Source organism: uncultured Thiohalocapsa sp. (assembly GCF_913063425.1).
GTDB lineage: Bacteria > Pseudomonadota > Gammaproteobacteria > Chromatiales > Chromatiaceae > Thiohalocapsa.
This window is the reverse complement of sequence record NZ_CAJXYK010000043.1, coordinates 1-54,457: the sequence shown is the minus strand read 5'-3', so window position 1 is coordinate 54,457 and position 54,457 is coordinate 1. Positions and strand designations below refer to the sequence as shown.

Genomic DNA, 54,457 nt, shown 5'->3' with positions numbered 1-54,457 from the left:
GCCAGACGGCGCAGGGAGACTGGGCGGAGTGCGAAGCGAGCGGCCGACCGTCTGGCAGCCCGCTCCGTTACCCGCGCCTCCAGGATCCCGCAGCCCTCGGAGGAGTCTCGCCGCCATGATCGAATAGAAATTCAGCGAATGGGTTGAAGCGACAACTACCTTGACAACCACCGCACGCGGCACCAGCCACCCACAGTTTCGCGGGTCCACCAGCTTGGCTGCTCGCCATCAGGATAGTCCGAAGATGCCCACGACCACGCGGAATCAGAGGTCTAACGTGCTTGATCGTCATGGCGCCACATCTTGATGGCGGCGATAACACAAACCATTCGAGCTGTCATGTCGTGATGGTACACACTTGTTATTCAAAGCAAATGGGCCGTCGTGCTGAGCGCCAATCTGCGATCGGATTGGTTCGGAAAGCGTAGAGCGCTTATGCAGGCGTGGCAAACTTTCCGGCTCAGTAACAATCCAACAAAAAGTTCGACGGTGCAACTACGCCACGCACAATTTCTTTTTACAGTACCGCATCTAATTGTCCTTGTGGCCCTTGGGCGAGGCGAACGCTCGCGGGATTGGGGGTTGGCCGCATCCGGAATCGGAGGCCGCGGAGCGGAGGGCTCCGTGCGTGGGACTGCATCAGCGAGACCCGCTTTCTTGTCCGCGAGAACAGGCTGCGCGCACCGGAGAGGATGGTTGCCAGGTTCACAGTGCCGCAAGAAGGCTTGGCGGCGAGCGCCGTGAGCTGAACTTCGCGGGTTGAACCGATTCGCCCTAGACACGAAGGTAAACGTGTTCTATATACTACACATGACATTCGGCAGCTACGTTCGAACCACGCGCGAAGACCTGCGCGCCCGCGACAAGCGCTTCTCGCTCCGACAGGTGGCCGAGCGCATTGGGGTCGAGCCCGCCTACCTAAGCAAGATCGAGCGCGGCGATGTGGCGCCTCCGTCCGAGGCCACCATCCGCCGGCTCGCCGCGGACCTAGGCCAGGACTCAGACATACTGCTGGCGATGGCGGGTAAGGTCTCGTCGGACCTTCAAACCATCATCCGGGCGCGGCCCCAGCTCTTCGCCGAGCTGCTGCGCCAACTGAGAGAGATGCCGGACGACGCCCTCTTGCGCGTCGTCCGCGAGGTACGCGACGGTGACTGGTAACCCCCGGCTTGGAGGACGACGATGATCGAGCTGAGACACGACGCCCTGGACTTCTGCTTTCCCGAGGTTCACGCCGATGCGCGCTGCCGCATCGACTTCCAACGCACGTTGCGGATTCCGGACGACAAACGCGACTACCCCCTACCGCCGGGACTGGGCCGGTTCCCGCTACAACACGTGGACGACTTCGCGGAGCGTTTGCCGGTCGAGTGGTTGCAGCATGGCGGCGTCTTCCTGCCCATGTACCAGGCGGAGGCCCTCTGGATCAACTTTCACGGCGACTACCCCTGCGCGATCAAGATCGCGGCCGGGAAGATCAACGCGGTAACGGGCGATCCCTGGACGAACACACTGTCACAGGACCCGCAAGACTACGTTGTCGTTCCGGAACAACCTTGGCTCGACGGGTTCGCGGTCGACAAGGGGCTGATACGCCAGTTCGTCGCCATGCCTCTAGGCGAGGGCTTCTCGGCAGAGGAGCAGCTCACGGGGGCGGGCGTGCATGGCGGCATCCAAATCCATATCTACCCCATGAAGCGGCAGGTCTACGAAGACCTCTATGTCCGCCGGAGCATGCTGGAAGCTGGACCTGCCTTCTGTGCCGGTGACGCTGCCCCGTCCATGGGGCTCGCGCCTGGCGGCTTGATGCACCAAGAGATTTACGAAGACGAGTATGGCATCGATGCCTGGGACCAGAACGCGGGGGCACGATGCTTCGTGCATTTGATGAACAGCGTGGCCTACCTACAGGCGACGAAGCACCTGCCGCCCCAGGAGCCGCCCTCGGCTGCCGACTACACGAAGGCTGGATTGCCCTGGTTCGACTACTTCGACGCCGAGCGCAACGCCCTCGCCGGCGCCGCGAAGCTCGCGGGTCTCGACAGCGTCGCGGCAACCTCGATCAAGAAAGGCCAAGGGCGAGTGTCAGGCAACGCTCCGATTCCATCACCCGCAGTCACCGCGGTTGGACCCCACAGCAGAGTCCGAGAGGGAGACTTCTGAGCATTGCGCTCCGCAGGCAAGCCTCCACCGTAAAGATGTCGGCCGGTGGCAACTCTAAGCTCGTGTCGCATCTTTCCGGCCCAGCAACCGTGATGCCTTACAACGTCTTGACCGCCTAAGTTGCGGCTGACCCACCTAGACAAATAGCTTCGAACTCATGTAATGAGCCAAGCAGCTGCCTTAGATCGACTCAAACGCGAACTCGCCCTGCTGCGGCAGGAATACGAACGGATATCTGCGAAATGGGATCTCGCACGCGTGGGCGGCAACTATCCAGTTGGCTCGGAGCGAGAAGAATTCCTAGGTTCGACGCAGCTTTTCTTGGGCCGTGTCAATGCATGCAAAAACTTAATGAATCACTGTCTGAGATCGGGGGAGTTCGTAGTGGAGCTTCCCCCAAAACTAAGTGAGTTCTACAGGCTTCAGGTCGAGCCGATATCCCTGCAGTTACGGCAAGCCTTCAAGGCGATTGACCCCGACAGATACCAACGCTTTGCACTCTTGGACGATTTGGATGACCATGATCGCATCAAGCTGGCTTTCGAGGTCTGCCTAGATTTCACATGGAATGTAGTTGAGGATATCGAGAAGAAATGCAATATGCGCGGGGCAGCTGAAATACTTGATTCTGAATTGATAGTTTTCTCGCCTGAAGAATGGCATCGAAATCTGAGCCTGCTAGCACCGCTTTTATCAGCGCGGCAGTTCAAGAACTTTCCCGCGCAGGTGCGCTTTAGAGTCGAAGAAGTGTACCGATCATTTGTGTTTGGCAATTGGCTTTCGGTTCTGGCGTTGGCGAGGTCTTTGCTTGAGTATTCCATTCACGACAATTTGCGCAAGCTAGGGATCAAGGCGCACTGGGAAACCACCCCGAAGCCGCGAGAGAAGAAGCTGGGCGAATTAATAGATGAAGCAAGCACGCATTACCCGGAAATGGTGGGGGAGGCGATGAAAAGAATTCGTCAGAGCGGTAACGAGTATTTGCATCCTAAGCGAAAAACAAAAGAACAGCTTTTCAGCCGCAGGGAAGAAGCTATGAACAGGATTAAGGATTTGGTGCTTGTGATCGAGATTCTGTACAACTGTTCCCCAACTAAAGAGACCCGGACCGGCAAACAAGGGTAACGTAGTGTTGGGGGAGTTCGCCGATGCCACTGGGTCTTGTGATTGGGTACCGAGATGGAGTCCGAAGGAGATGTCGCAATTTCGCGACGTCGTCTAACACGTCGGGGCCTTATGGGGTCACACACGAGCTTTGACACGCCGAGGCGCCCAAGTTGGATCGTGCGACTTCATCCGATTCCATTTATGCAGACGGACCAAATTTCGCCGTCGTAGATACGTAGGTGTACTGGAAGCATTGCGGGGACTACGGAGCCGACGATCGCAATAGAAAGGATCAAGACCGCGACGACCATTGGAGATTTCATAAACTGGGGCAATATACTTTGAGGGACAGGTGCTTAGGGAAGCGCTGATTTATTGGCGCTTCCCGTCCGGGGCAGGACCCCCGCCATTTTCGGCGACGTAAGTCGCTGAAAATGAAGGAGCCGGGAAACCGCGTTTTCCGGCTCCGTCTGATTTTTGGGCAGGATGCCCAATAAATCAGCATCTCCTTAGGCGAAAAGTCCTTCGTTCAATAGAACGGCAGCAAAATTAGGGGTGTAGTGGGCGTGTGTGGTGTTTGTGCCGGCCGCCCGCGCCTTAACGAGTGTGAGCCAATGGTACACTCGGACCACCGCGTGGCTGCACGTCCGCATTGGGTCGGTAACGGCCTCTCGGGCCATCCCTGTTTTCCGGCAGCAATGCGTCCCATAACGGACGCGCGCAGCGTGCCCACTGACCGGCGGTTGTCGGCAAGCGCCAGATAACCGCTCTACGCTCCGAACATGTGGTGGCCGCAGGGACGAGGGCGCGCTATGAACGCCGATGCCGTGGCTGAACCGTTCACCGCTCGGTCACGGTGGGAATGCCGTCTGCCCCCTGCCGATGGGGAAGGCCTAAGGGCCCGCCGCATGATCGCCGCCGCTCCGGGTGTAGTGATCGGACTTAATGACATGACCATGTTCTTCGAGGCGCTCGCGCGGGGTTTGGGCTATGTCCCCGGCATTGCCCGCGGCCCCATACGGCGCGCAGCTCGGGCGGGTGTCATTCTGCTGGCAAACCACGAGGCTCTGAGGGCCGTCGCGACCTGGCCGGCCGGCTGTATCCTGACGAACGCAGCGGTTTTCTCCCACGCGAGCATCGCGCTGCTCAGTCGGGGCATCCCCACCGTGATCCTCGATGCGGATCAGAGTAAGCGCCTGGCCGAGGGGACGGCGGTGGTGCTGGATGGTGCGGCAGGGCGCGTGCTGCCGGCCTCGATCCAGCCCGATGCCTTGACCCCAAAGCCGCCCCCCGTGCCCCAACCCCTGCACACACGCGATGGGGAGCCCGTGGAGCTGCGGGTGAGCGTCCGCGCTGCCGATGCCGCCCGCGTCGCACGGGAGCAGGGTGCGGCCGCCGTGGGGTTGGTGCGCAGCGAGCTCCTGTTGCCGGCGCAGGATGGCGCCCCGGATAAACACTTCTATTTGCAGGCCTTCGGAGCCATCCTCGCGGCGGCCGCACCCCTTACAGTGACCATCCGGTTGCTGGATCTGGCGCCGGACAAGCACCCAGCGTGGGCGGCGGCCCTGCCCGACACCGGCGCTCTCGGACGGCACGGTTCCCGGCTCTACGATGATCCGTTGGTGCGTTCTGTGCTCGAAGCACAGTTCGCCGCCCTCGCGGAGCTGTGCCCACGCTGTCCGGTGCGGGTATTGATTCCGAACGTCGGCACCCTGGGGACGCTGCGGCACTGGCAACGGGTTGCCAAAGATGCGACCCGGCCCTGCAATCCAGTCGTCGGCCCGATGCTGGAGACGGTGGGGGCTGCTCTTCTGGTGGATCACTTCCTCGCGGAGTCGTCACTGGTCGCAATCGGCCTGAACGATCTCATGCAGTCCCTTTACGGGGCCGACCGGGATATGCCGCAGCTGCGCGATGCGTTGGACCCCTACGCCCCGGGCGTGTACCGCCTCCTGGCCCAGGTTGCCCGGCTCGCCGGCGCCGATGTGGACCGAATCCAGCTCTGCGGCATCCTGCCGCAGCTGCCGGGGGTGCTGCCGGTGCTGCTGGGTCTGGGCTACCGGACCTTTTCGGTGGACGTGGCCCATGCTCCGTACCTGGCCCAGACCGTGGCGGCGCGCAGCTGCGCCCAAGACCGGGCGCTGGCGGACGCCGTGACCGCCGCAGCCTCGGCGCGCGAAGTCAGAATCCTGCTTGGGCTGGCCGGGGGTCACTGATCGAGCCAGAGCTCGATACCCCGAACCGTCCGGCGCAGCCTGATGCGGCCCGCATAGGGCGTATGCATCCGGTAGAAAGTCGCAAGGGGTATCTCCAGGGCCAACGCGATCGCGGCCCGGATGACGCCCAGATGGCAGACGAGGAGCACATGACCCTCAGGATGTTCGTCGAAGATCGCCAGGATGCCCTCCCGCACCCGTGCGTAGAACACGTCAAGCGGCTCCGCTTGCGGTGGGCGGTGATTGACGGCGTCCCGGAAGAAGGCCAGATAGGCTTCCGGGTCGGCATCACGGATCTCGTCGTGGCGGCGCCCTTCCCAGGCCCCGAAGCCGACTTCCCGCAGGCGTGGGTCGACGACCAGCGGGAGGTCCAAACGCCTCGCGAGCAACTCAGCGAAGTCCCGGCAACGGCGTAGCGGCGAGCTGACCACGTGGGTCCAATCCGAGGTCTGTGCGACGGCGGCCCACATCTGCTCCCAGCCGCGCTCGCTCAGCGGATCATCGACACCGTCCCCGCGGTAGCGCACACCGCCGCGGGGCTCGCCGTGTCTCAGCAGGTCGATGGTGCTCATGGGGTGTCTTCAGCAGCCACAGCGAGCCTCATTCTGAATCAGAACGGCTGGCACCGGCGACTGCGACACCGGCTCTGCGCCGGAACATGCCGCCGCTCCCCATCATGGATGGTGGTGATGCAGCGTGGTGGGACCGAAGGCGTCGGCGAGACACGCGGCCTGCGCGATAACGGTGACAGGTCTTCGCGGCGCAGACGCCGTGCGGAGTCGCCGGCGCGCCAGGATCCTGAATGACGTTTTCGTGACTTGCTCCCGTGGGGCTGGGTGCCGTCCTGGGCTCACCGGAGCCTGCTCACAGCACTCGGGTCCAGAACCGCGCCGCCAACACCGGATACTGGAGCATCAGACCGGCCAAGTCCAGATTCGAGAGGCGGGTCGCGAAAGCGCGGGAGTCGGGCGCAGCCAGCCAGCGCTGCGGCCACTCGGTGATGAGCTTCTGTGCAAAAACGCCAAACAGCGCAGCGTCGATCGCCCCTTCACCGTCGCCGATGTCCAACACCAGGTTGTTCAGGGTGTGCAAGGCCTTCCGAAACAGCAGCAGGTCTGCCCGGGCCGTGAGGCCGGCACGCTCGACCGCAGTGTCCAGCAATTCGACCAGCCAGCTGAAACCGGGAAGGCGAGCGTAACCCAAACGACCCAGTGCCTCGCGCACAACCGCCCGTAGCGCCCCTTTCTCTATCGGCGCATTGTCGCAAAGCATGGTCAGCATCTCGACCACCAGCCGCTCGTCACGCAGCATCGCGCCGAGCACGGCATGGACCATTGCTTCGCGATCGCGCTGCCGCAAGGTTCCAGCCAGGCTCCAGTCAATTAGAATGAGTCGTCCATCGGGCGCCAGCAGCAGATTGCCGGCGTGGGGGTCGCCATGGAACAGGGCCTGCGCGTCAGTGGAAAAGAGCGGCTGCGACAGCAGCGTCGACGCCAAGAGCCGCGCGGCATCGTGCCGATTGCGCAGATCGCTCTGCCCATGCTCGGATATCTTGCGGCCGGTGACGCGCTCCATGGCGGTGACGCGGGCAGTGCAGTACGCGTGCAGCCTAGGCACCTGAACCCGCCGGAAGCCCGCATATTGATCCGCTGCCAACGTCAGATGGTGCTGTTCAATATCGAGTCGAACCTCGTCCTGCAGCTTTTCCCTGACCTGCCGGAAGACCCCTTCGTAGCCGATCTTCGGTATCCGCAGCGCGTCGCAACGTTCATCGAGGAGCGTGCCGACCCGCTGCAGCAGCGCGAGCTCCAACGCGAGGCGTGCTTCGATTCCGGGCTTCAGAACTTTGAAGACGCCGCTGCCCTGGCCGTCCTGATACCCGATCACCACAGCGACGCTGGCCTCGGCGATCGCCCGAGTGTCCAGTCGGATACCGAGGCGGTCCAGTGAGCCGAGCTCGCGATCGAGGGCGGCTCGAATCGTCTCCAACGGGACAGTGGGCGGGAGCGTCTCCAGCGTACGCAGTTCGCGTCGCAGCGCTGGGTCCAGGCGTCGATCTCGTGCCAGCGCCTGCCCCAGCTTGTGCAGAACGGGGCACTGCAGCGCCAGCCGCCTGACCCGCGCGGCGGTACTGGTCGTGCCCGGCAGCGCTGCCTGGACGGCCATGATCTCCTGCTGCGCGGTCAGGGGCAGCCCCGACAGGAACGCGACCAGGGCTTCACTGATTGGACGGGCGAATCGCGCATACCCTGCCGAAAGCAAGGGTTGGAGCGTCGCTTCGTTAATGAGGGTTTGCCAGATCATCGACAGCGTAGCGCAGGGGAGTAGACGTTGACTACTTCATTTCCCGGACGACGGCGGTGGCATCGCCCGGCGCTCGACCTCGGCGAACGAGGCGGCAAGGTCGTCGATGCGCGCGAGCTGGGCGGTCTTCTGAGTGTCGGCGGCCTCGGCAGGCGCTCGCGCTGCCGCCGGTCGGCCACCGCCCCGGCTGCACCCAGCTCGCGCCGGTAGGTCCGCTCGACGGCGTCCAGCTTCCATGACCGACTGAACGCCTCAAGGGCCTCATCAGCGTCATACACGCCCGCCTCCAACAAGCGGTGGAAGAGGTCGAGACACTGCCGGCGAAGGTCGGGGTCTTGTTCGGCTTGGCGGTAGGCGCCGAGGATGAGGTTGCTGAAGCAGATGCGCCATTGGTCGTTGAGGCGAATGCTCCACTGGCCCTCAGGATCTCCGCGCAGCTGCTCCAGCCGGTTTGATGGCGGTACGCGCAGGAAGTCGAGGGTGTTTCGATCCGCCGGATTGCGGTGCGCGGCGCTGACGAGCCGCCGGCGCGGCTCGACAGCCCGCGGGTGCAGGCGTGATCCTGGGGGATCAGACCAACACCACGGGAGGTCCCCATGTCCATCGCCCACACCAACCCCGCCACGGGCGACCTGGTGCGCCGCTTCGACCCCATGGACGAGGCCGCGGTCGCTGGCCGGCTTGACGCCGCCGCACAGGCCGCCGGCCCCTGGGGTGAGCGTCCGCTCGCCGAGCGCTGCGCGCTGCTGACGCGCGTGGCCGCCCTGCTGCGCGAGCGCCGGGCGTCCCTCGCCGCGCTCATCACCGCCGAGATGGGCAAGCTCATCGGCGAGGCCGAGGGGGAGGTCGACAAATGCGCCTGGGTCTGCGAGCACTACGCCGAGCACGCGGCGGCCTACCTCGCCGACGAGCCCATCGCGTCCGACGCCACCACGAGCCTCATCGCCTGCCGGCCGCTGGGGCCGGTGCTCGCGGTTATGCCCTGGAACTTCCCCTTCTGGCAGCTCTTTCGCTGTGCCGCGCCGGCGCTCGCCGCCGGCAACCCGCTGCTGTTGAAGCACGCCTCCAATGTGCCGGGTTGTGCACTGGCCATCGAGGGGCTGTTCCGGGACGCCGGCGCCCCCGAGGGCACCTTCGCGACCCTGCTCATCGACGCGGGCCGTGTGGCGTCCGTCATCGCCCATCCCGCCGTGCGGGCCGTGAGCCTCACCGGCAGCGATGCCGCCGGGCGCAAGGTGGCGGCGGCTGCCGGCGCCCACCTCAAGAAGACCGTGCTGGAGCTCGGCGGCTCGGACGCCTTCGTGGTGCTGGACGATGCGGACCTTGACCTGGCCGCGGAGATGGCCGTCAAGTCCCGCTTCATGAACGCCGGGCAGAGCTGCATCGCCGCCAAGCGCTTCATCGTGCAGGACGCGGTGGAGGCCGATTTCATGGAGCGGTTGCGCGCCGGCATCGTGGCGTTGCGCCCAGGGGACCCGATGGCGCGGGAGACGACCCTCGCGCCCATGGCGCGGGCCGATCTGCGGGAGGACCTGCATGCGCAGGTGCTTTCCAGCGTCGATGCCGGCGCCGTGCTCGTCATGGGCGGCCATGCCCTGGACCGTCCCGGCTGCTTCTATGCGCCGACCCTGCTGGACCATGTGGGCCCGGGCATGCCCGCCTACACCGAGGAGCTGTTCGGCCCCGTGGCCGCCGTCATCCACGCGCCGGACGAGGCCGAGGCCCTGCGCATCGCCAACGACACGGCCTTCGGGCTCGGCGGCAGCGTCTGGACCGGCAGCTCGCGGCGCGGCGAGGCCTTCGCCCGGCGTATGCAATGCGGCTGCGCCTTCGTCAACGGCATGGTCAGGAGCGACCCCAGGCTGCCCTTCGGCGGCATCGGCGACTCCGGCTACGGGCGGGAGCTCTCAAGGCTGGGCATCCGGGAATTCGTCAATCAGCAGACCCTCTGGGTGGCCTGAGCGATGCGCTGGGCGTCCGTGGCTCGCGTTGAACCATGAGCCCCTGGCTCGCGCTCATCCTCGCCGGCGTGCTGCTGGCCGGCCTGCTCCCGCTCGGGGTGCATCTGGGCTTTCGGGCGCCGCGCGTGCGCGCGCATCGCTCGCCCGCCGATCTGGGACTCGCCTTCGAGGCGGTGCGCATCCCAACCGTGCGCGGTCGGTGCCTCGCCGCTTGGCTGCTGCCGGCGGCAGACTCGGCGGCGACGGTCGTCATGGTGCACGGCTGGGGCAGCAACGCCGCGCAGATGCTCCCGCTGGCGCTGCCGCTCACCCGCGCCGGCTTCAACGTGCTGCTGTTCGACGTCCGCAACCATGGCGCGAGCGATGCGGACACCTTCTCTTCGCTGCCGCGCTTCGCTGAGGACCTGGCGGCGGCGATCACCTGGCTGGAGCAGCACCGGGCGGCGCGGGCGGGCCGCCTCGCAGTGCTCGGCCACTCGGTGGGCGCCGGCGCCGCGCTGCTGGAGGCCACCCGCAACCCGTCCATCGGCGCCGTGGTCAGCATCGGCGCCTTCGCCCACCCGGCCGAGGTGAACCGGCGCTATCTCGCGCAGGTGTACCTGCCCAAGCCCATGGTCTGGCTGGTGCGGCGCTATGTGGAGTGGCTGATCGGCTGCGACTTCGCCAGCATTGCGCCCGTGAATACCATCCGCCGTGTGCGCTGCCCGGTGCTCCTGGTCCACGGCACTCAGGACCGCCGGGTGCCGGTGACCGATGCACGCCGCATCGCCGCAGCCGGGGACCCGGCACGGGCGACCCTGTTCGAGGTCGCAGACGCCGACCATGACTCTGTGGACCTGATCGAGGTCCACAGCGACCGGCTGGTGCGCTTTCTGCGCAAGGCTTCAGCCGCCGGCTGATGGCGCGTAGGTGAGAGGACGGATAGGACATCGGAGCCATCCTGAGCGCACAGCCGCGGCATCCGGCGGGAAGCCGATGTTCCCTTAAGGACTGCATCTCGCGCACGTCGTCCGGCGCGATCAGCCCCCTATGTCAGGCTGGGGCAGGTCGTCCTGAATCACTTCTTGGGCCGCACCGCCAACACAGAACACTGCGCGTGATGGGAGATATTGCCGATGACCGAGCCCAGCAGGAAGCGGTCGATGGCACCCTTGCCCTTGTGGCCGGTGACGATCAGGTCGCTGTGGTCCCGGCTGGCGGTGTCCAGGATCGCCTGGCTTACATCCTCGGCCTCCAGCAGCTCCGTTTCCACCTGGAGGTGGCCCCAGCGCTCCTCCTTGGCGATGCGTTTCAGGGCCGCCTTCGCCGCCCGTTTCTTCTCCTGCCACACCCAACTCAGGCGCTGCTTGATGTCTTGGCGGAACATGTGGATCACCGGCAGCACGCTCAGTGCCCGGATATGGGTGTCATTGCCCAGGGGCAGGGCGGCCATGAACTCCACCGCCCGCTTGGCGGGTTGCGAGTCGTCGTAGGCGAGCAGTATTTTCAGCACCTTGTCCGAGTAGATTGAGGTCTGCTCGTCCGGTTGCTTGACGATCAGCACCGAGCAGGGGGCATATTGCAGCACCTTGTCGGAAACGCTGCCCAGCATGAAGCGTTTGGCGGCGGTCCAGCCGTGGGAGCCGACAATGACCAGGTCGGCGTCCACGTCGGCGGCGGCCTGCACGATCTCGTCCGCCGGGTGGCCGGTGCGCACAAGGGTGTGGACCTCACGGCCCCTGTCGCGCAGCACCCTGGCCTGTTGTTCGAGAAAGTCCGCGCCCTCCTCGCGGATTTCCTTCTTGGCCTGTTTCAGCCAATCCTTGTCCTCGTCGCTCAGGTCGGACTTTTTGCGCGCCTTGAAGGCCCGCTTGTCCAGCACCGTGACCAGATGGCAGCGGCCGGCCTGCGGAAAAGGAAAGTCACGCAGGTATTCCAACGCCTGGGTGGCGAAACGGGAACCGTCAGTTGCCAGCAATATGTTCATTCAGTGCGCCCCCTCTATGTTGAGCGCGTATTGCAGGAATATGTAAATCACGTACACCGACAACAGCCAGACACCCTGCCAGCGTTTGAACATCCCGTCGGTGTTCATCGATATGAAAGCCCGGAACGAGAACAGGAGGATCAGCATGGCCGGGAAGTGGAAATGGTAGAAATTATCCGGGATCGCCAGCGGCGCGGCAGCGGCGGCAGCGCCGATGACGAACAGGACATTGAGTACGTCGGCGCCGACGATGTTGCCCACGGTGATTTCCGGATGACCCTTGCGTACCGCGGCGACAGCAGTCATCAGCTCCGGCAGGGAGGTGCCGAAGGCGACCATCGTGGCGGCGATCACGTCCTCCGGCACGCCGAAGCGAAGCGCGATCTCGGAGGCGGCCGGCACCAGTACCCGGGCGCCGAGGATGATCAGGATCAGGCCGCCGGTCACCATCAGCCAGCATAGGGCCAAGCCCCGCAGCTCCTCGGTCTCGCCGTTGTCTTCCAACATCACGCTGCCGCCCTGCCTGGCCCAGACATAGGTGATGTACAGATAGCCCGCCAACAGCGCCAGGAAGAAGAAACCGACCGGGCGGACGAGCATCGGCTGTTCGCCCTCGGCGGCGGTGAGCAGCATCCAGACAGCGATCACCACAAGCAGCGTGGCCGAGCCGACCTGCACCCAGCCGGTGCGGTTGAGGATGTAGCGGTTGACCGGCACCGCCGCCAGCACGCAGGTAAGGCCGAAAATGAGCCCGGTGTCGGCGATGATGGAGCCGACACCGTTGCCCAGCGCCAGCCCCGGGTTGCCCATGTAGGCGGCCATCACCGAGACGAAAGCCTCCGGCAGCGTGGTGCCCAGGGACACCACGGTGGCACCGATGACGATCTTGGGCATGCCGGTGCGGGTGGCCAAGTCCACCACACCGTCGACCATCCAGTCGGCGCCCTTGGACAGCATGACGATGCAGACGACGATGAGGAGGAGCAGAATCCACGTGGGTTGATCGGCGAGCAGATTCTGTAGAAGCGACTCGTCGACGAACCACTGTAGAAGCGATTGTTCCATGAAGGCTTGTTCTTGATTCTCGGTAATCAAAAAAATTGGGTGCTCGCTGGAAGATTAACGTTGAATGTGTTTGTTGCGCGATCGTCAATCAGGACGCAAAAGCCTTCCATTGCCGTATCTCAACGATCTCCTTCAGGGAGTAGGAATGCACCTGCAAGGCAACGAGTGAGCTGCTGTGAGCCGCTGACCGGGCGGCGGCTGGTCGTTTTTGCTCCCGATTGCTTCTTGGACGACTTGTTGGCTCGGGTCGTCCAGACACAGAGCGCCCGCCCCACAAGCGCACGGCCCAAGGCACGCCTTGCCCCCTGAGCTTCGCCATCTCCAACGCCTGCAACGGTTTCGGCGGCATGCTGGGCGCGCTGTATTCGGCGCCCGCGCCTTAACGCCGGAGCGGTTTCGTCCATTGGTCGTATGCCGCCGTCGGCGGCGGCAGTTAATGTCTGGGCAAGGATAGCGCAAGATCCTCGACCCTGCTCAAAGGGGCAGAGTCCTTTAACCTAGAAGGAGCGGTTGGACGGTCGTCAGGGTGCGTCCCGCGGGGTGCCTGGCAAGGCACAACGACGAGGAATAGTTGTTCTATTCCGAGGAGTTGTAACGCAGCCAGGCGCCGCGCGGGGCGTGCCATGGCGGCCGTAGCGGCGTTCACCCGGATGGTGGCGCGAAAAGTACTCCCGAAGTCCGCGAGGCTCAGGCATTTGCATGTGCTTTGAAGCGGTCAACTGCTCTTTCTAGGTTTAAATACGCGCTCAGCGTCGTCAAGCTGCTGACCGGCTCACTGTGAATCCCGGTGCGCCACATCAACTCAGCCCAGACAGGCCGTCCATACCTGGTCCTTGGCACTGCCTGGGCGGCGCTCCGGCGCGTCCCCGCCAGGACGCTGTTTCTGCTCCAGGTACAGCACAGCATCCAGCACCTCTGCTGCGACGGAGTCCGGCAGTTGCTGGAGGCGTTGGCAGCCGAGGTCCGCATGTGTCATGGCAGTTCCCGGCGCACGGATCGGAATGATGGGACGGGTCGTGACGAGGACGTTACCCCGATCCACTTCGAGCAGCTGCGCCGATAGGGTCCCGTCCGAGCCCAGGCGCAGGGCGCTGTGCACTTGTCACCCGGCCTCGCTGCGCTGCGCCGCCAGCTCCTGCGCCAGCGCCGCCCGTGGGCGGGTGCGCCGCGCCAGCAGCAGATACAGCACGGGCACCAGGAACAGGGTCAGCAGGGTGGCGGCGACGACGCCGCCGAGGATGGTCAGGCCAATGATGCGGCGGGTCTCGGCGCCGGGGCCGAAGGCCAGCGCGAGGGGGAGGGCGCCGAAGAGGGTGGCGATGGAGGTCATCAGGATGGGACGAAAGCGCACCCGGGCGCCTTTTTCCACGGCGGCGCGGAAGTCCTCGCCGCGGTCGCGCAGCTGGTTGATGAACTCCACCAGGATGATGGCGTTCTTGGCCATGATGCCGATGGCGAGGATGAAGCCGATCTGGCTGTAGATGTTGATGCTGCCGCCGCCGAGGGCGAGGGCCGCCAGCGCCCCGAACAGGGCGAGCGGGACGCCCGCCAGCAGCACCAGGGGCTGGACGAAGCTCTCGAACTGCGCCGCCAGCACCAGGAAGACGATGATCATGGCCAGGCCGAAGGCGAGCTGGAAGGCCCGGCCCTGGCGCTGGTAGTCCTGGCTCGCGGCGAGCCATCGGACCTGCATATCCGCGGGCAGCAGCGGGCGGGTGGCGGCGCCCAGGCGCTCGACTACATCGCCCAGCGCATAGCCGCTCGCGAGTGAGGCCTTCAGCGTTACCGCCGGCAGCCGGTCCACGCGGCGGCGCTCAGCGGCGCGGCCCACCAGCTCCGTCTCGATCAGCCCGGACAGGGCCACGAGGTCACCGTCCTCGGTGCGCAGCTGCACCCGGTCCAGGTCTTCCGGCGCGGCGCGGTCCTGCGGGCGGGCACGGACCATGACCTCATAAGTCTCGGCGTCCAGGGAGAAGTCCGTGATGTCCTCGCCGCCCATCAGGATCTGCAGCGTACGGCCGATGTCCGCCACGGAGATGCCGAGCGCCGCGGCACGGTCCCGGCGCACACGGATGCGCAGCTGCGGATTGGTGGGCTGGTAGTCGAGCCGCGCCTGGGCGATGCCCGGCAGCTCGCGGGCCTTGGCCAGCGCCTGTTGCGCGACGGCATGGGCCTCGTCGAGGCGGGCACCGGTGATGGCCATCTGGATGGGCTGCTCGAAGCCGCCGCCGATGCTGGGCGGGTTGATGGCGAAGGCCTGGGCTCCGGTGACGCCGGCGAGCAGGGGCAGGATCTGCCGGGTGACGGCGAACTGGCTCTGCTCGCGCTCGCCCCAGGGCTTGAGCTTCAGGATCACGATGCCGGAGTTGACGGGTCCCTGGCCCGCGCTGCGCGGCGCCACCAGGGCGATGACATGGCGTGCCGGTCCGTCCGGACCCGTGAGCGGCAGGAGCTTGGACTCGATGTCCTCCAGCACCTCGGTCATGTACTTGAGCGTCGACCCCTCCGGTGCCGCCACCGGGATGAACACCGCGCCCCGGTCCTCCCGCGGCGCAAACTCCCGCGGCAGCTCCCGGTACAGCCAGACGGTGCCCGCCACCAGCGCCACCGCCAGCAGCAGCACCAGCCAGCGCCAGCGCAGAACGCCCCGCAGCAGCCCCTGATAGCCACCGGCGACGCCGTCGAAGAAGCCGCTGACCCGGGCGTGGAAGGGATTGGCGCGGATGCGCTCGGCGTCCACCAGCTTGGAGGCGACGGTGACGCCGGCGGTGAGTGCCACCAGGCTGGACAGCGCCAGGGCCCCGCCGAGGCCCGCCGCAAACTCGCCGAACAGCCGCCCGGCATCGCCGGTGAGGAAGCCGAGCGGGGTGATGACGGCGAGCAGCACCGTGGTGGTGGCGACAACGGCGAAGGCCACCTCGCCGGCGCCCAGGTCCGCGGCCAGCAGCCGCGGCTTGCCCTGCTCCGAGTAGCGGAAGACGTTCTCGCCGACGACGATGGCGTCGTCCACCAGCATGCCGATGGCCAGGATCAGCGCCAGCAGGGTCAGCACATTGATGGAGAAGCCGAGCGCGTAGAGCAGGATGAAGGCGCCGATCACCGAGGCCGGTATGGTGGCCGCCGGCACCAGGGTCGCCCGCCAGGAGCCGAGGGCCAGAAACACCACGGCGATCACCAGGCCGATGGTCATGAGCAGCGTCAGCACGATCTGGCGGATGGACGCCTCGACGAAGGTGGCGGCATCGTAGGGGATGGTGATGCTGACGGCGTCCGGGATACGCGGGTCGAGCTCGGCGAGCTTCGCGCGCACGGCATGCGAGATGGCCACGAGGTTGGAGCCCGATTGGCGCACGATGCCGAGGCCCACGGCGTCCTCGCCGTCCAGGCGCACCGCGGTGCGATAGGACTCGGGGCCGTACTCGATCTCCGCGACATCGGCGAGTCGGACCTCGGTACCGTCGCGGTCGGCGATGATGAGGTCCCGGTACTCGGCGGGGTCCTTCAGCTGCGTCATGGTGCGCAGCGTCAGCTCACGGTCCGCGCCCACCAGCCGCCCCGCCGGCAGCTCCAGGTTGCGGGCGCGCAGGGCCTGCTCGATGTCCAGCACCGTGAGCCCGCGGGCGGCGAGGCGGTCCAGGTCCAGGTGGATGCGCATGGCATAGCGGCGCTCGCCGCCGAACAGCACCTGCGCCACGCCGGGCACGGTGGAGAGCGGGTCCACCAGCACCCGGTCGCCCAGGTCCGAGAGCTCAAGGCGGCTCAGGGTCTCGCTGGTGAGCACGATCCACATCACCACCTGCCCGCGCAGGGAGCGTTGGGCAATCTCCGGGTCTTCGGCCTGATCCGGCAGCTGGTTGCGCACCCGGGAGATGCGGTCGCGCACGTCCGCCGCGGCCAGGTCCAGGTCGCGGCTCAGCAGGAATTCCACCTCGATGCGCGCGCGCCCGTCGCGGGAGCTTGCGCGGATCTGGCGCACGCCGTCGATGCCGCTGACCGCCTCCTCGATGGGCTCGGTCACCTCCCGCTCCACGACGGCCGCCGAGGCGCCCGGATAGATCACCGTCGCCGTGATGGTCGGGTCGTCGATGTCCGGATACTCGCGCACGGGCAGGCTCAGCACCGCCGCGGTGCCGATGACCACGATCAGCAGCGACAGCACCGTCGCAGTGACGGGGCGGGTGACGGCGAGGCGGGTGAGGCTCACCGCCCGGCCCGCCCGCCGGTGCGCACGGCAGCGCCATCGCGCAGGCCCTGCAGCCCGGCAGTGACCACCTGCTCGCCGGCACTGACACCGTCAGTGATGGCCACCCAGCCGGACCGGCGCAGCCCCGTCTGCACGCTGCGGCGGCGGACCTTCGTCGGCTGCCGGTCGGCGCCGTGCGCCGCAGGCTCGCCGGCGGTCTCGGGGCGTGCGCCGGGAGCTTCTGCCTGCGCGTCTTCGGCCGCGTGATCACCGCCGGCGGCTGCATCGAGCACATAGAGGTGCTGCGTCGGCCCGCGGGCGATGACCGCGGCCTCCGGGACCGTCAGCAGGATCTGGGTGCCGGTGACCAGCGCCGCCTGCAGGAACATGCCGGGCTTGAGCGCGCCGTCCGGGTTTGGAAAGGTCGCCTCCAGCGGCAGGGTGCGGGTGTCCCGGGATACCCGGGTGCCGACGAAGGTCACCTCGCCACGAAAGGCTCGATCGGGGTAGGCCGGCGTCGTGCCCGTGACGCGCTGGCCGAGGGTGACGCGGCCCAGGGCGGTCTCCGGCACGTCCAGCAGCAGGTCCAGCGGGTCGTTACGGCGCAGGTCCGCCACCGGCGTGCCAGGCTCCAGCAGCGCCCCCGGGCTCACCAGGCGGCGGCCGATGATGCCGGCGAAGGGTGCCTTCAGTACCCGGTCATCCAGGTCTTCCTCGGCCACTGCCAGCGCCGCCGCGGCGGATTCAGCGGCCGCCTCCGCCTGCTCCAGCTCCGTGGCGGAGACGAAGTCCTGCGCGCGCAGCTCCCGCAGCCGGGCGAGGTCCCGGCGCTGCTCGTCGAGCTGTGCTTTGGCCTCGTCCACCCGGGCCGCAGCGCGCTCGCGCGCAAGCCGCAGCAGGGGCGCGCCGGCGGCCACGCGGTCGCCCTCCTCGAACAGCACCCGGGCGACGCGGCCTCGGGTGCGGGCGGTGACCGTCACCGCCTCCGGGGCGATGAGGGTACCGGTGGCGCTGATCCGCTGCTCCACCCGGCGCTCGCGCACCGGCGCCGTCTCCACCAAAGGCGGCGGGCGACCGCCGCCCTGATCCGCCCCGCCGCCGGCGATGAGCGCCGCAAGCTCTGCCCGGTAGACCCAGCCGGCGACGAGCAGTGCGGCGAGCGCCAGCAGCAGGGCGACCACGAGCAGGCGGGCGCTGCCCTGATGCGACTGGCGGTTGGCGGCGGGGTTGGCGGGCATGGGAGAGACGTCTTCACAGCAGGATCGCCCGCATAACGCCGCAATAGCCGTGCCGGGTCGTCATGCGCCGCCGCGTCGCCGTACGGCTGAGCGTCCGGCGCTCGGCTGCGGCCGGTGCTGGTGCAAATGCACCGGCGCGACCCCTGATGGGCGGGGCAAATCCACCGATGCCGACGAGCGGCTCTCAGCTGCGGGGTGTGGCTGTGTGCGGCGCCGGCTGCTGCCCTGCGTCGGGAGCCGCGTCTGCGTCTGCGTTCGCGTCCGAGCCCGCAGCCTGCCCGTCGGTGAGCGCGCCGCCGGTCAGCACGGCGCGCAGGGCCTGCTCCGTGCCCACGTGCAGGGGTGTCACCCGCGCCGGGTCGAGGTAGAGGGTGTAGCCGCCCACCTGATAGCTCATGGGCAGGTAGACAGCCATGGGCCGGCCCCCGTCGTCGTCGTGACCGTCGCCGGGCAGGCGGGCGCGCTCCTGCATGACGAAGCCCACCAGCCGCACTTCCGCATCGCCCAGGGGCAGGGCGACGCTCACCGGCCGGCCCAGCTGGCGATCGCCGCTTTGCGCGAAGAAGCGCGAGACGTCCTTCAGGCCCTGGAACAGGCTTTTGACCAGCGGGATGCGATCCAGCACCCGCTCCATCAGGTTCACCAGCCAGCGCACCAGGAACAGGTTCGCGAGCAGCCCCAGCGCCAGCGTCAGTACCACCCCCACCGCGAGACCCAGGCCCGGCACATACCAGTCCGGCGGCAGCACCTGCTTCAGCACGGCGCCCACCACCAGCTCCACCGACCGGGCCAGCCAGACGATGAGCGCGATGGTCAGGACCAGGGGCGCCAGCAGCGCAATGCCCTGAAGAAACAGGTTGCGAAGCCGGGTCAGCAGGTCAGTGGGATTCAGGCGTGGCGACATCCGGGGCTCCTCGGGTCGGGGACGCAGGCAGGTATGCAAGCGCCATGCAATGCGCCGTTGTCGAGCCCGCGCCTGCGTCCGCCTGCGGGCGCGGTGCCTCTGCGTGTCGCTTTGGTGACGGTCGTCGCGTCGGGTAAACGCGCAAGTGCTCGGCGTTTCCCGTGCGGGGCAGGACGCCTTGGCGTTTTCAGCGGCGTAAGCCGCGATAACTGAAGGAACCCGGAAAGCGCGCTTCCGGGCTCCGATCCGATTCCCGGGCAGGAGGTCCCAAGAACCGGTTTCTCCTTAGGCGGCTTTGCCGTGATGATGCGCGGCTTCCACCTCGGCATCGCGATAGTGCGGGTCCGTCCAGCAGCGCGGCAGCGGCTCGCCGGAGGCGAACCTGAGCTTGGCCTTCTCGAAGTAGGCGGGGTCCTGCGCCTCCTCGCCGTAGTGCAGGCGCCCGGCGACGCGCTCGTGCCGGGGGCTGTAGAGATCGCCCAGGGAGAGCACCTCGACCAGCTTGCCCGTGTCGTGATCTTTCAGCAGCATGATGACCTCCGTTCGTACGTTGGCCGCGCCGTTGCCGCCCTGGCGCAGGCAGCTGGACGACGCGGCGGCGTCAGCGTCCTACCTTTGAGCGTAGTCCGTTGCGGGGCGTACACGGCTGCGGGCGTCGGCAGTGCGGCATCGCCCGTCGCAGCACTGGCCCCATTGGCGGATGCCCGCACCTGCGGGCAGAGTGCGGCCGACCCGAGCCGGCTTGCCCCTGTCGCGGGATTCATCTGCGTCGGCGCGCATCAGCGGTCGGCCTCCTCCGCCGTCGGCGGCGCGTCCCCGTACAGCACGCTCACCTCGGAGCGGTCCAGGACACCGTCACCGTTGACATCGAGGGAGCGCCAGCGATCGCCGATGTGCATGCTCGCATGGGCCTCGCTGGTGCTGAGCACGCCGTCGTGATCCAGGTCAAGATCGCTGAAGGGCAGGGGCTCGGGGGTGCGGTCGGCCATCTCCTCCAGGCTTCCGCCCTCGGCGAGCGCACTCAGGCGGATGTCCCCCGGCACGGGCGAGGTCTCCACGGCGGTACGCTCACGGGCGGCGGCGACGGACTGCGCCGTGTGGCCTGTGGTGGCCCGGAGGTGGCCGTCCCGTTCGGTGAAGTTGACCAGCGGCACCAAGGCGCCGGCGCTTGGATCTGCCGCCACCTGCCCGGGTCGAATGACGGCGAGCAGACCGCCGTCGCTGCCCCGGACGACATCACCGATGCGGCCGATGACGGCGCCGGAGCGGTTCTCCACCAGGGTGCCGCGCAGGCCCGTTGCTGTACTGCCGCCCACCGCCGGCGCCAGTGCGGCCGGGCCGACGCGGTCGCCGGCGCCCGCCGCACCAGCGACGGCCAGCGTGGCGAGGACGATGGCACTGCGGAGCGCTCTCGATGCTTGCATGTTGACCTCCGTTGGGTGTGAATGGTTGACCGGCAGCGGTTGCGGCTCGGCGGTACTCCTGCCGCTGCTGCGCGCAACCGGATGACTGCTCGTTGCCGTTACCGGCAGCAACATGCATGCCGGGGCTCAGCGGGGCTGTGGTCTTGAGTGCTGGTGCATAGCCACCACCGGTCGGGGCCTTTCCCCAGGACTGCGCGCAGCGCCGCGCGCGGACTTGGCCGGCGCGAGCTTGCGGGCAGCGGCCGACTGCTCGCCCGGCGCCGGCGCGGTTATTGCATCAGGTTATTGCATCACTGGGGTGATTGCAGCGGTCGAGTGCCGGAGCCCTGCGACAGGCGCTGCCATTGGCACCGCAGTCGCGGCGGCACCTATCGGCTCGCAGGCTGAACCCTATCGGCAGCACCCAAATCTCAGGAGGCCACGTGACTCTGATCCAGACCATACAGCGGCGCCCACCGGTCACCACACCGGATACGACCCTGCGCAGCGCCGCGAAAGAGATGGCCAGCCACCGCAGCACCCTGCTGCCGGTGGTGGCGCGGGGCAAGCTCGTGGGGACGCTCTCCGCGCTCGACATCACGGCGCGCAGTGTCGGCGGCGGGCTGGACCCGGACCGGCGCACGGTGCGGGCGGTGATGCGCCCGGACCCGCCCACGTGCCGGCCCGAGGACGCGGTGTCCGCCGTGCGGGAGCAGATGCGCGCCCTGCGTCAGTCGGTGTTGCCGGTGATCGAGGCCAACGGCGAGCTCATCGGCCTCGTGGACCTGTTCGACATCGAGGCCGCCGGGGATGCCGGCCGCGTCGCCGGACCCGAGCCCGAGATGGTCAAGCGCGTGCGCGGCGAAGCGCACTGAGCTGAGGTTCCCGCATGTCCGACTCACTGCTGATCATCGAGGACGAGCCGGCGCTGGCCACCGAGCTTGCGCGCCACTTCACCTCCAAGGGCTGGGACGTGGAGCGTGCCGGCAGCATCCGCGACGCCCGCGACGTACTGCTGGGCCACCGTGTGGACCCGCTGGTGATCCTCGCCGACATGAGCCTGCCGGACGGCAATGTCCTGGATCTGCTGGAGGAGGCGCGCAAGCAGAAGCTGCCCGGGGAGTGGATCCTGCTCACCGGCTACGGCGGCGTGCCGGATTCGGTGCGGGCGCTGCGGCTCGGTGCCTATGACTTCCTGGAGAAGCCCTGTCCGCTCGCGCGGCTGGAGATCATCGTTGCCGGCGCGCGGCGCAGTGCGCTGGCGCAGCGCCGCATCGCCACCGAGAGCCGCGCGAGCCGCAAGCGCTACTCGCCGGACTCCTACATCGGCGCCAGCGCCGCCACGGATGAGACCCGGCGCATGATCGAGCGGCTCGCGGAAGTGCCCTTCAGCGCGCTCATCATCGGCGGGGAGACCGGCACCGGCAAGGGCCTGGTGGCGCGCATCCTCCACCACGGCGGGCCGCGCGCCGACGGACCCATGATCGAGGTGAACTGCGCCGCGCTGCCGCGGGACCTGCTGGAGTCCGAGCTCTTCGGCCACGAGGCCGGCGCCTTCACCGGCGCCAAGGGTCGCCATCGCGGCTATCTGGAGCAGGCCCACGAGGGGACGCTGTTCCTGGACGAGATCGCGGAGATGGACCTGGACCTCCAGACCAAGCTGCTCACGGTGCTGGAGGACCGCAGCCTGAGGCGGCTCGGCGGCGAGAAGTCCATCGACGTGGACGTGCAGATCATCGCCGCCAGCAACCGCAACCTGGAGGCCCAGGTGCGCGCGGGCAGCTTCCGCAGCGATCTCTACCACCGTCTCAGCGTATTCCGGCTGGACCTGCCGCCGCTGCGCGAGCGGCTCGACGACCTGGAGCAGCTGGTGCCGGCCCTGGTGGAGGAGTACAACGCCCGCTCCGGCCGGCGCGTGCGCGACATCCCGGACGCCGTCTACCGCCGCATGCGCGCCTACACCTGGCCCGGCAACGTGCGCGAGCTGCGCAACGTCATCGAGCGGGCGGTGCTGCTGGCCCGGGACGAGATCTTTCCCATGGAGTGGCTCCAGCTCGGCCAGGGTGTCGCCGCCCCCACGGATGCCCAGCCGGATGGCGGCCCGTTCGTGGACGGCGATCGCATCAGCATCCCGCTGGACGGCAGCATGGCCCTGGATGACATGGACCGTTACATCATCAAAACCGCTCTGGAGCGCAGCCGGTACAACGTCACCGCCGCCGCCCGCGCCCTGGGCACCACCCGCGAGACCCTGCGCTACCGCATCCAGAAGTACAGCCTCAAGGCCGGGCGCGAGCCCGAGCACGCCGATGCAGTCCCGCACAGCCTCGACCCATCAGCCTGACCAGGGACAACAACACGGCGACCGCAATACGGCGACTAATACGGTGACAATACGGTGACGGTATATAGATCTCTCCCCACGACATCTCGCCCAACGGCTGACGCAGTTGACGAGGATTAAGTTGACTGTCACCGAATTTTCACCGCATTGTTGAAAATCGGAAAACGGCGACGAAAAACGGTGACGGTATATCGATCTCAGGCAATCGGTGGCGTCCTTGAAATGAATTGAAGTCACCGTCCCCTTATTGCGTCACCGTCTTGTGGCCCTCCAAGCGTCAATCGGAGGCACCGAGTGCCGACGCGACGGCATGCGGATCGGCTGCGGCCTTGTCCATATCCACCCATGGATCAGTCTTTTGTGCCAGCCGTCGCGGGATGCTGCGGATGTCGTAGGCCTGGGCGTCGTGCAGCCCGGAGAGCTCGTCCCAGTCCAGCGGTGTCGCCACGGGTGCACCCGGCTTGGCGCGGGGTGAGTAGGGCAGTACGGCGCTCTGGCCGTAGGCATTGCGCATGATGTCCAGATACAGCCGTCCACCCCGCTTGGCCTTGCGCTGCGCGGTGGTGAGGCTGTCCGGACAGCGCTCGGCGAGGCGCTCGGCCATGCTGCGGGCCAGCCCGCGTACGCCGTCGAAGTCCATTGACGGCTCAAGCGGCGCCAGCACGTGCAGACCCCGGGAGCCCGTGGTCATCAGGTGCGCACTGAGCCCAGCCGCCTCCATCAGCTCCGCCACCCGGCGGGCGGCGTCCCGCACGGCACCGAAGTCGCCGTCCGGTGGGTCAAGGTCGAAGATGACCCGGTCCGGCCGCTCAAGCGCCGGTGCCCGGGCGAGCCAGCCGTGCAGCTCCAGCGCCGCCATGTCCGCGAGCGCCGCGAGCCCGTCCGCTGACGCCACCGTGATGTGCACGATCTCGTCCTTGCCGTCAGCGGTGGGCGCGGGCAGCGGTGGCAGGCCTTCCGGCAGATCGCCGCGGTGGTGCTGCTGAAAGAAGCCGTCCGCGCCGATGCCGTCCGGAAAGCGGCGCAGCGTGAGCGGCCGCCCCCTCGCCTGGGCCAGCAGCGGCTTGGCGACCGCGGCGTAGTAATCGGCGAGGTCCTGCTTGGTCCAGCCGGCGTCCGGAAACAGGACCTTATCCGGATGGCTCAGTTGCACCGATGCGGCGTCTGGCATGGCGGCACGGCCTGTGGCTTCGGTGGTGTCGGGGCGCGCTCTCAGAGGCTGGTGTCGGTGTCCGCGCCGGCGGTGGACTGCGGCACCAGGGTGTCGCGGTAGGCATGCCAGGTGGCATAGCCGAGCAGCGGCACCACCACCACCAGGCCCACGAACCAGAGCCCGATGCCGATGCTGGTCAGCATGAACAGCAGCACGGCCCAGACGAGCATGCTGGGCCAGTTCTCGCCCACGGCCCGCCAGCTCGCGAAGATGGCGTTGAAGACATCCACCTTCTGGTCCACGAGCATCGGCAGCGACAGCGCCACCATGCGGAACAGGAGTAGCGCCAGCACCAGGGCGATGCCGCCGTAGACCAGCGCGAAGGGCCAGCTCTCACCGAACATCACCGGCAGCGGCCGGACGCTGCCATAGGTGGGAATCACCTCGTGGAAAAAGCCGCCGAACATCAGATTCGACAACATGATCCAGTTCAGGAACACGAACAACAGCACCAGGCCCAGCAGCGACAGGCTGGGTGCGTTGACGGACAGGACCTTCAAGACGGTCTGGTCATGGCGCTCCTCCTCGCGGCGCTTCGCCATCGCCATCAGACCGACGGAGACGATGGGCGCGATGCTCAGGAAGCCGCCGAACAGGAAGGGCACCAGGAAGAACTGACTGCCGCCGACGGTCAGGAACACCAGGAGAAAGGCCACCGCCGCCACCGCGGCACCGTAGGCGAGACTCACGCCCGGCATGGCGAGCATGTCGTCGAAGCCGCGCTTCAGCCAGACCAATGGGCGGAGCATGTTCTGGTGGGGTATTTGGTACTCCCGGCGGGGGATATGAGCCGTGGACAGGGTATAGGTACTCATGACTTGCCTCCTCGTGTGGCTGCGGGCTCGTTGCTGCGGGGCAGGCCGGCCGCGGGTGTGGATATGACCCGGCAGGCCGGCGCTGCCCGCCAGATACCCCCAGGGCAAGCAAACAGCGCACCAGTCGCTGTATGGGCGTCTTCCGGGCGCGGTCACGCGCCGCGCGCGCCGGCGTCGTCCGGGGTGTCCGCGGACTGCCTGCGCAGCGAGCTGCGGCTCGGGACGCCGTGCGTCCTGGCATCCACCCGCAGTGCCTTTGCGAGCCCCCAGCAGGCAACGAGCAGGAAGACCGTCATGGGCAGCCCCGAGGTCAGTGACGCCGTGCGCAACGCCTGCAGGCCGCCGGCGAGGAGCAGGGTGGCGGCCACGGTGCCTTCCGCCACGGCCCAGAACACCCGCTGTGCCTTCGGCGGGTGGGGATGTCCGCCGGAGGTGACCATGTCGTCCACCAGCGAGCCCGAGTCGGACGACGTCACGAAGAACACCACCACCATCAACAAGGCCAGCACCGATGTGATGGATGCGAACGGGAGCTGATCCAGCATGGCGTAGAGCCCGGCGCTGGCGTCCTCGCTGACCACCGATGTGATGCCGCCGGCGCCGAAGAGCTCCGCGTGCAGCGCCGTGCCGCCGAAGACCGACAGCCACAGGAAGGTGATGAGCACGGGGACGAAGAGCACCGCCAGGATGAACTCACCGACAGTGCGCCCGCGCGAGATGCGCGCCACGAACACCCCCACGAAGGGCGACCAGCTGATCCACCAGCTCCAGTAGAAGAGCGTCCAGTCGGCCTGCCAGTCGGAGCCCGCGCGCAGGTCGAGCCACAGGCTGGTGCCCACCAGCTGCTGCAGGTAGGCACCGGTTCCGGACAGGAAGACCTCGATCAGATACACCGTGGGCCCCGCCACCAGCACGAACAGCATCAGCACGCCCGCCAGGCCCACATTGAAGCGCGACAGCAGCCGGATGCCGCGCTGCACGCCGCTCACCACGGAGATGGTCGCCACCACCGTGATCACGGCGATGATGGCCACCTGCACCACGTCCGCCCGCGGCACGCCCAGGAGCCGTGCCAGCCCGGCGTTGATCTGGATGGCGCCGAGCCCGAGCGAGGTGGCGACACCGAAGAGCGTCCCGACAGTGGCCAGGATGTCCACGGCATGCCCGATGGGTCCGTGGATATGCCTGCCGATCAGGGGGTAGAGCAGGGAGCGCGGGGCCAGCGGCAGCTCGTGGCGGAAATGGAAGTAGGCGATGGACAGGCCGAAGACGATGTACCCCGCCCAGGGATGGAAGCCCCAGTGGAAGAAGCTGAGCCGCAGTGCCTCCCGTGCCGTATCGCCGTCCGGTCCGGGCGCGAAGGGTGGGCTCTGCCAATGCATCACCGGCTCGGCGACACCCCAGAACACCAGCCCCGTGCCCATGCCGGCGCTGAACATCATCGCGAACCAGGAGAGGTAGGACAGCTCGGGCGCTGCGTCTTCCCCACCCAAACGGATATGCCGGTAGGGGCTCACCAGGAGCCACAGCACGAACACCAGCATGGTCGTCGCGCCGAGGACGTAGAGCCAGCCGAAGTTGTTCAGGATGCCGGACTGGATGCCGCCGAAGATGGTCTCCGCCGCTTCGGGCCAGCCGATGCCGACTGCGACGAAGGCCAGGATCAGGCCGGCGGAGCCGAGAAACACCGTCGGCTGCATCGCCGAGAAGACCTTTTTGAGCCCGGCGCCGGGGAGCAGAGACATCGGCATGCTCCTGATGACGAGGCAGGATCGCCTCGCCAGGGCAGAAGCAAGGCGCAAGCCCAGACGGATCACCCCTTGTCCCTTGCCTCCTGCCCGAGGTCTGGTGGTAATCCACCGGCGTCCCCTGCCAAATCCACCAATTTTACGGGGACGGTATACTTATCTCTTTTGCAGGTACATTTTACGGTGACGGTATACTTCTCTTGGTCGCCAGATTCGTTGCCTTCAGGCGCGAGCGGCTGTTGTGGCCACCAAATCAAGGTTACCGTCCCCGTGTCTGGTGCTCGTCGCTGTGATGCTGCCCACCGTCATTGAGTGATACGCAGCGGCCTGGTGTGGCGCTCGCACTCTGCAAGGGATTCGTCCAGCTCCAACGCCAGCGCGCGGCGCAGGGCAACACCCTGTTCTGCGGCGGCGACGGCATCGGCGGAGAGCTCCAGCAGGAAGTCGCGCACGCATTCATCCACAGGACAGCGCAGCCTCAGGCACCACCCGTCGGCGCAGGGTGTCACGACCACATCGCGCGCCAGAATCCCGAGCTCGTGCAGGAGTCCGACGATCGCGGTGCCGGCAGGCGCCGTGGCCCGGCTGCCGGCAGATGCCGGCTGCGGGGGGCCCGTTCCCGGCGCGGTCGAATCCGGGGGCAAGTCCCGCATGCACATGGCGTTCATGGAAGCTCCTGGGTGCTCGCGGCGGCCGCGGCCTGCCGCCAGTAGATACCGATACGCCGCCGCAGGGCCTTGGGGCGCTCGGCGAAGACGCGCTGACCGACGCCCTGTGCACGCTGGCGCAGAGACTCGCTCTGGCGGCGCATCTCGGCGCGCAGTAGCGCCTCGGCCCGGCGCTCGGCGGCGGTCGCCGTCTCCGGGCGCAGCTCGCCCAGCAGCTCGGCGAGCACCGCGAGGTCGTGGTCATCGCCCAGCAGATCGCTGAGGTCCTTGACGGCCACGCGCTGCGCCTTCAACAGATCTGGCCAGCCCGGGCGCAGCAGCCGCAGGTGATAGCCGAGGTACTTGCTGCGCTTGCGCCAGTCATGAAAGGCGGCAACGCCGGGGTCGCCATAAGCCAGCGCCATGGCCTTGCGTCCGCGCTTGTAGGTCTTTTTGAGCCCCGGGCCGAGCTGGTCGAAGCTGCTGTCGTCGTCAGCGGCGCCCGGCAGACACCAGTCGGCGGCCCGCGCCCGGGCGGCGAGGAGCTGCTCGCGAAAGTCCGCGAGCCGCGCCTGGGGTGCACCCTGGCGTTGATGGGCCTCGTCGCGCCAGTCGGAGAGGCGCTCGCGCAGCGACGCCAGCGCGGCCGGATCTGCCTCACTGAGCATCGGCTGCTGCGGCCGCGTGCGGCTGACCTGGGCTCTGTCTCCTGCTGCGGTCGATGCTGTCGGGTCGGCGTGCTCGCGGGCAGTGTCCAGTACCCGGTCGAAGGTCTCCAGCGCGGCGTCTGCGTCTCTCAGCGCGGCGAGACCCGCGGCGGCATCGCGCAGCGCCCGATTCTCCGCCCGGTACAGATCCGGTGCGGCCGGGCGCACCAGCCGCAGCAGACCGCGCAGCTTTTTCATGGCCTTACGGGCCTCGTGCACGGTTTCGGCCGGTGGCAGGTCGGGGTCGTCGAGCCGGCGCAGCGTCTCGTCCATGAGGCCCGTAGCCAGCCGGCGCAGCTGCGCACCGGCGCGCTCGCGTGGGTCGAGCTCGAAGCGCATGTCGGCAGCCCTCAGCTGGACGCCGCCATCGGCGCGGGCTCAGCGTCTTCGACGTGCTCGCTCCCGTGCTCGCCGCCCTGGTCGTGCTCGGCCTCGCGCTGCTCGTCGGGCACCGGCTCCCCGGCCACCTGCGGGACATAGTCAAAATGCGCCTCCAGCGCACTGCGCAGATTCTCATGACCCACATGCTGGTGGCAGTCGACGCAGCTGTCCGGTCCCGCAGCGGCCGCGCCGGCATCGCCGGCGGACGCGAAGTAGTCTTCATGGGCGATGCCGGCCGCCGGGTCGTCACTGGTGGCGCGCTCCAGGGCCGCATGGCAGTTCAGGCAGCCGGAGTCGTAGACGAAGTCCTCCCGGTGCGCCAGGTTGCCGATCCAGTCCGGCTTGTGGATGGGATAGATGGTCTGCGCCCAGAGGTCCCGCAGGCCCGTGGTCGCCTTGGCGAACAGATGGTTGGCGGCGTTGTCGTGGGGCAGGTGACAATCCGTGCACTTCGCCACCAGGCCCGCGGGATTATCGCCGCCGTGCCTGGAGCGGGTGTGCGCGGTCGCCAGCGGCTCCATGGTGTGGCAGGTGGTGCAGAACTCGGCGTCCGAAGTCTGTTCGATCATGGTCTCGGTGCCCATCCAGGCAGCGGCGATGGCGGCCGGCAGCACCAGCAGCACCAGCACCAGCACCACCAGGACAGGGCGCGAAAAGCGTTTGGCATGCTTCGGCATGGGTCTGTCTCCGTCGGCGGGGGCGGCGGCGCAGGCGCTGCTGAGCACGCGGCCCGGTAAATTTGCCGCCGATGTTGCAGGCGCTGTGCCAGCGCTCCGCGCGGGGCCACCGCGTCGGCTCAGGCGCCCGCAGCCGCGATGTGCCGGGGCGGAAGCGCGTGCTTGCCTGGCAAATGGCGCCACCAGCCGGGGCAGAAGCACAGGGCATCGGGCGCAATGCCCCAGTTGAGCCGACCCAAGCTGACGCGCGCCCAGGCAAAACAACACAGATATCTGGGACACAGATAGCGGGGACGGTTTACTTAATTCCGCGGATGCTGGCCCGCCGGCCGGGTCTTGAGACGGCTGCTGTCGGTGTAGGACGTAGATAAAGTGACTGTCCCCGTTTTTGCGTTTTTGGCCTGCAAAAAAAGTGTACTGTCACCGTATTTTCGGTTGAATATGGTCACTCTCTCCAGTGTTGCTGCTGGATCTCAGTTGTCCGGGGTGTCGCCCCAGCGGCGGTGCAGCTCGTCCAGCTGCTCGCGGGCGCAGATGAGGATGATCTCGTCGTCTGCCTTGATGCGGCGGGTGTTCTCCGGCAGGCGGAAGCGCTCGCTGCGGTACAGGCACACGATCCGGGTGCGCTCGGGCAGGTCCAGCTCCTCCAAGGGGCCGGCTTCGTCCTCGCCGGCGACGACGCTGAATACCGCCGCATCGTCGCGGATCACCGAGGACAGCTCCAGCGACTTCTCGCCGCCGAGCAGGTCCCGCAGGTGGCTCGCCACGGCCTGGTTCGGCAGCACCGTGTCATCGAGTCCGAGCTCGTCGGTGATGTGCTGGAACTGGCGGTCGTTGATGCGCGGCACCACCCGCTCGAACCCGAGCGACCGGCCGATGAGCGCCGCCAGGATGTTGCTCTGATCCGACTCCAGCAGGCAGAAGAGCACGTCCGTGTTCTCGGGCTCCACATCCCGCAGCACGGTGGGGGAGGTGCCGTCGCCGTGCACGAAGCCGGCGTCGAGGCGCTCGCTCAGCTCGTCGATGCGGTTACGATCCCGCTCGACGATGATGACCTCGTGGCCGTCCGCAAGCAGCAGCTCGGCGGTGGTGACGGTGAGGGAATTGCTGCCGATGAATGCCGTGCGCATCAGGTGTTGCGCCTCCTGCCGATCCAGGTGGTGGGGTAAAGGAGTACCAGCATGGCCAGGATCTCCACCCGGCCGAAGAGCATGTCTGCGATGAGCACGGCCTTGAGCCCGGGCGCAAGCTCGGATGCCGTCAGCCCGACGGACAGGCCCGCGTTGGCGGTGGCGGAGACCACCTCGAACAGACTCGGCAGCGGCGGTGCCCCGTGCAGCAGGAACACGAGCCAGGACAGCAGCAGCACCGCCAGCCAGAGCGTGAGCAGCTGCAGCGCCCCGGTGATCATATCCTGCTCCACACGCGCATCGTCCACCTGGGCATGCAGTACCGCCCGCTCGGCCACCGCTGTGCGTCGCAGTGCCAGCTGCACCAGGCGCAGCAGCACCAGGAGACGTACGATCTTGAGCCCGCCAGCGGTGGAGCCGGTGCAGCCGCCGATGGTCATGGACAGCATCAGCACCAGGAGCGCCGCCGGCGCGAGGCCGGCGATGTCGGTGGTGCTGAATCCCGTGTCCGTCTGTGCCGAGACGCCGAGCGCGAGCCCGTGCCCGAGTGCCGCAGGCCAGTCCAGACCCTGCTGACAGCGGCCGATGAGCGCCAGCGCCAGCGCCACCACCAGCACCAGCACCAGCAGGGTGCGCACCTCTTCGTCATGCCGGAGCACGCCCGGCCCGTGCGCGCGAACCCGCGCATACAGGGGCAGGCTCACGGCCGCGAGCAGGCAGACCGTGGTGAGCACGCCCACTGCTGCCACCGGCAGCCCGGCGAGGCTCGTGTCCACGGGGGCGAAGCCGCCGGTGGCCGCCGCGGGCAGGGCATACAACAGGGCCTCGAAGGGGGCGATGCCCGCGGCCCAGACCGCCGCCACCGCCAGCACGGTGAGCCCCGCATAGACGACGAACACCGTGCGCGCATGGTGGCGGGCACCGGCGCCGGTGAGGCGCTCGCCGGTGGTCTCCAGCAGGCGCCGGGCGCTGCTGTGGTGGCGCATGATGAGCGCCGCCGTGAGCACGGCGATGCCGAGGCCCCCGTACCACTGCATCCAGGCCCGCAGGAAGAGCACCGCCGGATCGGCGTCCGCGAGCCCGCGCAGCACCGTGAGCCCGGTGGTGGTGACCGCGGAGACCGTCTCCAGCAGTGCATCCAGGGGGCCGATGCCCGCCGCCATCATGGGCCAGACCATGGCCGCCGCCGCCAGCACAAACGCCAGTGCCGTCACCGCCAGCGCCTCGTTCCATTGCAGGTCCAGGCGCCGTAGGTCCACCCCCGGCAGGCGCAGCAGCACGAGTCCCGCGCCGCAGAGCAGCGCCGCCACCAGGCCCAGCCGCCCGGCCAGTGGAAGACTGCCGACGGCCACGGCCACCGCGGCCGGCACTGCCGACAAGAGCCCCAGCATCACCAGCAGCTGCGCCAGTGTCGCGGCCACCACGCGCACGCGGGCTGCGTGGGAGAGGGCCTGGACGGCGGGCTCGGGCATGGGGCTGTCTCCGGCGGTGCCGCCGCGGCGATGGGCGACCTCGATGCATGCAGCAAACCGCGAATCCGCCGCCGGGGCAAGGTCCGGCGACGGCGCCGCGGCTCGCCCGGCGTCCACAGGATGCGCCGCATCGGCATGTCCAAGCGCCCGTGCCGGGGCGCTGCGGCGTTGCGGCGCAACCCTCAGCCCTCGTCCTGGGCGCCGCCGCGGGAGTTATCCTGCCCGTCATCGGTGACGCTGCTGCGCTCAGGATCGCCCGCCGCCGCCGCGTCCTCGACGCCGAGATGCCGGGCCGCCCGGGCCAGGAGCTGAGCACTCACCGGCGCCGTGGCGAACAGGAACAGCAAGACCAGCAGCTCGCGCGGTGCCCCGGTGCCGACGCCCAGGTGCAGCGCCGAGGCCAGCAGGGTGGCCCCGACCCCGAGCGTGGTGGCCTTGGTGGGCCCGTGCAGGCGGGTGTAGAAGTCCGGCAGCCGCACCAGGGCCAGGCTGCCGAGCAGCGCAAAGGCCGCACCGAGCAGCACCAGGGCCGCCACCATCAGCTCCAGCGCCATGCCGTCACTCCCGGCCCGACCGCTCGAGGCGTGCCAGCACCAGCGCGAAGCCCACCGTCGCCGCGAAGCCGAACAGCGCCAGCACCAGCGCCGATTCCACGTACTGGCGCCCGCCGTAGGTGATGCCGAGCAGCACCAGCAGCGCAATGGCATTGACGTACAGGGTGTCCAGCGCCAGCACCCGGTCCGGCAGTGACGGCCCGCGTGCGAACCGCCACAGATTCAGGAGCGCCGCCAGTGTCAGCGCAGCCAGCGCCAGGGCCAGGCTGAAATCGAGCATCATCGGAACACCTCCAGCAAGGGGGCCTCATAGCGGGCCTTCACGGCGCTGGCCCAGGCGGCGGCATCCGGCGCCGACAGGGCCGACCCCGCCGCCAGCTCCGAGCGGTCGATGGCATGCACCAGGAGCCGGCGGCTCCCGCCGTGCACCAGGTCCACCGTGAGCGTGCCCGGCGTCAGCGAGATGGTCGCCGCCAGCAGATAGATGCCGAGCGGCGATTCGAGCGTCAGGGGCAGCTCCACGCGGACCGGCTGCGGCCGTCGGCGCGGGTCCGCCACCAGTGCGGCGATGCGGAAGTTGGCCACCACGATGTCCACCACCAGCCGCTGCAGCCAGCGCAGGAGCGACCAGAGCCGGCCGAGCACGTCGCCGAGCCGGGCAGCCGGCCCCGCCTGCGGGGCCCACGGCCGCAACTGTGGACCCAGGCGCCGGCGCACGCGCTCCACCGCGATGCGCGACGCCAGGCCCGCCACCAGGAGCCCGAGCAGCAGCTGCCCCGGCTCCGCCGAGCCCCTGAGCAGGACCCAGAGCCCAAGCAGCAGTCCGGTGACCACGACCAGCGCACTCATGGCGGACTCGCGGCTGCGCCGGCGGCCTGATGCCTGCCATACGCCGGGTGCGACTCCGCGGCCAGCGCCGCCACCGCCGCGGCATAATCCCGGCCGCTGCTGGCCTGGGCCGCAACGGCGTTCGCGAGCGCCATGGCCGGTCCAGCCAGCACCACCAGCAGCGGGCCGGCGCAGAGCAGCCCCGCCGCCGGCAGCAGCACCGCCGTCCCAGGTGGCGGCGCCTGCGGCGCGGTGCCGGCGGGCTGCCAGAAGAGCCCGATGCCCGTGCGCGCCAGCGCCAGCGTGAGCAGCAGACTCGCCAGCAGTACCGCGCTCCAGAGCAGCGGCCAGAGCGTGCCCGAAGCGGTCTCAGCCGCACCCACGGCCGCCGGGCCCACCGCCGTCAGCACCAGCGCCTTGCCGACGAAGCCGCTCAGCGGCGGCATGCCGATGATGGCGACGGCGCCGAGCAAAAAGAGCGCGCCCAGCACCGGCGCCGGGCGGGGCAGCGGCGCCGATGCCGGGCGCGTCGCCGGCAACAGATCCGCCAGCAGAAAGAGGCCGGCGGTGACAAGCGTGGACTGCACCAGATAGTAGAGCGCCGCGGCCAGCCCGGCCGCGCCCCCCGCGGCGATGCCCAGGAGCATGGTCCCGACGGACACCGGGAGCAGCCAGGTCAGGAGCCGCTTGGCCTTCCCAGGTGCGTCCATGCCGCCGGCGCTTGCGGCCAGGGCGCCCACGGCGCCTGCTGCGAGCGTCCCCAGCGCCGCCGCCAGCAGCAGGGGGCCGAGCAGCGCCGCCACCGGGTGCGCCGCCGCAGCACCGGACTGATCGGTCCCGGCCGGCACCCCCGGCAGGCTTGCGGCGATGCTGCCGTCGGTCAGGGTCCAGAGCCGCACCAGGCCGTAGACACCGACCTTGGTGAGCACGGTGAAGAGCGCGGCGCTCGCGGCGGGCGCCGCGGCGTAGGTCCCCGGCAGCCAGGCCAGCAGCGGCAGCAGCGCCGCCTTCAGCGCCAGCACCGTGGCGAGCAGCAGGAGCCCGGCGCCGGCGAGCGCCTGGTCCGGCCCCGCCAGGGCGCCGAGCCGTGCCGACAGATGGGCCATGTTCAGGGTGCCGGCGGCGGCGTACACCAGGGCCACCGCCAACAGGAAAAGGGTCGAGCCGATGAGGTTCAGCAGCACGTAGTGCAGCGCCACCGCGGGCGGGCAGTCGTGCCCCGCTGTGGGCTGTGGGGACAGCAGCAGCCCGTAGGAGGCCAGCAGCAGCACCTCGAAGAACACGAACAGGTTGAACAGGTCCCCCGCCAGCAAAGCGCCGGCGATGCCGAAGAGCTGGCACTGGAACAGGGCATGGAAGCTGCGCAGCGGGCGGTCGGCGTCGGTGGCCGCCGCGTGCGCCAGGGCCGCCAGCGCCAGCAGCGCCGTCAGCGCCAACAGCAGCGCCGCCAGCGCATCCGCCACCAGCACGATGCCCCAGGGCGCCGGCCAGCCGCCCGCCGCAACAGCAGCCGGCGCGCCGGAGAGGGCCTGGGTCAGCAGCCACAGGGCCACCGCCAGCAGCCAGAGCGCGCCGGCAGCGGCGAGCCCGCGGCGCAGCGACGGGTCCGGCCGTGGCCAGGCCGCGAAGAAGGCCCCGAGGCCCAGCGGCAGCAGGACGGCGAGCGCGAGCATCATCGGCGGTCATCCCCCGCCGGCTCGTCGCGCTCGCCGGCACGCACGTCCGTACTGCCGGTGCGCGCAGCAGCCCAGAGCGCCAGCGCCAGGGCGAAGGCCGTGACGGCGAGTCCGATGACGATGGCCGTCAGCACCAGGGCCTGGGGCAAGGCGTCCGCTGCCCCTGCGCGCAGCGGCGCGAGCGGTGGCTCCTGCACCACCAGCCCGCCGGTGGCGAAGACCAGCAGGTTGACGCCGTAGGAGAGCAGCAGCAGGCCGAGCACCATCGTGAAGACTTGAGGCTTCAGCAGCAGGTGCACCCCGGCGCCCACCAGAAGCCCCACAGCGCCGGCGACGAGCCATTCCATTCAGCCCTCCCCGCCCGCGGCTTCCGGCGCTGTAACGCTGCGGCCCAGGCTGCCGGGTCGCTCCAACAACCGGCGGAACACGGCGAGCAGCGTCCCCGCCACCACCAGCAGGACCGCGGTGTCGAACAGTAGGGTGCTGGCGACGGCGACATCGCCCAGCAGCGGCAGCCGAGCCTCCCAGTCGAGACGCGTGAGCAGGGCCTCGCCCAGCATCAGCGGCAGCAGCGCCACCGACCAGGCCAGCACCAGTCCGGCGCCGATGAGGGTGACCGGCCGTGGGCGCGGCGCCGCCGGCACCCCCCAGGCCAATTGCTCCAGCACCAGGGCCGTGGCGATCACCAGCCCCGCGACGAAGCCGCCGCCGGGCGCCTGGTGCCCGCGCAGCAGCAGATGCACGCAGAGGAGCAGCGCCGCGGGCAGCACCAGCAGCGACAGCATCCGCAGCAGGAGCGGCGTGCCCGCCGCCTCGGCATCGGCGCCCGTGCGCACGCCGGAGCCGCGGCCAGGGCGCAGCAGCAGATGCACCCCCAGACCCGCCATGGCGAGCACGCTGATCTCGCCCAGGGTATCCAGGGCACGCAGATCCACCAGGATGGCGTTCACGGCATTTCCGGCATGGGCCGCGCTCTCGGCCCGGGCCAGGAGCCAGTCCGTGAAGCCCCTGTCCGGGCGCAGCAGCACCACCGCTGCCAGGGTCCCGGTGCCGAGTCCTGCGGCGGCGGCGATGCTGATGCGCAGCAGCGGCCCCGGCGCGGCAGCGGCCGCAGCGCGTGAGATGCCGGCGTCCACGCCGGCGCGGGCCGCCGGCAGCAGCACCACCACGGCGAGCAGGAGCAAGGTGGTGATCACTTCCACCGCGATCTGGGTCAGGGCCAGGTCCGGCGCTGAGAAATGGGCGAAGCTGAGGCTCACCACCAGGCCCACGGCCCCGGCCCACAGCACCGCGCCCAGCCGGCGTTGCGGCCGCCAGGCCATGGCGCCGACGCCCACGGCGAGGATCAAAGCCGCAGCCAGGCTCGGCACATCCACCGCCAGCGGCGCCTGCCAGTGCGCGCGCGCAAGGGGCGCGGGCGTGCTTGTCCACCAGCCGGCCGCCCCCGCCACCAGTGCGGTGGCGAACAGCCAGGCGGCGGAGCTCGGCAGGGTCGCCGGGCCCAGCTGCGCCACCAGGCGGTGCGCCCTACTGACCAGGGTCGCACCGAGGCGCGCGTAGAGACGCGCCGCCCGCAGCCGCGGGAAGCGTTGGTCGTGCCAGCGGAACAGGGGCTTGCGCAGGGCGTACACCAGTGCCCCCAGGGCCAGGGCGGCGGCACTCATGAACAACGCCGGCGTCACGCCCTGCCACGGCGACAGGTGAAGCTCGGGCACGCGGCCCAGCATACCCGCGCTCGCCGTGGCCAGAAGGGGGCCGACGGTCTGCTGCGGAAACACGCCCACGAGCACGCAGACGGCCACCAGCGCGGCGATGGGCAGCCGCATCCACCAGGACGGCTCGTGCGGCGGGCAACGCTGCGCTGGCGCAGGCCCGTTGAAGAAGACATCGTGACCGAAGCGCAGTGAGTAGGCCACCGAGAACACGCCGCCCAGCAGCGCCGCCGCGGGCAGCAGCAGGTGCAGCAGGGCCTTCAGGCCCACCGGCCAGGCCGCGGCCAGCGGTGGGTCCAGGGCCTCGGCGAAGAACATCTCCTTGCTCAGGAAGCCGTTCAGCAGCGGCACCCCAGCCATGGCCCCGGCCGCCACCAGCGCCAGGCTGCCGGTGATGGGCAGACAGGCGAACAGCCCGCGCAGGCGGCGCATGTCGCGGGTGCCGGTCGCGTGGTCGATGATGCCGGCGGCCATGAACAAAGAGGCCTTGAACACGGCGTGATTCAGTGCGTGGAATAGCCCTGCGGCCGCCGCCAGCGGCGTGCCGAGCCCGAGCAGAAAGACGATGAGGCCGAGGTGGCTGATGGTGGAGTAGGCCAGCAGGCCCTTCAGGTCGTGCTTGAACAGCGCCACATAGGCGCCGAGCACGAAGGTGAGCAGGCCCACGCCGCCCACCAGCGGGAGCCACAGCTCGCCGGCCGAAAACACGGGCCAAAGCCGCGCCAGCAGAAAGACACCCGCCTTCACCAGGGTCGCCGAATGCAGATAGGCGGACACGGGCGTCGGGGCCGCCATGGCCGCGGGCAGCCAGGCGTGCACGGGAAACTGTGCAGACTTGGTGAAGACACCCGCCAGGATCAGCCCCCGGATCACGCCGTGCAGCGGATGGGCGCGAATACGCTCCCCGGCGGCGAGCAGCGTCGCGATGTCGGTGCTGCCCACCACCTGCCCCAGCAACAGCACCCCGGCCAGCAGGGCGAGGCCGCCCGCGGCGGTGACCAGGAGGGCGATGCCGGCGCCGCGGCGCGCGCTGCGCTGCGTCGGCTCGAAGGCGATGAGCAGAAAGGACAGGAGACCGGTGAGCTCCCAGCACAGCACCAGCCAGAGCAGGTCGCCGGCCAGCACCAGACCCAGCATGGCCGCCTGAAAGGCGAGCATCAGCGCATGGAAGCGCCCGCGCGGGGCGTCCGCCGGCAGATACCAGCGCGCGTACAGGCTCACCAGCAGGCCGATGCCCAGCACCAGCAGGGCGAAGGTGAGGGACAGGCCGTCCAGGCGCAGCGAGAGGGTCAGACCCAGCGAGGGTATCCAGGGGACGCTGATCCCCAGCGCCTGCCCGTCCGCCGCGCCCGGGGCCAGAAGCAGGGCCAGCGCCAGTGCGCTCCCGGTGGCGAGCCCGGCCACCAGGGCCGGCCCGTGGCTGTGTCGGCGTGCCGCCACAGGCGCCAGCACGGCGCCGAGCAGCGGCAGCACGGGCAGCAGCAGGAGCAGCGGTGCCATGGTCATCCGAGTCTGGTGACCGGGGGCTCAGGACGGTCCGCACCCGGGCGCCGCATCCCAGCCTGCGCCTGGGCCGGTGTGCGTCAGGAGACGGGGGCCGAGATGCCGGCCAGGACTTCGCCGGCCAGCCTTGGCTCCGCAACGCCGGTGGCGATGTCGCCGGTGGACAGGACGCCGATGCAGCGCTCGTCGCGGTCCAGCACCACCAGGCGGCGTACCTGGGCCGATTCCATGGCGCGGGCGGCCTCTGCGACGTCCGCGTCCGCGTGGATGCTCTGAACGCCCCGGCTCATGATGCCGGAGACCGGTGTCTTCGGATCGAGGCCTGCGGCGAGGCCGCGGACCACCATGTCGCGGTCGGTGACGGTGCCCACCACCTGGTGCTCCTCCAGCACCGGCAGCATGCCGATGTCGTGGTCGCGCATCAGCGCGGCGGCGCGCTCCAACGACTCGCCTTGGCCGATGTAGGCAAACTGGTCGCTCATGATCTGGCTGATCTTCATGCGGCTGGAAGCCTCCGGGCTTGCGGGTTGCGGGTTGCGGGTTGCGGGTTGCGGGGTGAGGGGCGCCGGGGTGCACCCAGGCCAGGCGGATCGAGCCGACCGCGCTGGCGGTGCGACGCGGCTCGGGCATGCTGGATCGGTCTTCCGGGTCTGGGCCTGCACTGGGTCTGCACTGGGCCTGCGTTGGGCCTGCACCGGGAAGCCGTCACTGCGGCTTGCCCGGTATTCGGCTGCCGGGCGTCAGGCCCCGCGGTGATCCGTCGGTGCCATTCGGCAGCGCTCCGGCGCGTCGATGGAGACGGCGTTCGGGAACATGCTGAGCCACGGAATGCGCAGCCCATAGCCGAAGACCGTCACGGGCTGCTCCGGGCATTCTTTGGTGACCCGGTTCGCAATGGACTGGAGCCGTGCCGAATCCCATTTGAAGTACGGCGGTGTCAACCCTGCATCGACGTTCTTGAAGATCAGGGTGTCGGCGGTGCCGGCTTCCACCGTCTCGATGCGGTACTGCACCGTGTGACCGTCGCCGGTGACGCCGGTGATCTGCACTTCCCAAACCTTGGGCCCCCAGCGCAGGTACAGCAAGCCGATGGCGACGATGGCGACGGCGACGAGGCCGATGATGATCTTGTTCTTGGTGGTCATAGGTCTGCTCCTTCTGTTACTCGAAACGGACGACACTGGCCTTCGGCCACACCGCGGCTCAGCCTGCGTCGGCGCCTCCGGCTTGCCTCTTGGGCCGGCTCAGTCGTTGTCGCAGAGGCAGCAACTTCCACGCCATGCCCTGCACGAGGCGTGGTAGCGCGTTGCGCAAGCGGGCTTGCGGAGCAGGACGCGGCGGCAGCCCTTGCGTTGCGGCGGCAGCGCGCCGGACGGGAAGCTGGGCAGCTCTGCTGCAATCGGCATGGCGGACACGCGTCGGCTTGATGGCGACGCCGCTGCGGGCTCAGCGTGGAGACCTGGGTCAGAGGTCGGGGGCGATGCCCGCCGGGCGGGGCTTTGCGACCGGTGTTTGGTGCAAATGCCCCGATTCTCGGCGCAGCGGGTCGCCGCACCGGCAGCGCATGACCCGTCTGCGCGCCGCAGCGGCGCCTTTGGCGGGCGAGATCCCCCGTTCTGTCGCCCTGTCCATGAAGTTGGTACGGCGGATGCACCCCTGAGGGCACCACTCACGCCAAATCAGGACCGGACCACCGGTCGGGAGGCAACATGAACTGGGAACAGATCCGCGGTAACTGGGAGCAGGCCAAGGGCGAGCTGAAGGTCAAGTGGGGCAAGCTCACCGATGACGACCTCGCCACCATCAACGGCGAGCGGGACAAGCTCGTGGGCCGCCTGCAGGAGCTCTACGGCATCACCAAGGACGAGGCCGAGAAGCAGGTGGACCAGTAGGTGCCCCAGTAGGGCTTCCAACAGGGCCCCCAGTAGGGCCCCAGTACGGCCGAGACCCCAAGGACGCTGCCGGCGGGGCGGTTCCCGCCGGCCGCGCCCCCGCCTCGGCGCCTTGGGGCTGAGGACGGGCGCCAGTGGATTGCGCCAGTGGATTGCGCCAGCGGATTGCGCTCGCTGCCACTGACCCCCGCGCAGGCGACCCCCCGATGTACAGCCGGACTTGACCCTACCCTGATCCTCTCCTATGGTCAGAGCGAAAGGGGGGACGGTCGTGACGCCGGATCCCTGTGACCGTCCGGTCTATCCGGGTTCAGCGTCAGCGTCCAGGCCAGCCTCAGCCGGTTCCCGGCTGCCGACGGCCCCGCGCAGATTCGGCACCCCCGGGGCCGGCACTGCCTGCCGAGAGCGGCAATGTCGACGCGATGTGTCAGCCGCCCGGCGGGTGCTGACCATCATTGCTCAGCGGCCATTCATCCCCCACTCATCCGCCGCGGAGCCCCCATGAACATCACCGCCGAGCCGCATCCACAGAAGGCGGCTCAGCCGCCCGCAACGCCGGCACGTGCCAACGCCGATGCCCCGGCGCCCGCCAACGTCCTCACCTACGGCTTCGAGTGGGATCTGGGCTCTGACCGCATCCACCGGGATGTCGCCGGCAGCAGCGTCTTGGGCCTTGCGGCGGGCGAGCGCGCCGACACCGGCGCCGACCTGATCGCCCGGATGCACATCGCCGATCGCGCCGGCCTGCGGGCGGCCATCGAGGCCGCAACACCGGCGCAGCCGACCTTCCTCGCCCGCTATCGCATCGACACGCCCGACGGTTGCCGGGTCATCCAGGACCAGGGACGGGTGAGCTTCGACGCCGGCGGCAAAGCAGCGCGCGTCACCAGCGTCAGTGCCGATGTCACCGCCGATGCGCACGCCCATGCCCATGACAACCGCCGCCTCGATCTGCTGGTGGACGTCATGGACCGGCTGCCGGCGATGGTCATGGTCTACGACGCCGACTTCGCCGACGTGCGCGTGAACAACAGCATGCGGCGCATCCTGGGCTGGACCCGCCTCGACCTCGAAGAGCAGGACCCGCTCACCCTGTGGTGGCCGCAGCAGCAGGCGCGTGCGCGTGCCCGCGCCAGCCTGGCTCAGGGCGGCGGTACCTGGGCGGATCTGCCGATGCTGGACCGCGACGGCAATCTCGTGGACGTGAGCTGGGCCAGCGCAGCGCTCGCCGACGGCAGGCGTGTGGCGCTCGGCATCGACGTGCGCGAGCAGCGCGCCACCGAGCGCCGCCTCGCCGCGCTGGAGCGGCGCTTCCGCACCATGGCGGAGACGGTGCCGGACATCCTGTTCATCGCCGATGCCGCCGGCCGCGTCGACTATGTCAACGAGCGCTTCTACCGCGCCACCGGTCTGCCTGCCGGCAGCGGCCTCGGGCACGGCTGGGTCCAGGCGCTGCACGGGGACGACCGCGAGAGCGCCCGCCGCGCCTGGCGCGATGCCGTGGCCCAGGGCCGTGAGCTGCGGGTGCGCTACCGGCTGCGCTGTGCCGACGGCGCCTATCGCTGGTGGGAGACACGCGCGCGGCCCATCGCCGATCCGGACAACCCTGAAGCCGCGCCTTGCTGGTTCGGTGCCGCCTCCGACGTGGACGAGCTGGTGCGCATGCACCAGGCGCTGGAGGAGGCCGACCGGCAGAAAGACGAGTTCCTCGCCATCCTCGGCCATGAGCTGCGCAACCCCATGGCGCCCGTGCGCAATGCCGTGGACCTGATGCAGACCCTTGACCTGCCGGACCCGCGGCTCGCCTGGGCCGTGGGCGTCATCGACCGCCAGACCAAGCAGATGGACCGCTTGCTGGACGACCTGCTGGATGTCTCCCGCATCATCCGCGGCAAGCTGCGGCTCTCGCCGCGGGTGGTGGCCGTGTCGGAGGTGGTCGCGCAGGCCGTGGACGCGAGCGCCTGGGAGCTCGAGTCCCGCGGTCACGATTTTCGCCTGCGTCTGCCCGATGAGCCGCTGTATCTCAACGCGGACCCGGCACGACTGGCGCAGGTCCTCACTAACCTGCTCAACAACGCCGCCAAGTACACCGCCGATGGCGGCCATGTCGCGCTGCGCGTGGAAGCGCGCCCGGGCACCCTGGAGCTGCAGGTCAGCGACGACGGCGACGGCATCGACGCGCAGCTGCGCCGCCGCCTGTTCCGCACCTTCAGCCAGGGACAGCGCCGGCTGGAGCGCACCGCGGGCGGCAGCAAGGCCGGCCTCGGCATGGGGCTCGCGATTGCCGCACGCATCACCGAGCTGCACGGCGGGCGCATCGAGGTGACAAGCGACGGCCCCGGCCGCGGCGCCACCTTCAGCGTCTTCCTGCCGCGCACTGCGGCGCCTGCGCCGCAGCCGGCGCCGGCCCGCTGCCCCGGCGCGGCGGCGCCCACGGGCCTCTCGGTCCTGGTGGTGGACGACCATGCGGACGCCGCCGACGGCCTGGCGATGCTGCTCACCGCCCTGGGGCACCAGGTCAGCATCTGCCACAGCGGTGCCGCGGCCATTGGTGCCGCCGAGCAGGCCTGGCCGCACCTGGTGCTGCTGGACCTCGGCATGGGTGACATGGACGGCTTCGAGACCGCGCGGCGGCTGCGGGCACTGGAGCAGGAGCGCAGGGCCGGCGGCACGCAGCCGATGCTGCTGGCGGCCGTCACCGGCTTCGGCGACAGCGGCACCCGCGAGCGGGGCCGGGCGGCGGGCTTCGACCGTCACCTCACCAAGCCCGTGAGCCGCGAGGCCCTGACGGCCCTGCTGTGCGCGGCAGCAACGCACGGCTTTGGCCCCACAGACCAGGTTACCCACCCCGATGCACAAGATGCTGATTGAGTGGGACGACTGACTGCGGATGCGGGACGGGCATTTGCGAGGCCCCGGCCCGGCGACCGTCGCGGCCCGTGCATTGAGTGGCTCGATGCAACGGACCGTCGCCAGGAAGCTGCCCGCTGCCACCTGCGCGATGGCTGATCAGCGGTTGTCGCCTTGGTGGGTACGCGGATTGCTACGGTTTTAGACCATCGAGCCACAGATCCGAGCGCACAGATCAGGCATTACCATGTCAACGCACAGGCGAGAGCACGGTGGCACCGGCCCCACCGCTTCGCGACGCCCGGCGGCCGGCACCGACCTCAACCCCGTGCTGGAGCGCCTCGCGGACCTGGAGCGCCGTTCGCTCCTCGCGGAGCAGGCGCGCCGGCAGGCCCATCGGCTGCGCACGCCGCTGAGTGTCATCGACCTCATCACCGAGACCATGCAGCTGGAAGGGCAGCAGGACCCGCAGCGCGCCGAGCGTCTGGCCCGCATCCACAGCGCCGCCGGCAGCCTCGCCACGGAGCTGTCCGACGCCGTCAAGTCAACCCGCTTCGGCGACGGCCCCCGGCGGCAGCTCGACCCGGTGACGCTGGCCGCCGACGTGGTGCGCGCCTTCGGCGGCGAGGTGAGGGCGCAGGGCGTTGCAGGCGCAACCCTGTCCGTGGAGTCGGCGAGCCTGGAGGCGGCGGTGGTGCATGCGCTGCGGCTCGTCGGCGTGGGCACCGACTGCAACGGTGTCTGTGCCCAGCGCCCCGTGCTGCATGCCGAGTGCCGCGACGGGGAGATTCTGCTCAGCATCAGCGCCGCGGGCTCCGCACCGCCGGACACCCCGCGGGAGCGCGCCGACCTGCGCCTCATGGCGGAAGCGGCGGAGCGCGCTGCCCAGGATCATGGCGGCAGCCTGACCCTGGGGACAGACAGCGCCACCTTCCGGCTGCCACTGGCAAGCGGCGACGCTTGAGTCCGGGTCGGCGCCCGGGCCGTCGGCGCCGCCGACCGGCCGGTTGCGAGCACCCCGCCGCGGTCAGGGTCCGCGACCAGTCCCCGCTTCCGGCACGCACACTGCATCCCTCCCTGGTGTCGAGGCAGTCGGGCGAAGGCCCTGCTGCCGCAACATGTCACGCACCAACGGGAGCAGCAGCATGCCCAAGACCATCGACCCCAAGGCCGCGCCCGGCGCCGCCGGCATCCGTGCCCGGGCCGGCTTCGAATTCGCCCGCCCCCAGGACATCGCAGATCACGAGGACATGAGCCGCGAGCACAAGATCGCGCTGCTGGAGCAGTGGGAGCAGGACCTGCGTGAGGAAATGGTGGCGGAGGAGGAGAACATGTCCGGCGGCGGCAAGCCCATTGCCGACACCCTGGCGGATGTGCTGAGCGCGCTCTCGGCGCTTGGGCGGAAGGTCACCAGCAGGCCGGTACCCGACAAGCACGGCTGAGGCGCCGCTGGCGGCCCTGGCATGCCCAGGGCCCGGCATCGCCCGCGGGCGCTTTCGCTCGCGCGGTTGCTGTCGCTGTTGCGGCTGCGCACCGCCCCGCCGCCGCTCGACCGGCGGCAGGGCGCTTGGTGTCAGTCCGTTGCGGACTCGATGCGGTCGCCGGTTTCCTCCACCGCCTCCCGCGTCTGGTCGACGGCCTCATCGGCGGTCTCGCCGACTTCCTCCGCCGCGGAACGGGCCGCCTCCCGGGTCTCTTCCATCGCCTCGCCGGCTTCCTCCCGGACCTCCTCGGTGCCCATGTCGTCGCCGTCTTCGCCGCAGCCGAAGAGCAGGACGGCGGAAAGGCCGACGATGGTGAGGGTGGGGAGTGCTCGGATTGTCTTCATCGGTACTGTCTCCTGTCGTGGGTTAGGTCTTGAGCCGTATCCGTGACGAGCGCGCTCCTCGACGTCCAGCTGGCGCCGTGACCCGTCATGGTGGTGGCAGGCCGATACCTGCACGGCCCGTTCCAAACCTTGCGTTTGCAAACACCCGGCCAGCTTGTCGTAAACGCCCGGCCAGATTGCACGCGATGATGGGCTCCGGCGCAGCGGGGTACGTCCGTCTGCTGGGGTCGGGGAGGCTACGGGGCTGCTGCGCGCTCCCGTGGCGACCCCCGAGAGGTCGCCGGAAGGCCGTCGGGAGCCCGTTGCGCCGGTGCGGGCCTTCGGGCCGCTGCGCGCAGTCCGGTCATTTGCGCCGGCGACTGGGGCAAATGCACCGCTGCGGCGGCTGTGACCCGGGCCGCACCCGACGGCGGGGCAGGCACGAGCTCGGGACCGGCCGTGGCGCGTCCGGTTGCCGCAAGCCACGGGGATCTTGGCTTGGTGCTGGTCTGCACCTTGCAGAGCGGGTGGGAGTTGGCGGTGCGGGGACAAGCGCCTTTCGGCGCCGCCTCGCTCGGCTTGCGGGTCCGCTGTGCCGGGTCCCGTCATCCACCAGGCTCTCCAGCCATTGCAGAGGAGGTTTCATGGACTTGCAGCAGAACCCAGTGCGCGTACTCGTTCAGGACTACGGTTGGGTCCACCTCGGCCTCGGTCTGATCGGCAATATCAGCTTCTTCATCGGCAGCATTCTGTTCCTGCCGTCGCTTGAGCCGTGGAAGACGCTCGGCGTCTGGCTCTTCATCTTGGGCGCCTTCCTGATGATGCTGGGCTCCCTGGGCCGGCTGCTGGTGGACCTTTGGGAGGAGGACGCGGTGCCGACGCCGCGCCGGGTGCGGGAGCGGGCCTTCGATGCCTCCTCGTGACCCCGCGCCGAGACCCGTCGCTGCGCGGCGGGGTCAGCTCATGCGCCTCAGGTCTCGGAATGCCGGGCTCAAGGCTGGTCGTCTGCAGGCTGCGCGGCGGCGTCCCGTTCCGCGTGGCGGCGCTCGCGGGCAGCCACGCGGTCCTGGTCTGCGACGGCGGCACGGTGGCCGGGCTCATCGCCGGCACGCCGCTCGGTGAGCCCGCGGATGGCCTGGGTGCGGCCGTAGACCACCAGGGTGTCGCCGCCTTCGGGGTGGCTGTCGCCGGCGGGGGTCCCCAGCCATTCCCCGTCGCCGGTGAGGATGCCGAGCACCAGGATGCCCTCGTCCGCGGGGCGCAGCTGCCGCAGCGCGCGACCCTCCAGCCAGCCGCCGGGCTCCACGGTCACCTCGGCGATGCGGTAATCGCCGGCGAGGTGGAGCAGTCCTTCATAGTCTTTCACGTCCAGGCTGGTGAAGCGGCTCAGGGCCCGGTCCACGAGCCGGGACAGCAGCCGGTCCACCCATTGGCTGCTGGCCACCGCCCAGAGTGTCACCAGCCCCGCCACCAGGAGCACGATCTTGTAGGTGAGTCCGAGGGTGTCGCCGTCGCCGTCCGCCACGAAGGCGAGAATCAGCGAGGAGACGGCGGTGACGATGCCGGCGTTGCCGAGCAGCATCAGCGTCAGCACGATGCGCCGGCGCACCGGATGGTTGACCACCGTCTCCGATTCGCTGGTGGTGAAGCCGGCGCCGGAGAAGGCCGAGCGCGCCTGGAACCGGGCGGTCTGCCGGGCGAGGCCCGTGTGGCGCAGGGCCACGGCCGCGATGCGGGTGACGACGATGGACAGTGTCACCACCAGGAGGAGGGAGAGGATTGCGGTCATGCTGGATCTGGACCTGGGTTGCAGCGGTGCCGCCCTTCCGGGCAGCTGGGTATCGGGCAGTTGACTATCGGGCAGCTGAGTATCGGGCTCCTGCCGCGCTTGCGCTGAGCGTGGCGCAAGGACTGTGCCCGCCTCGGCGCAACCCGCCCCTCGATTCGCATCATTGCGCCTGTGACTGCGCCTGGGCCGACGCTGGCGCGATGACCTTCAGGGCAGCGTGGTGTACCCGAAAGCGCAGGGGCGTCGCCAGCCGCTCCCGCTCGCCGTCGCAGGCGACAACCTGGTGGCGTCCGCGGGTCTCGACCAGCAGATGGTCGCCGAACACCTGCTCGACGTCGCGGCCCGCCCTGAGGTCGCCCCAGGCGAGGCGCAGCGCGTACGCCATGAGGCCGAGCCTGCCGACATCCGGCGCCAGGAACACCGCAAATCGCCCCTTGCGGACCTGCTCCGCGCCCTGGAGCCCGAAGCTCTCCATCTGAAAGGCGCTTCTGGCAATGAAGACGAGCGGCGTGCGCTTGCGGATGGCCTGGCCATCGACGGTGACTTTGACCGACAGGGGTCGGTAGAGCCGCAGGAAAGTCTTCACCACCGACCAGTGGGCGGCAATCCGGGAGCGGCCGAAACGCTGGTAAACGCCCTCACGCTGCGCCAGGATCGCCGGGTAAATGCCCAGGCTGGCGTTGTTCAGAAAGATCCGCCCATTGACCTCGCCCACCGGCAGCGGACGCGGCGAGCCCGTCGCGAGGGTATCGACCGCGTCCGCAAGCGGCAGCGGGATGCCCAGCCCGCGCGCGACGTAGTTGAAGGTGCCGAGCGGGATGACCCCGAGCACGATTTGGGTGCCTGCGATCTCCTGCGCGACGGCGCCGATGGTGCCATCGCCGCCGGCGGCAGCGATGGTGGAGAAGCCCGCCGCCACGGCACGGCGGATCAGCCCGCGCAGATCGCCACCCGCGTCGACCCGCTGCAGGTGAAAGCGCCCCGGATGTCGATCCAGGGCCGCGTCGAGCTCGGCCTGGAAGCTGCCGTCCTTGTCGGCGCCGGCCTGATGGTTCAGGACGATGCAGATGTCAGGCGTCGGCGCATTGGCTGGCGATCTCGTCACGGGAATCGATCCTCCATTGCCCAGATGCGGGTGTTTGCGCGCTGGGCGGCGACCCCGCCCAGTCCGGGCGCGGCCGGTGACCGCGAGCTGCCGAGCGGCGCGCCGGGGTGGGGCAGAAGCCTGCTCCAGCCCAGGGTGCCTGTGAGGGGAGCGGCCCGCCCGCTTCTTCTGTCCAGTAGGCAAATATCGTGCGCACTTGATGTGACCGGCGGTTGCCGCCCGGCGCACACGGTGCTAGCGTCCCCCGCCGGGCTGGGTCGCGGGGCTGTTGCGCGGCCCGTATCCGCTTTCCTGTGCCGGGCTTTGGGGGGCAGCAGCAGATTGAGCGAGCGCGAGATTCGCTACGGCACCTACCTGGGCGCCATCAAGCGTCACAAGCGGCAAGTCGCGTTCTCCGCCATCCTGGAGGCCGAGCGGCTGCGCCCGGCGCGGCCGCGACTGCGGGCGGTGGACCTGCATCGGCTGCTGACGCCCTATGTCTCGGTCCGCCTCGCCGAGCAGCTGCGCGCCGTGGTGCCGCTGGCACTGCTGCTGATCGTCTTCCAGGGGTTCGCGCTGCGCACCTCGCTGCTGGACACGCAGACCGTCGTCCTCGGCATCCTGGCGGTGATCGTCGGCCTGATGTTCTTCATGGAGGGGGTCAAGCGCGGCCTGATGCCCTTCGCCGAGAACGTCGGCTTCCACATGCCGGTGCGCATGCATCCCTCGGTGCTGCTCGGCTTCAGCCTGATGCTGGGCGCGGCGGCGACCTTCGCGGAGCCCGCCATTGGCGCCCTGCAGGCGGCGGCCGATGCCATCTCCAGCGAGCGCGCGCCCTGGCTCAAGCAGCTGCTCGGCCCCTATGTGCTGTGGCTGGTGCTGGCGGTGGCCACGGGTGTGGGTCTGGCGGTGAGCTTAGGCATGCTGCGGCTGATGTTCGGCTGGCAGCTCAAGCGGCTGGTGATGATCATCGTGCCGCCGACGTTGCTGCTCACCGTCTGGGCCGCACAGCAGCCGGCGCTCGCGCCCATCATCGGCCTCGCCTGGGACTGCGGGGCCATCACCACCGGGCCGGTGACGGTGCCGCTGGTGCTCGCGGTGGGGGTCGGCGTCGCCGCCTCCACCGGCCGCAGCGACAACCCGCTGTCGGGCTTCGGCATCGTCACCCTGGCCTCGCTCTTCCCCATCGTCGGCGTGCTGAGCGTCGCCACCTTTCTCACCGCCCAGGGCGAGGGCGCGCTGCTGCCGGTGGTCGCCGACACGGCGGATGACTGGCTCACCCAAAGCCCCTTTGCCGAGATCCTGGGCGCATTCCGCGCCATCGTGCCCCTGCTGCTGCTGTTGGTGCTGGTGCAGTTACTGCTGCTGCGCCGGCGCATCCGCGAGGGCACTGTCTTTGCCTACGGCGTCACCATGGCCGTCGCCGGCATGGCGCTGTTCAACCTCGGCCTCACCGCCGGGCTGGTGACCCTGGGCGAGCAGGCCGGCGTGAACGTCCCCTGGGCCTTCTCCCCGCACTGGCAGACCGGCGCACCGGCGCTGTATCCCTTTGCGCTCGGCATCGCCGTGACCCTGATCTTCGCCTTCACCGTGGGCTATGGCGCCACCATCGCGGAGCCTGCGCTGAACGCCATGGGCATGACCGTGGAGAACCTCACCGACGGCGCCTTCCGCAAGCGTCAGCTGCTGCACGCGGTGGCCATCGGCGTCGGCTGCGGCGCGGCCCTGGGCGTGAGCCGCATCCTGTTCGACCTGCCGCTGTGGCTGCTGCTGGTGCTGGGCTACGCGCTGGCCCTGGGCCTGACCGTGCTGTCGCGGGAGGAGCTGGTGAACCTGGCCTGGGACAGCGCCGGGGTGACCACCGGACCCGTCACCGTGCCGCTGCTGATGGCGCTCGGCATCGGCCTGGGGCACGCGGTGGAGGCCGTGGACGGCTTCGGTATCCTGGCCATGTGCTCGGTGGGCCCCATCGTGTCGGTGCTGGCCACCGGGCTCTGGATCGACATCAAGACCCGCGGCCGCTTCCAGAGGAGACCCGCATGAGTGCCGGCAATGAATTCATCGTCCTCACGGGCGTCACCCTGCTCACCGCCGTCGTCCAGCGCGGCACTGCGGACATGGTGGTCCGGGTGGCCATGGAGGCCGGTGCCCAGGGTGCCACCGTCTTTCATGCCCATGGCACCGGCATCCGCCAGAAGACCATGGGCATCCTGGGCCTGACCGTGGATACCGAGAAGGAGGTCATCTACATCGTCGTGCCCAACGAGCAGGCGGACCACATCTTCGAGCGCGTCTTCGTCGCCGCCAAAATGGATACGCCCGGCATGGGCATCCTCTGGCTCAGCCGGCTTGAGAAAATGGCCACCCATATCCCCCAGGACATCGCCGCACGCTTCGGCGTGCACGCGGAGCGCCGCGAATGAGCGTGCTCGGCCACATCGGCTACGGCGTCGAGAAGAAGCTCGTCACCGCCGTCGTCATGAGCGGCCACGGCCTGGAGCTGATGAATCTGGTGGAGGAGCACCCGGGCGTGCTTTCCGTCACCCAGCACCACGCCCGCGGCACGGACCGCCGCGGCCAGCGCCCCGGCAGCCTGGTGTGGATCGAGCGCGACGTCATCACGGTGCTGGTGGAAGCGACCCAGGCCGACACTGTCTTTCGCCTCCTCTACGAGGCCGGCCAGCTCCACGTCCCGCACCAGGGCATGATCTTCATGGAACAGGTCTCCCGCGGCCATCCGATGATGCCCTTCCCGGAAGGATTCGAGGCGGATCAGGCGAAGGGGTGAGCGCCGGGCCGGTGCGGCAGGACTCCAGCAGTTTCAGGGGCAGGGTGAGGGACAGCGCTGAGAAACAGCCCGGTGGCTGTCAAGGTACTTGTCGCTTCAACCCCTTTGTTGGGCCTGTTGCTTTACGAGGCCGCTTGAAGCGATTTCTGCACCTCTGACGGGGCTTCGATTGAGACGAATCTTGCAGCGGAATACAGGTCGTCTTCTCCGCTCTCGTCGACAATCCGTAAATCGCCATCTGCTGCCGCGTCTTCGGCTTCGAGGACCTTGTAACTCTTGTGGCGTTCAAGCGTTGTCTGATAGTCGGAGTTGTCTATGCAGACAACGAAGCCCGCTCGAAGATAAGTCTTATTCATGGTCGTCGATACAGCGTTTACGCTTCATGTCCCGCCGGCCTATGCCATGAGCCTCATATGTTACGCACAGCCCGGCGCTTGCTGCCGAGCCGCGCGCGTCAGCGGCGGCTCGGCAGCATGCGCTCGGGCTGGTGCAGTGGTTGGGCGTCGCCTGGTGAGCCGGTGCGCATGCGTGCTGTGATTGTGTCAGCAGACAGGTCTGCGCCGCATGGCCACTCAACAAAATACCCGCCGTTGTGAACGGCAGAAAACTCTGCGTTGTCTCTCAGTGGAGCGAAAGCCTCCGAGTCCAGATAGGGCTTGACGTCGAATATACCTTCGGCGCCTTGGCTGGTTTCGACGTAGAGAAGATGGTCGTCGAGTGGTGTTACTTGCCGGAGAGTCACTGGTCAAGGCCTCGGATTTGAAAAGGTTTCTTGCCGTTTACGGCGAGTTCCCAGTCAGCCATCAGTTCATCCTCATGGATCGCTATCCAGGCGACCACCATCTTGTGCTTCTTGGCCGGCAGCTTTCCTGCCAGCAGTTCGCCGTCAGGGATAGAGTAAACCGCAAGGCTGCCTTGGAATTCTGCATGGATATGCGGCAACTTGTGCTTATGGGTGTCGAAAAAGAACATCCTAATCAAGACGCCATAGAACATCGAAATCGCCGGCATCAACGTCAGCCTCTCTGAGCGCCCAACGTCAAGGCTGGCCCGCCGATTGTTGCCGTGACGGAAGCGAACCGACGGCGCGGCAACGGGCCGTCTGGCCGAGCCATTCGTTGGGCTCGATTGTGCGGGAAAACGACGGTCAAGACAATACATTACGGAACCGACGGCAATGCGTGATTGCAGGACCTGACCCCTTTGCTCGCTGTGAATGCCGACCCGCTAATGACCAGCCTCGAGGCCGGCACGCCGCCCGTTGCCGCGCCGTCGGTGCGCTTCCGGTGCGGCAACGGGCGGTCGAGCCGAGCCGCAATAGAAGACTCGGGTGTGCAAGAAGTCCGTCGCGGAGGCAACGCGAGACGCACCGAGCCAAGATGCGAGATTGCAGAATTCCGCTCCGTTATTCAGCGTCACACCGGCTTGCCCTGGCTCGCCGGCTCGCTCGCGTTGCTCCATCCCCCCATCGTGGGCTCGGCGTCCAGCGGCCTGGCCCTTTCACGCGGCCAGCTTCTGCGTGAACAACGCCCGTGCGGTCCGAATGCCTCGGAGATACTTGGTCTGGCGGCGGGCGCAGACGCTGGTCAGCGCCTCCGGCGCACCGATCGCGCTCCCGAACGCCTTGAGGAGGCGGTCGGCATAGCTGATGAAATGCTCACCGTCGATGTTCAGCCGATCGAGGATGCGCGGATACCGCGCCCCGATCTGGCCGCGCTTGTCCGGGCGCAGTGCCCGGCCCGTCCAGTCGACCAGCGCCAGATAGTCCTCGAACGCGAAGGGCACCGCCCAAGGCGTGCGCGCGGTGGCGTCGAACGGCATGAGCGGGACCCGCGCCAAAGCCCGTGCCTGCGCCTCTGAGCAGGGGTGCTCGCCCGCGAGGGTTGCAGGCGGGGTCGCGGTCGGGGCCGCGTCTGCCGGCGGATGCGCGTCGGACGGGACCTCGGTGCTCGCCGCCTCCGTCACGGCCCCGACGCGCTCCTGGATGGAGGTATAGTCCGATGTCTCCGGCGTCGCGGCGATGCCCGCCCGCACCGGGTTCAGATCCACGTAGGCCATCGCGGCCAGCAGTGCCGGCTCATCGAGCAGGGCCTGGCTCTTGAAGCGCCCCTCCCAGAACCGGCCCTTGACCCCGTCCTCGGCGTTGGCCTGCCGGGCGACGTGCTCGTTCAGCGTGCGCATGAACCAGGACAGATCGTGCAGGCGCGCCCGATAGCCCTCCGCCAGCGCCGCCACCTCGGCGAGCTCCGCAGCGCACATCCCGGCGCGCGCCTCCGACAGGTACCGCGTCACCAACAGCGGACCCGAGAACAGCTGCGTCCAGCGCCGCAGCACCTCCTCGGCCGACCAACCCAGCGCGCGCTCCCGGTCGATGCGCACGACCACGTGGTAGTGGTTGCTCATCACCGCGTACGCGGCCACGTCGATGGCGAAGATGCCGGCCAGCTGCAGCATGCGCTCGGCGATCCAGCCGCGCCGGTGCTCGAAGTTCCTGCCGGAGAAGTGGTCCTCCCCGCACAGGAAGGCACGACGCACGCACCGGCTCACGCAGTGATACCAAGGTGTGTCGTCGAGGGAGACGAGGGCGGTGCGGGGGGTGGTCATGGTGGGAATCCTGACGGTGCGGTAGTGGGAAGGCTAGTCGAGGGGCGGACGGGGGTTAAGCAACAGGAAGCAACATGGGTGTCCTATGGCCGCTCTTCCTATGGCCGCTCTATGGCCGCTACTACATGGGTGTCCTATGGCCGATGGCCTCTATGGCCGATGGCCGTTGACGAAGGTCTCCGAGCTGAGAAAGACCTGGTGTCTCAGCTGCCCCCAGGGCCCCGGCTCGCCGATGCCGTCCTCGACGAAACGGCGATAGGCCGAGACCGCCGCGCGCTCGGTCCCGCCGAACGTCGAGAGCAACCAGTCCCGAAGCAGCCACGGCGGACGGGGCGCTTCTCCCAGCGTGGCCCGACAGCTGCTCCAAGGCCAATCCTCGGGCCGCGCAACCATCCGCGCCCGCACCGGATTCCGCACCACGTAACGCGAGCGCTCCGTCAGATACGCCTCCTTCTGCACGATGATCGCCTTGTAGCGCCCTTGAAAGACGTGCCCGCAGCGTCCGTGCTCTGAGTTGAACCGCTGCGTGTAGACGCCGTTGAATTGGCGCATCCCCTTGGAGAGATTCCCGTCGGGTGTCTCCACCAGCAGGTGATAGTGGTTGGTCATCAGGCAGTAGGCGTGCGCCCACCAGTTGAAGCGCTCGCACACCCCCCCGAACACCGCCAGGAACGCCTGTCGGTCTATGTCGCCCCGGTAGATGTCCTCCCGCCCGTCACCACGCGAGGTAACGTGGTGGAGCGCTCCGGGAAGCTCGATGCGCAGCGGTCTTGCCATCCCCGAAGCCTGGCAATCCAGACGCAAATACAAGACCTGAGCTTGTGTTCGCCTCAGCGGCGGCTCGGCAGCGTGCCCTCGGGCTGTTGCTCTGGCTGGGCGCTACCGCTTGTTTGGTTGCGCGCAAGCTCCATCAGCAGGCGTAGTGCCTTGTTGACTGACTCCGAGTCCCGATACACCCGGGCAACGTCAGGGTCCAGCAGAACGACGTTGGTACCCTGCGCATACGCTCGGTGATGCTTGCCTTGGACCGCGTTCGAGAAATCATACTCAGAACGCATGTCGTCACTTGATTCTTGACTCATAAAGCTGTCTTTCTTTCCTTCTTTCCTGGAGGCGATTCTCGCGCTGATGATGCGGATGACGTTGGGTAGCCGTTCCGTGAAAACTACCACTACGAGATGGTTGCGGGCAGTCTTGCCGATGCTCAGGAAGCGGTATTCACCTTCCGAGTGGTCCGGGTCCGAAATCGTGAGCTCGAAAGGATCAGCGAACACACTGCTTGCCTCACTGAAGGAAACGCCGTGCTTCCCGAGATTCGCTGCCGCCTTGTTCGTGTCCCACTCAAAGTCAATCACGTGAGACCGGCTCTGATCGCAAGTTGTGTTGAGAGATCCGGTTTGCAGCGCCCGTCGTCAAGACTGGCCCGACGCCTGCTCCTGCTGCAACGTATAAGCGAACCGACGGCGCGGCAACGGGGGTTCGGACCGTGCCACTTGGGCTTGATTGTGCGGGAAAAACGGTTGGTCGGCAATGCGATACGATACCACTGACCTCAAACCCGGGAGTATGGCGCTGGGCTGGCGAACTTGATGGGCGTTTTCGTCCGTTGCCGGACGCAAAATACAAGACCCCATCTTTTCCACACAAGACCTGATATCCATCTAGCCGACTCCACCCCGTAGGCTACAGTTGGGTTAGCCAAATCCAACAACCGCAGCCCAGAGAG

At 68.6% G+C, this 54,457-nt stretch carries 50 protein-coding genes and 2 pseudogenes; 16 read left to right on the top strand and 36 right to left on the bottom strand.

Annotated elements, in window-relative coordinates:
• Positions 1-810 precede the first annotated feature (810 nt).
• The 4 genes from QZ607_RS19740 (at position 811) to QZ607_RS19725 (ending at position 5,486) form a co-directional block, all read left to right on the top strand.
• Positions 811-1,161, top strand: a complete 351-nt coding sequence (locus QZ607_RS19740) for a helix-turn-helix domain-containing protein (RefSeq protein ID WP_295886177.1) — start codon at positions 811-813, stop codon at positions 1,159-1,161.
• 21 nt (positions 1,162-1,182) lie between these two features.
• Positions 1,183-2,163, top strand: a complete 981-nt coding sequence (locus QZ607_RS19735; protein WP_295886176.1) for a hypothetical protein — start codon at positions 1,183-1,185, stop codon at positions 2,161-2,163.
• Between the two features lie 162 nt (positions 2,164-2,325).
• Positions 2,326-3,288: a hypothetical protein gene (locus QZ607_RS19730; protein ID WP_295886174.1), complete on the top strand. Its 963-nt coding sequence runs from the start codon at positions 2,326-2,328 to the stop codon at positions 3,286-3,288.
• A 794-nt stretch (positions 3,289-4,082) separates the two neighbouring features.
• A complete protein-coding gene (locus tag QZ607_RS19725; RefSeq protein ID WP_295886172.1) occupies positions 4,083-5,486 on the top strand; it encodes a putative PEP-binding protein in 1,404 nt (467 codons plus the stop codon).
• Here the strand turns inward: QZ607_RS19725 and QZ607_RS19720 are convergent.
• The 3 genes and pseudogenes from QZ607_RS19720 to QZ607_RS19710 form a co-directional block, all read right to left on the bottom strand.
• Positions 5,480-6,058, bottom strand: coding sequence for a histidine phosphatase family protein (locus tag QZ607_RS19720; protein WP_295886170.1), 579 nt, complete (start codon positions 6,056-6,058; stop codon positions 5,480-5,482). The genes QZ607_RS19725 and QZ607_RS19720 overlap by 7 nt on opposite strands.
• Positions 6,059-6,350: 292 nt before the next feature.
• A complete protein-coding gene (locus QZ607_RS19715; protein ID WP_295886168.1) occupies positions 6,351-7,790 on the bottom strand; it encodes an AarF/UbiB family protein in 1,440 nt (479 codons plus the stop codon).
• A 374-nt stretch (positions 7,791-8,164) separates the two neighbouring features.
• Positions 8,165-8,344 (bottom strand): annotated as a pseudogene (locus QZ607_RS19710) (type II toxin-antitoxin system RelE/ParE family toxin); the annotation flags it as partial.
• A 42-nt stretch (positions 8,345-8,386) separates the two neighbouring features.
• On the opposite strand from QZ607_RS19710, the gene QZ607_RS19705 reads away from it, so the two are divergent.
• Both QZ607_RS19705 and QZ607_RS19700 read left to right on the top strand, forming a co-directional pair.
• The gene (locus tag QZ607_RS19705) at positions 8,387-9,751 is read left to right on the top strand and encodes an NAD-dependent succinate-semialdehyde dehydrogenase (RefSeq protein ID WP_295886167.1); all 1,365 of its coding nucleotides are present in this window, start codon (positions 8,387-8,389) and stop codon (positions 9,749-9,751) included.
• A gap of 35 nt (positions 9,752-9,786) precedes the next feature.
• Positions 9,787-10,650: an alpha/beta fold hydrolase gene (locus tag QZ607_RS19700; protein WP_295886163.1), complete on the top strand. Its 864-nt coding sequence runs from the start codon at positions 9,787-9,789 to the stop codon at positions 10,648-10,650.
• 158 nt (positions 10,651-10,808) lie between these two features.
• On the opposite strand, the gene QZ607_RS19695 is transcribed toward QZ607_RS19700, so the two are convergent.
• The 8 genes from QZ607_RS19695 to QZ607_RS19660 all read right to left on the bottom strand — a co-directional run bounded on the left by QZ607_RS19695 (position 10,809) and on the right by QZ607_RS19660 (position 20,531).
• Positions 10,809-11,717 carry a universal stress protein gene (locus QZ607_RS19695; RefSeq protein WP_295886161.1) on the bottom strand — a complete coding sequence of 303 codons (909 nt, stop codon included), beginning with the start codon at positions 11,715-11,717 and terminating at the stop codon, positions 10,809-10,811.
• Positions 11,718-12,782 (bottom strand): sodium:calcium antiporter, encoded by a 1,065-nt coding sequence (locus tag QZ607_RS19690; protein WP_295886160.1) that lies wholly within the window; start codon positions 12,780-12,782, stop codon positions 11,718-11,720.
• An 802-nt stretch (positions 12,783-13,584) separates the two neighbouring features.
• The gene (locus QZ607_RS19685) at positions 13,585-13,758 is read right to left on the bottom strand and encodes a DUF2281 domain-containing protein (RefSeq protein ID WP_295886158.1); all 174 of its coding nucleotides are present in this window, start codon (positions 13,756-13,758) and stop codon (positions 13,585-13,587) included.
• 126 nt (positions 13,759-13,884) lie between these two features.
• Positions 13,885-16,986, bottom strand: coding sequence for an efflux RND transporter permease subunit (locus tag QZ607_RS19680; RefSeq protein ID WP_295886156.1), 3,102 nt, complete (start codon positions 16,984-16,986; stop codon positions 13,885-13,887).
• Positions 16,983-18,203, bottom strand: a complete 1,221-nt coding sequence (locus QZ607_RS19675) for an efflux RND transporter periplasmic adaptor subunit (RefSeq protein WP_295886154.1) — start codon at positions 18,201-18,203, stop codon at positions 16,983-16,985. Before QZ607_RS19675 ends, QZ607_RS19680 begins: the two co-directional genes overlap by 4 nt.
• A gap of 184 nt (positions 18,204-18,387) precedes the next feature.
• The gene (locus QZ607_RS19670; protein ID WP_295886152.1) at positions 18,388-19,107 is read right to left on the bottom strand and encodes a DUF502 domain-containing protein; all 720 of its coding nucleotides are present in this window, start codon (positions 19,105-19,107) and stop codon (positions 18,388-18,390) included.
• 285 nt (positions 19,108-19,392) lie between these two features.
• Complete coding sequence (locus QZ607_RS19665) at positions 19,393-19,638, bottom strand: acetyltransferase (protein ID WP_295886150.1); 246 nt, start codon at positions 19,636-19,638, stop codon at positions 19,393-19,395.
• A gap of 248 nt (positions 19,639-19,886) precedes the next feature.
• Positions 19,887-20,531: a hypothetical protein gene (locus tag QZ607_RS19660; RefSeq protein ID WP_295886148.1), complete on the bottom strand. Its 645-nt coding sequence runs from the start codon at positions 20,529-20,531 to the stop codon at positions 19,887-19,889.
• A gap of 422 nt (positions 20,532-20,953) precedes the next feature.
• Between QZ607_RS19660 and QZ607_RS19655 the strand changes: the two genes are divergently transcribed.
• Entirely contained in the window at positions 20,954-21,385 is a 432-nt protein-coding gene (locus tag QZ607_RS19655) for a CBS domain-containing protein (RefSeq protein ID WP_295886147.1), read from the top strand.
• A gap of 14 nt (positions 21,386-21,399) precedes the next feature.
• On the top strand, positions 21,400-22,854 hold the full coding sequence (locus QZ607_RS19650; RefSeq protein WP_295886146.1) for a sigma-54 dependent transcriptional regulator: 1,455 nt from the start codon (positions 21,400-21,402) through the stop codon (positions 22,852-22,854).
• Positions 22,855-23,131: 277 nt separating this feature from the next.
• Here QZ607_RS19650 and ligD read toward each other — a convergent pair whose 3' ends face one another.
• From ligD to QZ607_RS19570, 16 genes are all read right to left on the bottom strand, one after another.
• Entirely contained in the window at positions 23,132-24,025 is an 894-nt protein-coding gene (gene ligD, locus QZ607_RS19645; protein WP_295886144.1) for a non-homologous end-joining DNA ligase, read from the bottom strand.
• 41 nt (positions 24,026-24,066) lie between these two features.
• Positions 24,067-24,882, bottom strand: a complete 816-nt coding sequence (locus QZ607_RS19640; RefSeq protein WP_295886140.1) for a DUF2189 domain-containing protein — start codon at positions 24,880-24,882, stop codon at positions 24,067-24,069.
• Positions 24,883-25,034: 152 nt separating this feature from the next.
• Complete coding sequence (locus tag QZ607_RS19635; RefSeq protein WP_295886138.1) at positions 25,035-26,627, bottom strand: BCCT family transporter; 1,593 nt, start codon at positions 26,625-26,627, stop codon at positions 25,035-25,037.
• Positions 26,628-26,935: 308 nt separating this feature from the next.
• Complete coding sequence (locus QZ607_RS19630) at positions 26,936-27,082, bottom strand: hypothetical protein (RefSeq protein ID WP_295886136.1); 147 nt, start codon at positions 27,080-27,082, stop codon at positions 26,936-26,938.
• 212 nt (positions 27,083-27,294) lie between these two features.
• A complete protein-coding gene (locus QZ607_RS19625; RefSeq protein WP_295886134.1) occupies positions 27,295-28,323 on the bottom strand; it encodes a CHAD domain-containing protein in 1,029 nt (342 codons plus the stop codon).
• Between the two features lie 11 nt (positions 28,324-28,334).
• Positions 28,335-29,042, bottom strand: coding sequence for a NapC/NirT family cytochrome c (locus tag QZ607_RS19620; RefSeq protein ID WP_295886131.1), 708 nt, complete (start codon positions 29,040-29,042; stop codon positions 28,335-28,337).
• Positions 29,043-29,515: 473 nt separating this feature from the next.
• The gene (locus QZ607_RS19615) at positions 29,516-30,172 is read right to left on the bottom strand and encodes a TrkA family potassium uptake protein (RefSeq protein ID WP_295886129.1); all 657 of its coding nucleotides are present in this window, start codon (positions 30,170-30,172) and stop codon (positions 29,516-29,518) included.
• The gene (locus QZ607_RS19610; protein ID WP_295886127.1) at positions 30,172-31,644 is read right to left on the bottom strand and encodes a TrkH family potassium uptake protein; all 1,473 of its coding nucleotides are present in this window, start codon (positions 31,642-31,644) and stop codon (positions 30,172-30,174) included. The genes QZ607_RS19615 and QZ607_RS19610 overlap by 1 nt, the downstream gene beginning before the upstream one ends.
• Positions 31,645-31,826: 182 nt before the next feature.
• Positions 31,827-32,198 (bottom strand): monovalent cation/H(+) antiporter subunit G, encoded by a 372-nt coding sequence (mnhG, locus tag QZ607_RS19605; protein WP_295886124.1) that lies wholly within the window; start codon positions 32,196-32,198, stop codon positions 31,827-31,829.
• 4 nt (positions 32,199-32,202) lie between these two features.
• Entirely contained in the window at positions 32,203-32,478 is a 276-nt protein-coding gene (locus tag QZ607_RS19600; RefSeq protein ID WP_295886122.1) for a monovalent cation/H+ antiporter complex subunit F, read from the bottom strand.
• On the bottom strand, positions 32,478-33,047 hold the full coding sequence (locus tag QZ607_RS19595; RefSeq protein WP_295886120.1) for a Na+/H+ antiporter subunit E: 570 nt from the start codon (positions 33,045-33,047) through the stop codon (positions 32,478-32,480). Before QZ607_RS19595 ends, QZ607_RS19600 begins: the two co-directional genes overlap by 1 nt.
• Positions 33,044-34,702, bottom strand: a complete 1,659-nt coding sequence (locus QZ607_RS19590) for a proton-conducting transporter membrane subunit (RefSeq protein WP_295886117.1) — start codon at positions 34,700-34,702, stop codon at positions 33,044-33,046. Before QZ607_RS19590 ends, QZ607_RS19595 begins: the two co-directional genes overlap by 4 nt.
• On the bottom strand, positions 34,699-35,049 hold the full coding sequence (locus QZ607_RS19585) for a Na+/H+ antiporter subunit C (protein WP_295886114.1): 351 nt from the start codon (positions 35,047-35,049) through the stop codon (positions 34,699-34,701). The genes QZ607_RS19590 and QZ607_RS19585 overlap by 4 nt, the downstream gene beginning before the upstream one ends.
• A complete protein-coding gene (gene mbhE / locus QZ607_RS19580) occupies positions 35,050-37,914 on the bottom strand; it encodes a hydrogen gas-evolving membrane-bound hydrogenase subunit E (RefSeq protein ID WP_295886113.1) in 2,865 nt (954 codons plus the stop codon).
• 83 nt (positions 37,915-37,997) lie between these two features.
• Positions 37,998-38,417 (bottom strand): CBS domain-containing protein, encoded by a 420-nt coding sequence (locus tag QZ607_RS19575; protein ID WP_295886111.1) that lies wholly within the window; start codon positions 38,415-38,417, stop codon positions 37,998-38,000.
• A 240-nt stretch (positions 38,418-38,657) separates the two neighbouring features.
• The gene (locus QZ607_RS19570; protein WP_295886108.1) at positions 38,658-39,062 is read right to left on the bottom strand and encodes a DUF1523 family protein; all 405 of its coding nucleotides are present in this window, start codon (positions 39,060-39,062) and stop codon (positions 38,658-38,660) included.
• 564 nt (positions 39,063-39,626) lie between these two features.
• On the opposite strand from QZ607_RS19570, the gene QZ607_RS19565 reads away from it, so the two are divergent.
• The 4 genes from QZ607_RS19565 to QZ607_RS19550 all read left to right on the top strand — a co-directional run bounded on the left by QZ607_RS19565 (position 39,627) and on the right by QZ607_RS19550 (position 44,101).
• A complete protein-coding gene (locus QZ607_RS19565) occupies positions 39,627-39,809 on the top strand; it encodes a CsbD family protein (RefSeq protein WP_295886106.1) in 183 nt (60 codons plus the stop codon).
• Between the two features lie 501 nt (positions 39,810-40,310).
• On the top strand, positions 40,311-42,680 hold the full coding sequence (locus tag QZ607_RS19560; RefSeq protein ID WP_295886104.1) for an ATP-binding protein: 2,370 nt from the start codon (positions 40,311-40,313) through the stop codon (positions 42,678-42,680).
• Positions 42,681-42,906: 226 nt separating this feature from the next.
• On the top strand, positions 42,907-43,623 hold the full coding sequence (locus QZ607_RS19555; RefSeq protein ID WP_295886102.1) for a hypothetical protein: 717 nt from the start codon (positions 42,907-42,909) through the stop codon (positions 43,621-43,623).
• 181 nt (positions 43,624-43,804) lie between these two features.
• Positions 43,805-44,101, top strand: coding sequence for a hypothetical protein (locus QZ607_RS19550; protein ID WP_295886100.1), 297 nt, complete (start codon positions 43,805-43,807; stop codon positions 44,099-44,101).
• A 131-nt stretch (positions 44,102-44,232) separates the two neighbouring features.
• Here the strand turns inward: QZ607_RS19550 and QZ607_RS19545 are convergent, their stop codons facing one another.
• On the bottom strand, positions 44,233-44,487 hold the full coding sequence (locus QZ607_RS19545) for a hypothetical protein (protein ID WP_295886098.1): 255 nt from the start codon (positions 44,485-44,487) through the stop codon (positions 44,233-44,235).
• 623 nt (positions 44,488-45,110) lie between these two features.
• Here QZ607_RS19545 and QZ607_RS19540 point away from each other — a divergent pair.
• The gene (locus tag QZ607_RS19540; protein WP_295886096.1) at positions 45,111-45,389 is read left to right on the top strand and encodes a YrhK family protein; all 279 of its coding nucleotides are present in this window, start codon (positions 45,111-45,113) and stop codon (positions 45,387-45,389) included.
• A gap of 68 nt (positions 45,390-45,457) precedes the next feature.
• Here the strand turns inward: QZ607_RS19540 and QZ607_RS19535 are convergent, their stop codons facing one another.
• Both QZ607_RS19535 and QZ607_RS19530 read right to left on the bottom strand, forming a co-directional pair.
• Positions 45,458-46,255 (bottom strand): TrkA C-terminal domain-containing protein, encoded by a 798-nt coding sequence (locus tag QZ607_RS19535; protein ID WP_295886094.1) that lies wholly within the window; start codon positions 46,253-46,255, stop codon positions 45,458-45,460.
• A gap of 160 nt (positions 46,256-46,415) precedes the next feature.
• Positions 46,416-47,360 (bottom strand): diacylglycerol kinase family protein, encoded by a 945-nt coding sequence (locus tag QZ607_RS19530; protein WP_295886092.1) that lies wholly within the window; start codon positions 47,358-47,360, stop codon positions 46,416-46,418.
• Between the two features lie 321 nt (positions 47,361-47,681).
• Here QZ607_RS19530 and QZ607_RS19525 point away from each other — a divergent pair, with 321 nt between their 5' ends.
• The 3 genes from QZ607_RS19525 to QZ607_RS19515 are packed head-to-tail and all read left to right on the top strand — an operon-like array spanning position 47,682 to position 50,127.
• Complete coding sequence (locus QZ607_RS19525; RefSeq protein ID WP_295886090.1) at positions 47,682-49,382, top strand: DUF1538 domain-containing protein; 1,701 nt, start codon at positions 47,682-47,684, stop codon at positions 49,380-49,382.
• Positions 49,379-49,762 carry a P-II family nitrogen regulator gene (locus tag QZ607_RS19520; RefSeq protein WP_295886088.1) on the top strand — a complete coding sequence of 128 codons (384 nt, stop codon included), beginning with the start codon at positions 49,379-49,381 and terminating at the stop codon, positions 49,760-49,762. Before QZ607_RS19525 ends, QZ607_RS19520 begins: the two co-directional genes overlap by 4 nt.
• The gene (locus tag QZ607_RS19515; protein ID WP_295886086.1) at positions 49,759-50,127 is read left to right on the top strand and encodes a hypothetical protein; all 369 of its coding nucleotides are present in this window, start codon (positions 49,759-49,761) and stop codon (positions 50,125-50,127) included. Before QZ607_RS19520 ends, QZ607_RS19515 begins: the two co-directional genes overlap by 4 nt.
• Positions 50,128-50,249: 122 nt before the next feature.
• On the opposite strand, the gene QZ607_RS19510 is transcribed toward QZ607_RS19515, so the two are convergent.
• From QZ607_RS19510 to QZ607_RS25950, 6 genes and pseudogenes are all read right to left on the bottom strand, one after another.
• Positions 50,250-50,483: a hypothetical protein gene (locus QZ607_RS19510; RefSeq protein WP_295886083.1), complete on the bottom strand. Its 234-nt coding sequence runs from the start codon at positions 50,481-50,483 to the stop codon at positions 50,250-50,252.
• Between the two features lie 98 nt (positions 50,484-50,581).
• Positions 50,582-50,869, bottom strand: a complete 288-nt coding sequence (locus QZ607_RS19505) for a DUF2442 domain-containing protein (RefSeq protein ID WP_295886081.1) — start codon at positions 50,867-50,869, stop codon at positions 50,582-50,584.
• On the bottom strand, positions 50,866-51,138 hold the full coding sequence (locus tag QZ607_RS19500) for a DUF4160 domain-containing protein (protein WP_295886079.1): 273 nt from the start codon (positions 51,136-51,138) through the stop codon (positions 50,866-50,868). The genes QZ607_RS19505 and QZ607_RS19500 overlap by 4 nt, the downstream gene beginning before the upstream one ends.
• A 489-nt stretch (positions 51,139-51,627) precedes the next feature.
• Entirely contained in the window at positions 51,628-52,731 is a 1,104-nt protein-coding gene (locus QZ607_RS19495) for a transposase (RefSeq protein ID WP_295886076.1), read from the bottom strand.
• 168 nt (positions 52,732-52,899) lie between these two features.
• Positions 52,900-53,508, bottom strand: a pseudogene (locus tag QZ607_RS19490) (transposase); the annotation flags it as partial.
• 53 nt (positions 53,509-53,561) lie between these two features.
• On the bottom strand, positions 53,562-54,086 hold the full coding sequence (locus QZ607_RS25950) for a BrnT family toxin (protein WP_367268225.1): 525 nt from the start codon (positions 54,084-54,086) through the stop codon (positions 53,562-53,564).
• Between the last annotated feature and the right edge of the window lie 371 nt (positions 54,087-54,457).

Coding starts and splice junctions, on each gene's coding strand:
- QZ607_RS19740 (WP_295886177.1), top strand. CDS start 811: ATGACATTCGGCAGCTACGTTCGAACCACGCGCGAAGACCTGCGCGCC.
- QZ607_RS19735 (WP_295886176.1), top strand. CDS start 1,183: ATGATCGAGCTGAGACACGACGCCCTGGACTTCTGCTTTCCCGAGGTT.
- QZ607_RS19730 (WP_295886174.1), top strand. CDS start 2,326: ATGAGCCAAGCAGCTGCCTTAGATCGACTCAAACGCGAACTCGCCCTG.
- QZ607_RS19725 (WP_295886172.1), top strand. CDS start 4,083: ATGAACGCCGATGCCGTGGCTGAACCGTTCACCGCTCGGTCACGGTGG.
- QZ607_RS19720 (WP_295886170.1), bottom strand. CDS start 6,058: ATGAGCACCATCGACCTGCTGAGACACGGCGAGCCCCGCGGCGGTGTG.
- QZ607_RS19715 (WP_295886168.1), bottom strand. CDS start 7,790: ATGATCTGGCAAACCCTCATTAACGAAGCGACGCTCCAACCCTTGCTT.
- QZ607_RS19705 (WP_295886167.1), top strand. CDS start 8,387: ATGTCCATCGCCCACACCAACCCCGCCACGGGCGACCTGGTGCGCCGC.
- QZ607_RS19700 (WP_295886163.1), top strand. CDS start 9,787: ATGAGCCCCTGGCTCGCGCTCATCCTCGCCGGCGTGCTGCTGGCCGGC.
- QZ607_RS19695 (WP_295886161.1), bottom strand. CDS start 11,717: ATGAACATATTGCTGGCAACTGACGGTTCCCGTTTCGCCACCCAGGCG.
- QZ607_RS19690 (WP_295886160.1), bottom strand. CDS start 12,782: ATGGAACAATCGCTTCTACAGTGGTTCGTCGACGAGTCGCTTCTACAG.
- QZ607_RS19685 (WP_295886158.1), bottom strand. CDS start 13,758: ATGACACATGCGGACCTCGGCTGCCAACGCCTCCAGCAACTGCCGGAC.
- QZ607_RS19675 (WP_295886154.1), bottom strand. CDS start 18,203: ATGCCCGCCAACCCCGCCGCCAACCGCCAGTCGCATCAGGGCAGCGCC.
- QZ607_RS19670 (WP_295886152.1), bottom strand. CDS start 19,107: ATGTCGCCACGCCTGAATCCCACTGACCTGCTGACCCGGCTTCGCAAC.
- QZ607_RS19665 (WP_295886150.1), bottom strand. CDS start 19,638: ATGCTGCTGAAAGATCACGACACGGGCAAGCTGGTCGAGGTGCTCTCC.
- QZ607_RS19660 (WP_295886148.1), bottom strand. CDS start 20,531: ATGCAAGCATCGAGAGCGCTCCGCAGTGCCATCGTCCTCGCCACGCTG.
- QZ607_RS19650 (WP_295886146.1), top strand. CDS start 21,400: ATGTCCGACTCACTGCTGATCATCGAGGACGAGCCGGCGCTGGCCACC.
- ligD (WP_295886144.1), bottom strand. CDS start 24,025: ATGCCAGACGCCGCATCGGTGCAACTGAGCCATCCGGATAAGGTCCTG.
- QZ607_RS19640 (WP_295886140.1), bottom strand. CDS start 24,882: ATGAGTACCTATACCCTGTCCACGGCTCATATCCCCCGCCGGGAGTAC.
- QZ607_RS19635 (WP_295886138.1), bottom strand. CDS start 26,627: ATGTCTCTGCTCCCCGGCGCCGGGCTCAAAAAGGTCTTCTCGGCGATG.
- QZ607_RS19625 (WP_295886134.1), bottom strand. CDS start 28,323: ATGCGCTTCGAGCTCGACCCACGCGAGCGCGCCGGTGCGCAGCTGCGC.
- QZ607_RS19620 (WP_295886131.1), bottom strand. CDS start 29,042: ATGCCGAAGCATGCCAAACGCTTTTCGCGCCCTGTCCTGGTGGTGCTG.
- QZ607_RS19615 (WP_295886129.1), bottom strand. CDS start 30,172: ATGCGCACGGCATTCATCGGCAGCAATTCCCTCACCGTCACCACCGCC.
- QZ607_RS19610 (WP_295886127.1), bottom strand. CDS start 31,644: ATGCCCGAGCCCGCCGTCCAGGCCCTCTCCCACGCAGCCCGCGTGCGC.
- mnhG (WP_295886124.1), bottom strand. CDS start 32,198: ATGGCGCTGGAGCTGATGGTGGCGGCCCTGGTGCTGCTCGGTGCGGCC.
- QZ607_RS19600 (WP_295886122.1), bottom strand. CDS start 32,478: ATGCTCGATTTCAGCCTGGCCCTGGCGCTGGCTGCGCTGACACTGGCG.
- QZ607_RS19595 (WP_295886120.1), bottom strand. CDS start 33,047: ATGAGTGCGCTGGTCGTGGTCACCGGACTGCTGCTTGGGCTCTGGGTC.
- QZ607_RS19590 (WP_295886117.1), bottom strand. CDS start 34,702: ATGATGCTCGCGCTCGCCGTCCTGCTGCCGCTGGGCCTCGGGGCCTTC.
- QZ607_RS19585 (WP_295886114.1), bottom strand. CDS start 35,049: ATGGAATGGCTCGTCGCCGGCGCTGTGGGGCTTCTGGTGGGCGCCGGG.
- mbhE (WP_295886113.1), bottom strand. CDS start 37,914: ATGGCACCGCTGCTCCTGCTGCTGCCCGTGCTGCCGCTGCTCGGCGCC.
- QZ607_RS19575 (WP_295886111.1), bottom strand. CDS start 38,417: ATGAAGATCAGCCAGATCATGAGCGACCAGTTTGCCTACATCGGCCAA.
- QZ607_RS19570 (WP_295886108.1), bottom strand. CDS start 39,062: ATGACCACCAAGAACAAGATCATCATCGGCCTCGTCGCCGTCGCCATC.
- QZ607_RS19565 (WP_295886106.1), top strand. CDS start 39,627: ATGAACTGGGAACAGATCCGCGGTAACTGGGAGCAGGCCAAGGGCGAG.
- QZ607_RS19560 (WP_295886104.1), top strand. CDS start 40,311: ATGAACATCACCGCCGAGCCGCATCCACAGAAGGCGGCTCAGCCGCCC.
- QZ607_RS19555 (WP_295886102.1), top strand. CDS start 42,907: ATGTCAACGCACAGGCGAGAGCACGGTGGCACCGGCCCCACCGCTTCG.
- QZ607_RS19550 (WP_295886100.1), top strand. CDS start 43,805: ATGCCCAAGACCATCGACCCCAAGGCCGCGCCCGGCGCCGCCGGCATC.
- QZ607_RS19545 (WP_295886098.1), bottom strand. CDS start 44,487: ATGAAGACAATCCGAGCACTCCCCACCCTCACCATCGTCGGCCTTTCC.
- QZ607_RS19540 (WP_295886096.1), top strand. CDS start 45,111: ATGGACTTGCAGCAGAACCCAGTGCGCGTACTCGTTCAGGACTACGGT.
- QZ607_RS19535 (WP_295886094.1), bottom strand. CDS start 46,255: ATGACCGCAATCCTCTCCCTCCTCCTGGTGGTGACACTGTCCATCGTC.
- QZ607_RS19520 (WP_295886088.1), top strand. CDS start 49,379: ATGAGTGCCGGCAATGAATTCATCGTCCTCACGGGCGTCACCCTGCTC.
- QZ607_RS19515 (WP_295886086.1), top strand. CDS start 49,759: ATGAGCGTGCTCGGCCACATCGGCTACGGCGTCGAGAAGAAGCTCGTC.
- QZ607_RS19510 (WP_295886083.1), bottom strand. CDS start 50,483: ATGAATAAGACTTATCTTCGAGCGGGCTTCGTTGTCTGCATAGACAAC.
- QZ607_RS19500 (WP_295886079.1), bottom strand. CDS start 51,138: ATGCCGGCGATTTCGATGTTCTATGGCGTCTTGATTAGGATGTTCTTT.
- QZ607_RS19495 (WP_295886076.1), bottom strand. CDS start 52,731: ATGACCACCCCCCGCACCGCCCTCGTCTCCCTCGACGACACACCTTGG.